Origin of the sequence: Asanoa sp. NPDC049573, from assembly GCF_040676615.1 — a bacterium.
Taxonomy (GTDB): domain Bacteria; phylum Actinomycetota; class Actinomycetes; order Mycobacteriales; family Micromonosporaceae; genus Asanoa.
In genome coordinates this window covers 1-51331 of the sequence record NZ_JBFAPI010000030.1, presented here as the reverse complement: position 1 = coordinate 51331, position 51331 = coordinate 1, and the positions used below count along the sequence as shown (strand labels likewise).

The 51331-nt window shown below is 73.4% G+C and carries 49 protein-coding genes and 2 pseudogenes; 28 read left to right on the top strand and 23 right to left on the bottom strand.

Annotated elements, in window-relative coordinates:
* Positions 1-91: 91 nt before the first annotated feature.
* Positions 92-922 carry a DUF1028 domain-containing protein gene (locus tag AB0J74_RS36490; RefSeq protein WP_363457063.1) on the bottom strand — a complete coding sequence of 277 codons (831 nt, stop codon included), beginning with the start codon at positions 920-922 and terminating at the stop codon, positions 92-94.
* A 50-nt stretch (positions 923-972) separates the two neighbouring features.
* Between AB0J74_RS36490 and AB0J74_RS36485 the strand changes: the two genes are divergently transcribed.
* The 4 genes from AB0J74_RS36485 to AB0J74_RS36470 all read left to right on the top strand — a co-directional run bounded on the left by AB0J74_RS36485 (position 973) and on the right by AB0J74_RS36470 (position 4017).
* Entirely contained in the window at positions 973-1479 is a 507-nt protein-coding gene (locus AB0J74_RS36485; protein WP_363457060.1) for a polyadenylate-specific 3'-exoribonuclease AS, read from the top strand.
* 173 nt (positions 1480-1652) lie between these two features.
* Entirely contained in the window at positions 1653-2681 is a 1029-nt protein-coding gene (locus tag AB0J74_RS36480; RefSeq protein WP_363457057.1) for a 6-phosphofructokinase, read from the top strand.
* Between the two features lie 31 nt (positions 2682-2712).
* The gene (gene proC / locus AB0J74_RS36475) at positions 2713-3525 is read left to right on the top strand and encodes a pyrroline-5-carboxylate reductase (protein WP_363457054.1); all 813 of its coding nucleotides are present in this window, start codon (positions 2713-2715) and stop codon (positions 3523-3525) included.
* A gap of 108 nt (positions 3526-3633) precedes the next feature.
* Entirely contained in the window at positions 3634-4017 is a 384-nt protein-coding gene (locus tag AB0J74_RS36470; protein ID WP_363457051.1) for a hypothetical protein, read from the top strand.
* An 84-nt stretch (positions 4018-4101) separates the two neighbouring features.
* On the opposite strand, the gene AB0J74_RS36465 is transcribed toward AB0J74_RS36470, so the two are convergent.
* From AB0J74_RS36465 to AB0J74_RS36450, 4 genes are all read right to left on the bottom strand, one after another.
* Positions 4102-4413 (bottom strand): hypothetical protein, encoded by a 312-nt coding sequence (locus AB0J74_RS36465; protein WP_363457048.1) that lies wholly within the window; start codon positions 4411-4413, stop codon positions 4102-4104.
* Between the two features lie 31 nt (positions 4414-4444).
* Entirely contained in the window at positions 4445-5179 is a 735-nt protein-coding gene (locus AB0J74_RS36460) for a class F sortase (RefSeq protein ID WP_363457045.1), read from the bottom strand.
* Positions 5180-5184: 5 nt separating this feature from the next.
* Positions 5185-6051, bottom strand: a complete 867-nt coding sequence (locus AB0J74_RS36455; RefSeq protein WP_363457042.1) for a DUF4397 domain-containing protein — start codon at positions 6049-6051, stop codon at positions 5185-5187.
* Between the two features lie 183 nt (positions 6052-6234).
* The gene (locus AB0J74_RS36450; protein WP_363457039.1) at positions 6235-6720 is read right to left on the bottom strand and encodes a glutathione peroxidase; all 486 of its coding nucleotides are present in this window, start codon (positions 6718-6720) and stop codon (positions 6235-6237) included.
* Positions 6721-6845: 125 nt separating this feature from the next.
* On the opposite strand from AB0J74_RS36450, the gene AB0J74_RS36445 reads away from it, so the two are divergent.
* The 3 genes from AB0J74_RS36445 (at position 6846) to AB0J74_RS36435 (ending at position 10232) form a co-directional block, all read left to right on the top strand.
* Positions 6846-8471: a glycosyl hydrolase family 18 protein gene (locus AB0J74_RS36445; protein ID WP_363457036.1), complete on the top strand. Its 1626-nt coding sequence runs from the start codon at positions 6846-6848 to the stop codon at positions 8469-8471.
* Positions 8472-8598: 127 nt separating this feature from the next.
* Positions 8599-9021: a YciI family protein gene (locus AB0J74_RS36440; protein ID WP_363457033.1), complete on the top strand. Its 423-nt coding sequence runs from the start codon at positions 8599-8601 to the stop codon at positions 9019-9021.
* The gene (locus AB0J74_RS36435; protein WP_363457030.1) at positions 9021-10232 is read left to right on the top strand and encodes a DUF6596 domain-containing protein; all 1212 of its coding nucleotides are present in this window, start codon (positions 9021-9023) and stop codon (positions 10230-10232) included. Before AB0J74_RS36440 ends, AB0J74_RS36435 begins: the two co-directional genes overlap by 1 nt.
* 79 nt (positions 10233-10311) lie before the next feature.
* On the opposite strand, the pseudogene AB0J74_RS36430 reads toward AB0J74_RS36435, so the two are convergent.
* A pseudogene (locus AB0J74_RS36430) lies at positions 10312-10518 on the bottom strand (prevent-host-death family protein); the annotation flags it as partial.
* A gap of 408 nt (positions 10519-10926) precedes the next feature.
* Here AB0J74_RS36430 and tuf point away from each other — a divergent pair.
* Positions 10927-12111, top strand: coding sequence for an elongation factor Tu (tuf, locus tag AB0J74_RS36425; RefSeq protein ID WP_363457027.1), 1185 nt, complete (start codon positions 10927-10929; stop codon positions 12109-12111).
* 23 nt (positions 12112-12134) lie between these two features.
* Here the strand turns inward: tuf and AB0J74_RS36420 are convergent, their stop codons facing one another.
* On the bottom strand, positions 12135-12782 hold the full coding sequence (locus AB0J74_RS36420; RefSeq protein WP_363457024.1) for a DUF4389 domain-containing protein: 648 nt from the start codon (positions 12780-12782) through the stop codon (positions 12135-12137).
* 123 nt (positions 12783-12905) lie between these two features.
* Between AB0J74_RS36420 and AB0J74_RS36415 the strand changes: the two genes are divergently transcribed.
* From AB0J74_RS36415 to AB0J74_RS36400, 4 genes are all read left to right on the top strand, one after another.
* Positions 12906-13397 carry a hypothetical protein gene (locus tag AB0J74_RS36415; RefSeq protein WP_363457022.1) on the top strand — a complete coding sequence of 164 codons (492 nt, stop codon included), beginning with the start codon at positions 12906-12908 and terminating at the stop codon, positions 13395-13397.
* Positions 13398-13421: 24 nt separating this feature from the next.
* Positions 13422-14828 (top strand): class II 3-deoxy-7-phosphoheptulonate synthase, encoded by a 1407-nt coding sequence (locus AB0J74_RS36410; RefSeq protein WP_363457020.1) that lies wholly within the window; start codon positions 13422-13424, stop codon positions 14826-14828.
* On the top strand, positions 14821-15849 hold the full coding sequence (locus AB0J74_RS36405) for a GntG family PLP-dependent aldolase (protein WP_363457019.1): 1029 nt from the start codon (positions 14821-14823) through the stop codon (positions 15847-15849). Before AB0J74_RS36410 ends, AB0J74_RS36405 begins: the two co-directional genes overlap by 8 nt.
* A gap of 84 nt (positions 15850-15933) precedes the next feature.
* Entirely contained in the window at positions 15934-17460 is a 1527-nt protein-coding gene (locus AB0J74_RS36400) for a GGDEF domain-containing protein (RefSeq protein WP_363457017.1), read from the top strand.
* Here the strand turns inward: AB0J74_RS36400 and AB0J74_RS36395 are convergent.
* Positions 17447-18487 carry a winged helix-turn-helix domain-containing protein gene (locus AB0J74_RS36395; protein ID WP_363457014.1) on the bottom strand — a complete coding sequence of 347 codons (1041 nt, stop codon included), beginning with the start codon at positions 18485-18487 and terminating at the stop codon, positions 17447-17449. The two genes, AB0J74_RS36400 and AB0J74_RS36395, sit on opposite strands and share 14 nt — an antisense overlap.
* 59 nt (positions 18488-18546) lie before the next feature.
* Here AB0J74_RS36395 and AB0J74_RS36390 point away from each other — a divergent pair, with 59 nt between their 5' ends.
* Positions 18547-19770, top strand: coding sequence for an MFS transporter (locus AB0J74_RS36390; protein WP_363457011.1), 1224 nt, complete (start codon positions 18547-18549; stop codon positions 19768-19770).
* A 135-nt stretch (positions 19771-19905) separates the two neighbouring features.
* On the opposite strand, the gene AB0J74_RS36385 is transcribed toward AB0J74_RS36390, so the two are convergent.
* From AB0J74_RS36385 to AB0J74_RS36375, 3 genes are all read right to left on the bottom strand, one after another.
* A complete protein-coding gene (locus tag AB0J74_RS36385; RefSeq protein ID WP_363457008.1) occupies positions 19906-20763 on the bottom strand; it encodes a deoxyribonuclease IV in 858 nt (285 codons plus the stop codon).
* Positions 20754-22736: a Stk1 family PASTA domain-containing Ser/Thr kinase gene (pknB, locus tag AB0J74_RS36380; RefSeq protein WP_363457004.1), complete on the bottom strand. Its 1983-nt coding sequence runs from the start codon at positions 22734-22736 to the stop codon at positions 20754-20756. The genes AB0J74_RS36385 and pknB overlap by 10 nt, the downstream gene beginning before the upstream one ends.
* A 73-nt stretch (positions 22737-22809) precedes the next feature.
* Entirely contained in the window at positions 22810-23502 is a 693-nt protein-coding gene (locus AB0J74_RS36375; protein WP_363457001.1) for a hypothetical protein, read from the bottom strand.
* A 51-nt stretch (positions 23503-23553) separates the two neighbouring features.
* Here AB0J74_RS36375 and AB0J74_RS36370 point away from each other — a divergent pair, with 51 nt between their 5' ends.
* The 3 genes from AB0J74_RS36370 to AB0J74_RS36360 are packed head-to-tail and all read left to right on the top strand — an operon-like array spanning position 23554 to position 24613.
* On the top strand, positions 23554-23919 hold the full coding sequence (locus AB0J74_RS36370; RefSeq protein WP_363456999.1) for an Rv2175c family DNA-binding protein: 366 nt from the start codon (positions 23554-23556) through the stop codon (positions 23917-23919).
* Between the two features lie 17 nt (positions 23920-23936).
* A complete protein-coding gene (locus AB0J74_RS36365) occupies positions 23937-24260 on the top strand; it encodes a lycopene cyclase domain-containing protein (protein WP_363456997.1) in 324 nt (107 codons plus the stop codon).
* Complete coding sequence (locus AB0J74_RS36360; protein ID WP_363456994.1) at positions 24257-24613, top strand: lycopene cyclase domain-containing protein; 357 nt, start codon at positions 24257-24259, stop codon at positions 24611-24613. The genes AB0J74_RS36365 and AB0J74_RS36360 overlap by 4 nt, the downstream gene beginning before the upstream one ends.
* Here the strand turns inward: AB0J74_RS36360 and mptB are convergent.
* The 3 genes from mptB to AB0J74_RS36345 all read right to left on the bottom strand — a co-directional run bounded on the left by mptB (position 24550) and on the right by AB0J74_RS36345 (position 29473).
* The gene (mptB, locus tag AB0J74_RS36355) at positions 24550-26592 is read right to left on the bottom strand and encodes a polyprenol phosphomannose-dependent alpha 1,6 mannosyltransferase MptB (protein ID WP_363456991.1); all 2043 of its coding nucleotides are present in this window, start codon (positions 26590-26592) and stop codon (positions 24550-24552) included. The two genes, AB0J74_RS36360 and mptB, sit on opposite strands and share 64 nt — an antisense overlap.
* Before the next feature lie 67 nt (positions 26593-26659).
* A complete protein-coding gene (locus AB0J74_RS36350) occupies positions 26660-27643 on the bottom strand; it encodes a polyprenyl synthetase family protein (protein ID WP_363457066.1) in 984 nt (327 codons plus the stop codon).
* A gap of 435 nt (positions 27644-28078) precedes the next feature.
* Entirely contained in the window at positions 28079-29473 is a 1395-nt protein-coding gene (locus AB0J74_RS36345) for a helix-turn-helix domain-containing protein (protein WP_363456988.1), read from the bottom strand.
* Positions 29474-29711: 238 nt separating this feature from the next.
* Here AB0J74_RS36345 and metF point away from each other — a divergent pair, with 238 nt between their 5' ends.
* The 3 genes from metF to AB0J74_RS36330 all read left to right on the top strand — a co-directional run bounded on the left by metF (position 29712) and on the right by AB0J74_RS36330 (position 32200).
* Positions 29712-30629, top strand: coding sequence for a methylenetetrahydrofolate reductase [NAD(P)H] (gene metF, locus AB0J74_RS36340; RefSeq protein ID WP_363456985.1), 918 nt, complete (start codon positions 29712-29714; stop codon positions 30627-30629).
* 30 nt (positions 30630-30659) lie between these two features.
* Positions 30660-31337: a CDP-alcohol phosphatidyltransferase family protein gene (locus AB0J74_RS36335; RefSeq protein ID WP_363456982.1), complete on the top strand. Its 678-nt coding sequence runs from the start codon at positions 30660-30662 to the stop codon at positions 31335-31337.
* A 107-nt stretch (positions 31338-31444) separates the two neighbouring features.
* The gene (locus tag AB0J74_RS36330; protein WP_363456979.1) at positions 31445-32200 is read left to right on the top strand and encodes a methyltransferase; all 756 of its coding nucleotides are present in this window, start codon (positions 31445-31447) and stop codon (positions 32198-32200) included.
* Between the two features lie 75 nt (positions 32201-32275).
* Here the strand turns inward: AB0J74_RS36330 and AB0J74_RS36325 are convergent, their stop codons facing one another.
* The 7 genes from AB0J74_RS36325 to AB0J74_RS36295 are packed head-to-tail and all read right to left on the bottom strand — an operon-like array spanning position 32276 to position 37982.
* Positions 32276-32866, bottom strand: coding sequence for a GrpB family protein (locus AB0J74_RS36325; RefSeq protein WP_363456975.1), 591 nt, complete (start codon positions 32864-32866; stop codon positions 32276-32278).
* 9 nt (positions 32867-32875) lie between these two features.
* Positions 32876-34333, bottom strand: a complete 1458-nt coding sequence (gene crtI / locus AB0J74_RS36320; protein WP_363456972.1) for a phytoene desaturase family protein — start codon at positions 34331-34333, stop codon at positions 32876-32878.
* Positions 34334-34348: 15 nt separating this feature from the next.
* Positions 34349-35470 carry a glycosyltransferase family A protein gene (locus AB0J74_RS36315; protein WP_363456969.1) on the bottom strand — a complete coding sequence of 374 codons (1122 nt, stop codon included), beginning with the start codon at positions 35468-35470 and terminating at the stop codon, positions 34349-34351.
* The gene (locus AB0J74_RS36310) at positions 35467-36204 is read right to left on the bottom strand and encodes a carotenoid biosynthesis protein (protein WP_363456966.1); all 738 of its coding nucleotides are present in this window, start codon (positions 36202-36204) and stop codon (positions 35467-35469) included. The genes AB0J74_RS36315 and AB0J74_RS36310 overlap by 4 nt, the downstream gene beginning before the upstream one ends.
* On the bottom strand, positions 36201-36755 hold the full coding sequence (locus tag AB0J74_RS36305; protein ID WP_363456964.1) for a GNAT family N-acetyltransferase: 555 nt from the start codon (positions 36753-36755) through the stop codon (positions 36201-36203). The genes AB0J74_RS36310 and AB0J74_RS36305 overlap by 4 nt, the downstream gene beginning before the upstream one ends.
* A gap of 16 nt (positions 36756-36771) precedes the next feature.
* Positions 36772-37446 carry a monooxygenase gene (locus tag AB0J74_RS36300; protein WP_363456961.1) on the bottom strand — a complete coding sequence of 225 codons (675 nt, stop codon included), beginning with the start codon at positions 37444-37446 and terminating at the stop codon, positions 36772-36774.
* A 44-nt stretch (positions 37447-37490) separates the two neighbouring features.
* On the bottom strand, positions 37491-37982 hold the full coding sequence (locus AB0J74_RS36295) for a YbaK/EbsC family protein (RefSeq protein ID WP_363456958.1): 492 nt from the start codon (positions 37980-37982) through the stop codon (positions 37491-37493).
* 487 nt (positions 37983-38469) lie between these two features.
* On the opposite strand from AB0J74_RS36295, the gene AB0J74_RS36290 reads away from it, so the two are divergent.
* From AB0J74_RS36290 to AB0J74_RS36275, 4 genes and pseudogenes are all read left to right on the top strand, one after another.
* Positions 38470-38919 carry an SAV_6107 family HEPN domain-containing protein gene (locus AB0J74_RS36290; RefSeq protein WP_363456956.1) on the top strand — a complete coding sequence of 150 codons (450 nt, stop codon included), beginning with the start codon at positions 38470-38472 and terminating at the stop codon, positions 38917-38919.
* A gap of 58 nt (positions 38920-38977) precedes the next feature.
* Positions 38978-39619 (top strand): annotated as a pseudogene (locus AB0J74_RS36285) (hypothetical protein); the annotation flags it as partial.
* A 626-nt stretch (positions 39620-40245) separates the two neighbouring features.
* Positions 40246-41817, top strand: coding sequence for a DNA polymerase Y family protein (locus AB0J74_RS36280; protein ID WP_363456953.1), 1572 nt, complete (start codon positions 40246-40248; stop codon positions 41815-41817).
* Positions 41810-45181, top strand: a complete 3372-nt coding sequence (locus tag AB0J74_RS36275; RefSeq protein ID WP_363456950.1) for an error-prone DNA polymerase — start codon at positions 41810-41812, stop codon at positions 45179-45181. The genes AB0J74_RS36280 and AB0J74_RS36275 overlap by 8 nt, the downstream gene beginning before the upstream one ends.
* Before the next feature lie 88 nt (positions 45182-45269).
* Here the strand turns inward: AB0J74_RS36275 and AB0J74_RS36270 are convergent, their stop codons facing one another.
* Positions 45270-45929 carry a helix-turn-helix domain-containing protein gene (locus AB0J74_RS36270; protein ID WP_363456946.1) on the bottom strand — a complete coding sequence of 220 codons (660 nt, stop codon included), beginning with the start codon at positions 45927-45929 and terminating at the stop codon, positions 45270-45272.
* Between the two features lie 5 nt (positions 45930-45934).
* On the bottom strand, positions 45935-46387 hold the full coding sequence (locus tag AB0J74_RS36265; RefSeq protein WP_363456943.1) for an ester cyclase: 453 nt from the start codon (positions 46385-46387) through the stop codon (positions 45935-45937).
* A 146-nt stretch (positions 46388-46533) separates the two neighbouring features.
* Between AB0J74_RS36265 and AB0J74_RS36260 the strand changes: the two genes are divergently transcribed.
* From AB0J74_RS36260 to AB0J74_RS36240, 5 genes are all read left to right on the top strand, one after another.
* Positions 46534-47277 carry a methyltransferase domain-containing protein gene (locus AB0J74_RS36260; RefSeq protein WP_363456941.1) on the top strand — a complete coding sequence of 248 codons (744 nt, stop codon included), beginning with the start codon at positions 46534-46536 and terminating at the stop codon, positions 47275-47277.
* A complete protein-coding gene (locus AB0J74_RS36255) occupies positions 47274-48425 on the top strand; it encodes a nucleotide pyrophosphatase/phosphodiesterase family protein (RefSeq protein WP_363456938.1) in 1152 nt (383 codons plus the stop codon). Before AB0J74_RS36260 ends, AB0J74_RS36255 begins: the two co-directional genes overlap by 4 nt.
* A gap of 36 nt (positions 48426-48461) precedes the next feature.
* A complete protein-coding gene (locus tag AB0J74_RS36250; protein WP_363456935.1) occupies positions 48462-49748 on the top strand; it encodes a DNA polymerase IV in 1287 nt (428 codons plus the stop codon).
* A gap of 78 nt (positions 49749-49826) precedes the next feature.
* Entirely contained in the window at positions 49827-50210 is a 384-nt protein-coding gene (locus tag AB0J74_RS36245; RefSeq protein ID WP_363456932.1) for a DUF3040 domain-containing protein, read from the top strand.
* Between the two features lie 103 nt (positions 50211-50313).
* Positions 50314-51036, top strand: a complete 723-nt coding sequence (locus tag AB0J74_RS36240; RefSeq protein WP_363456929.1) for a GNAT family N-acetyltransferase — start codon at positions 50314-50316, stop codon at positions 51034-51036.
* The last annotated feature ends 295 nt before the right edge of the window (positions 51037-51331 follow it).

Here is a 51331-nt window from a genome sequence, read left to right as displayed (position 1 = left end):
AGCTCCACTCCACAACCGGAGGCCTTCACCCGTCCAGCAACGTCACACTCCGACGTCACACAACCTCGACCAACCTGCCTGGGCAGTACACCTAGTCGGCCTTGCGCAGGTGCGCGAGCACCAGCGGGTCGATCTTGCCGGGCACGATGCGTTCCTCGAGGTTCTCGACGCCGGCCCAGCTGGCCAGCGCGTCGTCGAGGGTGGCACCCTCGTGGCCGGCGGCGACCAGCCGGCCGCGCACCTCGGCCGCGAGCGCGCCGTCGAGGGCGAGCAGGGTGGCCGGGTCCGGCTTCCCGAAGAGCAACTCGTGCATGTGCAGCAGCCGGGCCATCTCCGGCACCGGCTCGGCGTGGTCGTCGACCCGCAGGTCGACCACCACGTCGCTGGTGCCGCCGTAGCCCTCGCCGCGGGCGACCACCAGCAGCGCCGCGCTCTGCCGGCCGCGCTTGTCGCCGCCCGCCTCGTCGCCGGCCCGCAGCGCCGCGAGCAGCCGCCGGGCCAGCGGCGCGTCCGGGTCGGATGCCAGCCAGGCCTCCCGCATCCGGTCGACCACCTCCGGACCGACCAGGATGTTGCCCTGGATGGCGTACCCGTCGCCGGCGACGCCGCCGGCCCAGTCGTGGCAGTCCGCGCCGGTGTAGGTGGCCCCGGCGCCGGTCGCCCCGACGACGCCGACCTGCCGCTGGGTCCGGCCGTCGTCGGCGGCGGTCAGGCCGGCGACCACTCCGGCCGCGTCCACGCCGGTCCGCAGCAGCGCCAGCGCCTGCGGCCGGTAGGCCAGGTTGGCGTAGGACTGGGTGGCCACGGCGCCGATCTCCGCCTCGGCGGCCGGTACGGCCGCGCCGACCGCGAGGAACTTGCTGGCGACAGCGATGCCGTGGGAGTGCCCGTCGGCCGACCGCGCCACGATCGAAAACGTCATGACCGGGCACGGTAACGAATCTCCGGGTGGATGGGCCAGGATGGAGGTCGATGACCTACCGCTACTTCTACGACTGTGAGTTCATCGAGGACGGCCGCACGGTCGACCTCGTGTCGATCGGTGTTGTCGATGAGCACGGCCGCGAGTTCTACGCCGTGTCCACCGAGTTCGACGACTCGCGGGCCGTGCCCTGGGTACGCCGCAACGTGCTCGACAAGCTGCCGTCCCCGTCCGACAAGGCCTGGCGGTCGCGCGAGCGGATCCGCGACGACCTCTACGAGTTCCTGGTCGCGCCGTTGCGGGCCACCTCCGGCGAGACGCTGGAGCTCTGGGCCTGGTACGCCGCGTACGACCACGTGGTGCTGGCCCAGCTCTGGGGTGCGATGCCGGCCCTGCCGCGGGCGATACCGCGGTTCACCAAGGAGCTCCGGCAGCTCTGGGACGATCTCGGCAAACCGCCCCTACCGGCCGCCGGCTCCGACCAGCACGACGCCCTCGCCGACGCCCGGCACAACCTGGCCCGCTGGAACGCCATGCGGGCGCCCGCCGGACCCTGACCGTTCACCGGGTGGTGGGTGGGTCGCGCTGGTCGGCCCTCCACCCGGCGACTACAGTGCGCATTTGGCGGCCCGCCCCGGGCCGGCAATGACGCCGATGATCGATCCTGGGGCTCTCTGGCCATGTGTGCGCCCTTTGGGGCAAGGATCGCAATCAGGAGGATGAGCAGATCATGCGAATCGGCGTGCTTACCGGCGGCGGTGACTGTCCCGGTCTGAACGCGGTGATCCGGGCGGTCGTCCGCAAGGGCGTCTCCACCTACGGCCACGACTTCGTGGGCTTCCGTGATGGGTGGCGCGGTCCGCTGGAGGGCCTGACCATGCCGCTGGGCATTCCCGAGGTCCGCGGCATCCTGCCGCGTGGCGGCACCATCCTCGGCTCCTCCCGCACCAACCCGTTCAAGATCGAAAACGGCGTCGAGCAGATCAAGAACAACCTGCAGGCGATGGACGTCGACGCGCTGGTCGCGATCGGCGGCGAGGACACCCTCGGTGTCGCGACCAAGCTCGGCGAGCTGGGCGTGCACGTCGTCGGCGTGCCGAAGACGATCGACAACGACCTCAACGCCACCGACTACACCTTCGGCTTCGACACCGCGGTCAACATCGCGATGGAGGCCATCGACCGCCTGCACACCACTGCGGAGAGTCACCACCGCACGCTCGTCGTCGAGGTGATGGGCCGGCACGCCGGCTGGATCGCCCTGCACGCGGGCCTCGCCGGTGGCGCCAACGTGATCCTGCTGCCGGAGCGCAACTTCGACGTCGAGCAGGTCGCGGGCTACGTCGAGAAGCGCTTCCAGCACCAGTACGCGCCGATCGTCGTGGTCGCCGAGGGCGCGCAGCCGCTCGACGGCCAGATGGTGCTGCACAACCAGGAGCTCGACTCGTTCGGCCACGTCCGGCTGGGCGGCATCGGCCAGTGGCTGGCCGAGCAGCTCGAGGCGAAGACCGGCAAGGAGGCCCGCACGGTCGTCCTCGGTCACATCCAGCGCGGCGGCACGCCCACCGCGTTCGACCGGGTCCTCGCCACCCGCCTGGGCCTGCACGCGATCGACGCGGTGCACGACGGCGACTGGGGCAAGATGGTCGCCCTCCAGGGCACCGACGTGGTCCGGGTGCCGCTGGCCGAGGCGACCAAGGAGCTCAAGACCGTGCCGCTGGAGCGCTACACCGAGGCCGAGGTCTTCTTCGGCTCCTGAGCCATCCACGTCGACGAGGGGGCGGGCAGCCATGACGCACAAGACGGTCGCCGTGATCGGCGCGGGCAAGATCGGCGAGCTGATGCTCTCCGGCCTGTTGCGCGCCGGCTGGCCCGTCGACCGGCTGCTCGCCACCTCGCGCCGTGCGGAACGAGCGGACGAACTGCGCCAGCGCTACGGCGTACGCGTGGTCGACAACGTCACCGCGGTGGCCGAGGCCGACGTGCTGGCGATCTCGGTCAAGCCGCAGGACGCGGCCACCCTGCTGGCCGACATCGGCCCGAAGGTGCCGGCCGACAAGCTGGTCATCTCGCTCTGCGCGGGCCTGCCGACCAGCTTCTTCGCCAAGCGGCTGCAGGACGGCGTGCCGATCGTCCGGGTGATGACCAACACCCCGGCGCTGGTCGACGAGGCGATGACGGCGATCTCCGCCGGCCCGCACGCGACCGCCGCGCACCTGAGCCTGGCCGAGGAGATGTTCAAGCCGCTCGGCGTGACCCTGCGGGTGCCGGAGTCGCAGCAGGACGCGGTGACCGCGCTGTCCGGCTCCGGGCCGGCCTACTTCTACCTGCTCGTCGAGGCGATGGTCGACGCCGGCATCCTGCTCGGCCTGCCCCGGCAGGTGGCACACGACCTGATCGTGCAGACCGCGATCGGGTCGGCGGTGATGCTCCGCGACTCCGGGGAGCACCCGGTCAAGCTGCGCGAGGCGGTCACGTCTCCGGCCGGCACCACCATCTCGGCGATCCGCGAGCTGGAGAACCACGGCGTCCGTGCGGCGCTGCTCGCGGCCCTCGAGGCGGCCCGCGACCGGGCGCGTGAACTGGCTGAACAGAACGCCTGAACACTCTTCCGTGTAGATTCATTCACGCGGTCGAGCCTTTCGCGGCCCCGCGGCCGGGCCTTACCGTCATTACAGATGGTGAATCCCCGACTGCGAGGAGGTACGGTCATGCGACGTCTCGCCACCGTTGTCGCCGCGACCGCCGCGGCCCTGTGGGTCGCCGCGCCCGCCTCCGCTTTCGCGCACGCCAACGTCGCCAACCCCTACGCGCACGCGGCCCTCGACGTGCTCACCCTGGCCGTCGTGACCGCCCCGCTGTGGACGGCCTACCTCTGGACGGGTCGCCGGCCGGCGTTGCTGGCGCTGGTCGCGATCGTCCAACTGCCGGCCGCCGTGCTCGGGTTCGCACCGATCCCGGACCCGCGCTGGCACGCCGCCGGCCTGGTCCTCTCGCTCACCCTGACGTTGTTCTCGCTCGTCACCGTGCGGCGGCTCGCCACCGCCCACGCGGGCCCGACCGTCGCGGAACCCGCCGCCGCGCCGGTCGACTAGCCCGGGCCCGGACCCGGTGCCCTTGCCGGGGAACGCCGGCGCCACGTTCGGGGATTCGCGGTCTCCGAGCCGACACCCGTGGCGTCAGCGGGGATAGGGCACCGGGCCCAGGGTGGCCAACAGGTCGCGCACCGCGTCGACGGAGGGGCAGCCCCGGCGCGGTGCGCCCCACCCGTGCGCCCGCGCGTACGCGGTGAACCGGCAGTGCGGCTCGTCCACGTACCCCCAGGCCATGAAGATCTTGATGCCCGCGTAGCGGTAGACGCCGACGGACTCGGTCCGCGTCCCGACCGGGCGGCGGTGGAACGTCGCGTGCAGGCCGGGCATCGGCGTGCCGTCGAGGTCGACGTCGGTCGCCTCCCGGTGCACCTGGAAGCGCGACAGGTCGGGGAGCACGGCCTGATCAACGAGCGCGGCCGGGCGGGCGTCACTGCCAGGCCGTCGGGCCGTCGCCCTTCGTCGGGGGCAGCGCCGGCCGGCGCGCGTCGACCGCGTAGACCACCACGTTGTCGCGGTAGGACCGCTTGTGGCGGTCGAACTCGCCGCCGCAGGTGATCAGGCGCAGCTCGGCGCCCGGGGTGGCGCCGTAGACGCTCGACGTGGGGAAGTCGTTCTTCGGGTAGTGGCCGGTGGCGACGACCCGGAACGGCAGCCACTGGTCGCCCCGGCGGACCTCGACGGTGTCGCCGGGGCGCAGTTCGCGCAGCCGGTAGAAAACGGCCGGGCCCTTGTGCGAGTCGACGTGGCCGGCGATGACCGCGGGGCCGGGCTCGCCGGGCAGGGTGCCCTGCTCATACCAGCCGGCCTTGGCGAAGTCGGCCGGCGCCTCGAGTTCGCCGGTGCTGTCGAGGTCGAGACCGACCAGCTTGGACCGGATGTCGACGCGCGGGATGCGCACCTCTGACGGCGGCGGCAGGGCGGCCAGCGGGTCGACCACCTCGGACAGCTCGACCGGCCGGGCGCAGGTGGTTAGGCAGCCGACGTGCCAGCGCAGCGCGGTCGGCGGCGCCGCCGCGTCGCCCGCGGCCAGGCCGAGCGTCGTGCCGGCCGCCGCGCACAGCGCCAGCGCCGTCGCGGTGAGGCCGACCGTCGTGCGGCGCGCCGGCCGACCCCAGCGGTGCCGGATCACCGCCGAGGCCGGCCGCTCGTCTGTGCTGCTCAAGCTTCTTACCAGGTGCGCCGGGCCCTGCGGCGCAGGCCGACCGCGCCGACGCCGACCAGGGCGGCCAGCACGACCAGGCTCAGGCCGGCGATCAGGGCGATGCTGGTGCGGCTCGTGCCGCCGCCGCCCGTCTCGACGCCGCCGACCGGGGTGATCTCGCCGGCCTTGGCGTCGACCTTGAGGTCGGTGGTGAGCCCGTTCTTGCCGTCGAGCACGAACAGCGAGTAGGTGGTGCCGCCGGCGAGCTTGCAGCTGGCCTTGGTGGCCGAACCGCCCTGCGGCGTCAGGTCGATGGTCCAGTCGCCCGGCTTCACGCCGCGGTAGTCGCTGGTGGTGGCGAACTTGAGCCCGCTGCCGATGTCTTGGCCGCCGGTGGTGCGGATGTCGAGCACCGGCGCCTTGACCGACGCCTGGAGCACCCGGATCTTGGCCTCGTCGGACGGTGGCGCCGAGATGTCGTCGTCGATGACCGACAGGCCGAGGTCGGCGAACCGGCCGGTGCCGGCGACCGTGTGGGCGCTGCCCTCGGTCACCTTGACCTCTTCGGTCAGCACCGGCGGCGACTTGGGGTCGGCGCCCACCTTGCGCATCGACACCGCGTAGGTGCCGGGCTTCATCGACAGATAGTCGGAGACGACGCCGTAGGGCACGGCGTCGAGCTTGATGCCTTTGACCTTGCCGCCGAGGTCGTCGACGTAGACGTCGACCGGCGGGGTGTCGGGGGAGAGGTGGGCGAGGCGCACATAGCCGACGCCGGCCTCGGCGGAGGCCGGCGCGGCGATCGCGGCGGTCAGGCCGGCACCGATCAGGACGGCACCGGCGGCACCGGCCAGCCGGCGTAGCGCGTGGGGGGCAGGACGCGCAGAGGTCATCGAATCTCCTCCTGCGGACGAGGATCGCAGCACGCGAACAGAGTCCCGTCAGTCGGACCGGACCGCAAGGCCTGAAAGGTGGAAAATTCTGACAATGCACAGATCATGTCCGGTCGGGCAGCCGGACCGTCCCCCGTCGGCCCGACTGCCCGCCCGAACGGTGTCCCCCGAGCGGAACTCGCGTCAGGTCAGCTGGCGCTCGATGGCGGCGACCAGTTCCGGCGCGTCCGGGGTGGTCTGCGGGCCGAACCGCGCGGCGACCGTGCCGTCCGGCGCGATCAGGAACTTCTCGAAGTTCCACCGGATGTCGCCGGTGTAGCCATCGGCGTCGGGCGCGTCGACCAGCTTGGCGTAGAGCGGGTGCCGGCCGTCGCCGTTGACCTCGACCTTCTCGGTCAGCGGGAAGGTGACGCCGTAGTTGACCGAGCAGAACTCGGCGATCTCCTCGGCGCTGCCCGGTTCCTGGCCGTGGAACTGGTTGCACGGCACGCCGAGCACGACCAGGCCGCGGTCGCCGTAGGTGTCGTAGAGGTTCTGCAGGCCCGCGTACTGCGGGGTGAGCCCGCACTTCGAGGCCACGTTGACGACGAGCACGGTGCTGCCCGCGTATTGCTTGAGGTCCGCCGGCCCGCCGGCGAGGGAGTCGATGTCGGTGTCGAGCACTGTCATGCGCGCGACGTTACCTCTTCGCGGTTACCAAGAAATCGATACATGCACATCTTGACGAGGTGTTGAGGAGGTGAGTAGCGTCTCCTCAACTATTTGGAAACTTTCCTAACTAAAGGGAGCGTCCTATGAGAACCTCGGTGCGCCGGGCCCTCTGGGCCGGCGCCGCAGCGGTGGTGGTCGCGGCCGCAATCCCGGTCGCCGCCGCGTTCGGCGCCGGCACGGTCACCACGACATTCGCCGCGAGTTCCGACTGGGGTAGCGGCCACGAGGTGCGGGTGACCGTGGCCAACGGCTCCACCGCGACGCTGTCCACCTGGCGGATCGAGTTCGACCTGCCCGCCGGCACGACGATGAGCAGCTTCTGGGACGCCGACGTGGTGCGCACCAACAACCACTACGTCGCCACGCCGAAGAGCTGGATGGGTCCGCTCGCCGCGGGCGCGTCGGTGAGCTGGGGGTACGTCGGCACCGGGGCCTACAAGGCACCGCAGAACTGCACGATCAACGGCGCGTCCTGCTCGGGCGGCACGACGCCGACCAACCCGCCGACGGGGAACCCGACGAACCCGCCGACCGGCAACCCGACCAACCCGCCCACCGGCAACCCGACGAACCCGCCGACCAACCCGCCGACCGGCGGCAAGAAGTTGGTCGGCTACTTCGCCGACTGGGGCGTCTACGCCCGTAACTACCACGTCAAGAACATCGCCACGAGCGGCTCGGCGGCGAAGCTGACGCACATCCTCTACGCGTTCGCCAACACCACGGGCGGCCGGTGCTCGATCGGCGACTCCTACGCCGACTACGACAAGGCCTACACCGCCGCGGACAGCGTCGACGGCGTCGCCGACACCTGGGACCAGCCGCTGCGCGGCAACTTCAACCAACTGCGCAAGCTCAAGCGGATGTACCCGCACCTCAAGGTGATCTACTCGATCGGCGGCTGGACCTGGTCGGGCGGCTTCACCCAGGCGGCGCAGAACCCGGCCGCGTTCGCCGAGTCCTGCTACCAGCTGGTCGAGGACCCGCGCTGGGCCGACGTCTTCGACGGCATCGACATCGACTGGGAATACCCCAACGCCTGCGGTCTGTCCTGTGACGCCAGCGGGCCCAACGCCTTCAAGAACGTGATGGCCGCGCTGCGGTCCCGGTTCGGCTCGTCGGCCCTGGTCACCGCCGCGATCACGGCCGACGGCAGCGCCGGCGGCAAGATCGACGCGACCGACTACGCGGGCGCCGCCAACAGCGTCAACTGGTTCATGCCGATGACCTACGACTTCTTCGGCGCGTTCGCCCCGCAGGGCCCGACGGCCCCGCACTCGCCGCTGACCTCGTACACCGGGATTCCGACCCAGGGTTTCAACTCCGACGCGGCGATCCAGAAGCTCAAGAGCAAGGGCATCCCGGCGAGCAAGCTGCTGCTCGGCATCGGCTTCTACGGCCGGGGCTGGACCGGGGTGACCCAGGAGGCGCCCGGCGGCAGCGCGACCGGCGCGGCGCCGGGCACCTACGAAGCGGGCATCGAGGACTACAAGGTGCTCAAGAACACCTGCCCGGCAAACCGGACTATCGCCGGTACGGCGTACGCCAAGTGCGGCAGCAACTGGTGGAGCTACGACACCCCCGCCACCATCGGCGGCAAGATGTCGTACGCCAACGGCCAGGGTCTCGGCGGCGGCTTCTTCTGGGAGCTGTCCGGCGACACCGGCAACGGCGAGCTGATCTCGGCGATGAAGAACGGCCTGGGGTAACCCCGCGCCGACGCAACACCCCACGAAGGGAGCGGAGGGCCGGTCGACGGCCCTCCGCTTCTTTTTCTGTTGGAGGATGTCCGGAGCGGATCCCGGGCGTCGACGTTCCAGGTGAAGGGAGATGGTGATGATGAAATACATGATCATGTTGGCCGGCTCGCAGCGCGACTTCGACATGCTGACCGGCACCAGCACCGACGGCACCGCCTGGACCCCGGACGACCTCGCGGCGCTGCACGAGTTCATGACCAAGTGGAACGACGAGCTGGTCGAGTCCGGCGAGTTCGTCGACGGGCAGGGCCTGGCCGCGCCGGTGCACACCCGCCGGGTGTCGCTGCGCGATGGGGTGCCGGTGGTCACCGACGGGCCGTACGCGGAGACCCAGGAAGTGCTCGCCGGCTACACGATCGTCGAGTGTGCGAGCTTCGACCGGGCCACCGAGATCGCCGCGAAGCTGGCCGACACACCGCACCCGGCCGGCGCCCAACTCGCCAACGAGTGGTACGTCGACGTGCGCCCGATCGCCGGAGCGCCCGAATTCGGCGACTGATGCCGAGGTCGGCGGGAGAGGACCTGCTGCGCGAGTTGGCGCCGCAGGTCCTCGGCGCGCTGGTGCGCCGCTACGGCCACTTCGACACGGCCGAGGACGCGGTGCAGGAGGCGCTGCTGGCCGCGGCGCGGCAGTGGCCGGTCGACGGGGTGCCGGACAACCCGCGGGCCTGGCTGATCCGGGTCGCCGCCCGCCGCCTGACCGACCTGGTCCGCGCCGACCAGGCCCGTCGCCGCCGCGAGGACACGGTGGCCGCATGGCCGGTGCCCTCGCCCGGTGCCGCGACCGACGACTCGCTGGTGCTGCTGTTCATGTGTTGCCATCCCGCGCTGTCGGTGGCCTCGCAGATCGCGCTGACGCTGCGCGCGGTCGGCGGCCTGACCACGGCCGAGGTGGCGAGGGCTTTCCTGGTGCCGGAAGACACGATGACCCGCCGGATCACCCGGGCGAAGCGGACCATCAAGGACAGCGGCGTCCCGTTCGGCCTGCCCGCGCCACCGGCCCGGACCGCCCGCCTGGCCGCTGTCCTGCACGTGCTCTACCTGGTCTTCAACGAGGGTTACGTCGGCACGGCGGGCCCGTCGTTGCAGCGGGTCGAGTTGTCGACCGAGGCGATCCGGCTGGCCCGCCTCGTGCACCGCCTGCTCCCCGACGACACCGAGGCGACCGGTCTGCTGGCGCTGATGCTGCTCACCGACGCCCGCCGGGCGGCCCGCACCGCCCGCGACGGCACGCCCGTGCCGATGGCCGAGCAGGACCGTTCACTGTGGAACCGGGCGCAGATCGCCGAGGGCGTCGCCCTGATCTCGTCGGCGCTGCCTCGCGGTTCGGCGGGCCCCTACCAGATCCAGGCCGCGATCGCCGCGCTGCACGACGAGGCGGAGCGACCGGAGGACACCGACTGGCCCCAGATCACGCTGCTGTACGAGGTGTTGCTCGGCCTGGCCGACAATCCGCTGGTGGCCCTCAACCACGCGGTCGCGGTCGCGATGGTGCACGGCCCGGCGGCCGGCCTGGCCCTGCTCGACCCGCTAGGCAAGGACGACCGCCTGGCCGCCGACCACCGCTGGCATACGGCCCGCGCCCACCTCCTGGAGCTGGCCGGCGACCGCGAGGCGGCTCGCGAGGCCTACCTGACCGCGGCGACCAGGACGATGAGCCAACCCCAACAGCGCTACCTGCACACCCGAGCCGCCCGCCTCGCGAACTAGTTCCGGGCTACGGCGAGCCGATCGGAGGAACATCACCGTGTATGGGCTGGGCCGCTCGGGCGTGCCGCCGTCCGGCCGCTCAGCCAGTGGCGGCATCGGGCCGGCCTTCTCGACGGCGGTCGAGCTCGGCTCGGACCTCGTCTGCTGAGAACGTATCGCCGGATACGAAATCCTCCCGCGACTGCCGGAGGTCGGCGAGAGCCTCGTCGTCCGAGAGCAGATCCAGCGTCTCGCGCATGGACTCATATTCAGCAACCGAGATCAGCATCACGTCAGCTCGGCCGTTGGGGTGGCCTTAAAGGTGGTCAATGTCAGGCGGCCGCACCGTATGCCGGGAAACGGCCGCGGAATACGTTCGACGGCGCGGGCGTTCGTCCGTACCGTGATGGTCATGTTCTTCAGCAGCCCCGTGCGGCCCGCAGGTTTCCTCCTGCCGTGTGCCGCCGACGGCGCTGATCTCTGACCCTTCCTCGCAGCAGCAGAACCCGCGGGGAGGGGTTGGTCCCGGCCCGGTTCTGGCGCGGAGTTTCTTTCTGTCATTCAAGGCCCACGCGGCCCCGACGCGGGGTGGCGCCCGCCCGCGCACGACCAAATCGGCCCGAAGGGCCGTGGGTTCGCCATGCCGACTGATGGTCCAGGCGTCGGTAGCGAACCCTGCCCTCCTTTCATCCAGTTCAGGAGGACTGAGAACAGCATGGCGAAGACGCAGTTCCTGCGCACCAAGCCACACCTCAACATCGGCACGATGGGGCACGTCGACCACGGCAAGACGACCCTGACCGCCGCGATCACCAAGGTCCTCGCCGAGGCCGACCCGGCAACCAACCGGTTCGTCTCCTTCGACGGGATCGACCGGGCTCCGGAGGAGATCGTCCGGGGCATCACGATCAACATCGCGCACGTCGAGTACGAGACCGCGACCCGGCACTACGCGCACGTCGACATGCCCGGCCACGCCGACTACGTGAAGAACATGATCACCGGCGCGGCCCAGGTCGACGGCGCGATCCTGGTCGTGTCCGCCCTCGACGGCGCGATGCCGCAGACCCGGGAGCACGTGCTGCTCGCGCGAAGGGTCGGCGTGCCGCACCTCGTCGTGGCGCTCAACAAGGCCGACGCGGTCGACGACCCCGAGCTGCTCGACCTGGTCGAGCTCGAGATCGGCGAACTGCTGGCCGAGTACGGCTTCCCGGCCGACACGCCGATCGTGCGGGTTTCCGCGCTCAGGGCACTGGAGGGCGATCCGCGCTGGACGGCGTCCATCGTGGAGCTGCTCGACACGGTCGACCGGTACGTGCCGGTGCCGCCGCGGGCGGTCGACGAGCCGTTCCTGATGGCGATCGAGAGCGTACTGACCATCTCCGGCCGGGGCACCGTGGTCACCGGGGCGATCGAGCGCGGCACGCTGCGGGTCGGCGAGCAGGTCGAGGTCGTCGGCCTCGGCGAGACGCTCACGACCGTGGCGACCGGGCTGGAGACGTTCGGCAAGTCGCTTCCGTCGGCGCAGGCCGGCGACAACGCGGCGATCCTGCTCCGCGGCGTCAAGCGCGACCAGGTGCAGCGCGGCCAGGTCGTGGCGGCGCCCGGCTCGGTGACGCCGCACCGCCGGTTCGCGGCGCGGCTGCACGCGCTCAGCGCCGACGAGGGTGGGCGGCACACGCCGTTCGTCGCCAACTACCGGCCCCAGTTCTACTTCCGGACCACCGACGTGGCCGGTGCGATCGAGCTGGGGGACGGCATCGACATGGTCATGCCCGGTGACACGGTCGACCTGACCGTCGAGCTGGCCCGGCCGGTCGCGATGCACGTCGGCCTCGGCTTCGCCGTCCGCGAGGGCGGCCGGACCGTCGCCGCCGGCACGGTGACCGCCATCGGTTGAGGCCGACGCCGTTCCGCCTGGGCCTACGGGTCCAGGCGGAACGGCGGATACCGGTCGGTGACCAGCGTGAACGCGTACGCGACGACCCGGTTGTGCCAGCGCAGCACGCCCTCGACGAAGTCGAACAGCGGGCGCGGGTAGCGGCCGGTGAACAGGATCGCGAACCAGGTGATGACCACGACCACCACGCTGGCGATGTGCAGGAAGAACAGCACGATGTAGTGGGGGATCGCGAGCAGCCACTTGACGATCGGCAGGAAGCGGTTGAGCGTCCCGCCCGGGTACGCGTAGTCGAGCCGCACCGACTGGTGGTCGTCGGTCGACGGGTACCGGTCGTCCATCAGCACGAAGTACGCCGTCACCCGGTTGGCGAACCGCTGCAGTTCCAGGTTCCAGTCGAACCACCAGCGCGGGTACTTCTTCCGGAACAGGATCATCAGCAGCGGCCCGAAGAACAGCACCCCGCCGAATCCGGCCGCGACGTCGGTGGCGTGACCGCCGTTGTCGCCGCCCCACCGGCCCCAGTCCGCGCCGCCGCTGTAGACGGTGCCCAGCACGATCGCGATCGGTATCGTCGTGAAGAGACGGAAGAAGCTGGTGAGCCGGTTGAGTGGCCGGTCCGGATAGTCGACGGCGAACTTCACCGGGTACGCCGGACCGCTCGGTTGCATCGGCTCGTCCCCTCGTACGCGGAAAATTCCCTTATATCCATCTTGCGGGGTTTCTCCGGCTTCGGGGCGCGAATCCGGCAGGGGAACGCGGGCCGGCCCCAACATGTGCCAGACTCACGAACCGTGTTGTTCCGACGTCGCGCACTGGCCGTCGCGGCCCTGACCGTCGCCCTCGCGGCGCCCCTCGGCGGCTGCTCGATCGCCGACAAGATCGTCGGGGAAGACCCGAAGCCGATCGACGAGAGCCCGCAGAAGGCGCGCGAGAAGGTCGAGGCCTACCTGGCCGCGATGGTCAAGCGCGACGCGGCCGCCGGGCGCAAGCAACTCTGCCCCACGCTGGCCGGCACGTTCGACAAGACCGCCGCGGGCGAGGGCGGCGACTTCTACAAGAAGACCAAGGTGTCCGGTCCGGTGGTGACCGACGTGCGGGCCGACGCCAGCGGCCAGAAGGTGACCGCCGCGATGCTGGTCACCTTCTCCGGCAAGAAACCGGTGCCGCTGGGTGTCGGCTTCCTGGTGACCAACATCGATACCGGCTGGTGCATCGCCGGTGAGGACCCGGCCGTAGTGCTCCCGTCGATGCCGTCCACCGCAAGCCCCACGCCTTCCCAGTGACCGGACAGCCGTAGTCTTGCGGGCATGCGCCAAGAGTGGCATCAGCTGAGCTACCCGGGGGTCGCGACCCTCGGTCCACAGACCTCCCGACCGGCCGCCGACTCGGCCGAAGACCAGGCGCTCGGCCTCGACCGGTGGCGTGAGCTTCCCCGCGACCAGATGCCGCCCTGGCCCGACCCGAAGGTCGTCACCGAGGTCTGCCAGGTGCTCGACAACGTGCCGTCGGTGGTCGCGCCCTACGAGGTCGACCAGCTCCGCGAGCGGCTCGCGCTGGTCTGCGACGGCCAGGCGTTCCTGCTCCAGGGCGGCGACTGCGCCGAGACGTTCGACTCCAACACCGAGAGCCACCTGCTGGCCAACGCCCGCACGCTGCTCCAGATGGCGGTCGTGCTGACCTACGGCGCCTCGCTGCCGGTGGTCAAGGTGGCCCGGGTCGCCGGGCAATACACCAAGCCCCGCTCGTCGGCGACCGACGCGCTCGGCCTGCCGACCTACCGCGGCGACATGATCAACTCGCTGGAGACCACCCCCGAGGCACGGGTCGCCGACCCGCAGCGGATGATCCGGGCCTACGCCAACTCCGCGGCGGCGATGAACATGCTCCGGGCCTACCTCGCCGGCGGCCTGGCCGACCTGCACGCCGTACACGACTGGAACAAGGGTTTCGTCCGTGACTCGCCGGCCGGCGAGCGTTACGAGGCGATCGCCCGCGAGATCGACCGGGCGCTCGCGTTCATCCGGGCCTGCGGGATGACCGACGACGAGGCGCTGCGCACGGTCACCCTCTACTGCTCCCACGAGGCGCTCGCGCTGGAATACGACCGCGCGCTGACCCGGGTCTCCGACGGCAAGGCCTACGGCCTTTCCGGGCATTTCCTGTGGATCGGCGAGCGCACCCGCCGCCTCGACGGCGCCCACGTCGACTTCCTGTCGCGGGTGGTCAACCCGATCGGCGTCAAGCTCGGCCCGACCACGACGCCGGAGCAGGCGATCGAGTTGTGCGAGAAGCTCAACCCCGACAACGTGCCGGGCCGTCTGACGCTGGTCTCCCGGATGGGCAATCACCGGGTACGCGACGCGTTGGCCCCGATCGTCGAGAAGGTCACCGCGGCCGGCGCCAAGGTGGTCTGGCAGTGCGACCCGATGCACGGCAACACGCACGAGTCGTCCAACGGCTACAAGACCCGCCACTTCGACCGGATCGTCGACGAGGTGCTCGGCTACTTCGAGGTGCACCGCGGGCTCGGCACCCACCCGGGCGGCATGCACGTGGAGTTGACCGGCGAAGACGTGACCGAATGCCTGGGCGGCGCCCAGGGCATCGAAGACCTCGACCTGCCCGGCCGCTACGAGACGGCCTGTGACCCCCGGCTCAACACCCAGCAGTCGCTGGAGTTGGCCTTCCTCGTCGCGGAGATGCTGCGTGGCTGAGTTCGTGGACCTGCGGTCCGACACCGTTACCCAACCGACCGAGGGCATGCGTGCCGCGATGATGTCGGCGCCCCTCGGCGACGACGTCTACGGCGAAGACCCGACGGTCAACGCGCTGGAGGCCTCGGTCGCCGCGCTGTTCGGCCACGAGGCGGCGCTGTTCGCACCGTCCGGGTCGATGGCCAACCAGATCGCCATCCAGCTGTCCGTGCCGCCCGGCGAGGAGTTGCTCTGCGACGCCGACGCCCACGTGGTCACCTACGAGGTCGGCGCGGCGGCCGCGATCGGCGGCGTCTCGACCCGCACCTGGGCGCCGGCCGGCGCCGACGTCGACCCCGACGTGGTGGTCGACATGATCCGCCCGGCCGGCTATCACGCGGTGCCCACCCGGGCGGTCGCCGTCGAGCAGACCCACAACCGCGGCGGTGGTGGGGTGATCCCGTTGCCGGTCTTGGAAACGCTGCGCGCGGCGACCACGTCGGCCGGTGTCGCCCTGCACTGCGACGGGGCCCGGATCTGGCACGCGCACGTGGCCGACGCGGTGCCGCTCGCCTCTTACGGCGCGCTCTTCGACACCATCTCGGTCTGCCTCTCCAAGGGCCTGGGCGCCCCGGTCGGGTCGCTGGTCGTCTCCTCGGCGGCCAACATCGAGCGGGCCCGGGTGATCCGCAAGCGGATGGGCGGCGGCATGCGCCAGGCCGGCGTCCTGGCCGCGGCCGGCGCGTACGCGCTGGAGCACCACATCCCCCGGTTGGCCGACGACCACGCGAAGGCCGCCCGGCTGGCGGAGGCGCTGGCCCCGTTCGGTGTGGTGGCCGGTGCCGTCCGCACCAACCTCGTCCCGCTCGACCTGCGCAAGTCGTCGATCGATGCGCACGCGCTCTCCGCGGCCGCCCGCGAGCGCGGCATCCTCGTGTCGGTTCTCGGCCCGCGGGTGGCCCGGCTGGTCACCCACATGGATGTCGACGACGCCGCGATCGACCGTGCGGTCAGCGTGCTGCCAGAAATCTTTCGCCGCTGACAGGATCGCGTGCTTTGCTGAGTAGTTGAGCCCCGACCGGCCGACCGGCCGGATGGGGGACGTAACTGGTCAGCGGGGGTTGTGATGACCACCACGGGCCCCCGGCACTGGCCGGTCTGGGCCTTTCTCGCGGCCGGGGGCGCGCTGGTCGGCACCGCCGCGCTCCTGGCGGCCCCCGTCTACACGGCCGTGGTGGCAGCCGTCGCGTTCGTGGTCGCCGTCACCATGCTGGTGGTCCGCCGCCCGCCCCGGCTCGCGGCATGGTCGACGCTGACCTTGACGTCGGGTTCGGTCGCCGTCTCCCGGGTGTGGTCCGCCGTCGCCGGCCGGCCCGTGGTCGCCGACCGCGGCCTGGCCACCGGCGACATCCGGGCGATCGTGCTCTACCCGACGCTGGCGGTGGGGCTGCTGTTGCTGGGCGGCACCGGCGCGGTCGCGCACCTGGCCGACACCCTGGACGCCTCGGTGGTCATCCTCGGCGTCTTCGTCCTCCTGTGGCTGTTCCTGTTGCACGGAAACATGGCGCCGGCCGGCTCCCGCCTGGTGATCGCGTCGCTGCGCCCGATCGGCCTGGCGGTGGTGATCGGGATGCTGTTCCGGCTCCTGTTCATGGTCGGCCCGCGGGCGCCCACCATCCGCTTCGTGTCGGTCGGCGTCGGCACGGCGATGCTCGGCTCGCTGGCGCTGATCGGCCACTCCGTCGGCTATCCGGTCGACGGCCGGGTCAACGGCACGGGCGTGTTCTTCACCGGGTACGCCCTGCTGCTGGCGGCCGCCCTCCTGCACCCCTCGGCCGGGTCCCCGTTGCCGGTCCGGGATCGCGGCGCACCGTCGGGCCGGTTGAGCCGCGGCCGGGCCGCGATGTTCGTCGGACTCACCCTGCTGGGCCCGCTGGCCTGGCTGCTCGCCGCCACCATCGGTCGTTTCAACCCCGGTTCGCCCGCCGACTTCGGCCTGGTGGTCCTGGCCGGCGGCCTGATCTCGCTGTTGCTCCTGTGGCGCTTGTCGCTGGTCGCCCGGGTGGCCGATCGCCGGGCCGGCCAGCTCGGGGAGGCGGTCAGCGAGCTGCAGGGTTTGCAGGCCGAGTTCGCCTACCGGGCCGCGCACGATCCGCTCACCGGGCTGGCCAACCGGTCCGTTCTGGACGAACGGCTGGGTTCGTTGCCGCACGACCGGCCCTACGCCCTGCTGCTGATCGACCTCGACGGCTTCAAGGAGATCAATGACTCGCTCGGCCATCCCACCGGTGACGAGCTGCTGGTGTCCATCGGGGAGCGGCTGACCTCGCTGGCGCCGGCCGACAGCACGCTGGTCCGGCTCGGCGGGGACGAGTTCGCCATGCTGCTCCCGGACACGCGGGAGCAGGCGGCGATGGCCTTCGGCACCGCGGTGTGCACGGAGTTGCGTGCGCCGTATCCGTCGGCGTTCGGGCCGCTCACGGTGAGCGCCAGCGTCGGGGTGACGGCGCGCGAGCTGCCGGCGCGGGGGCCAGGAGAGGTGCTGCGGGAGGCTGATCTCGCCCTCTACGCGGCCAAGGCGGCCGGCAAGGACCGGGTGGCGGCCTACCGTGTCGGCCTCTCCCCGCGCGGCCGGCAGGTCAGGCCGGGTTGACGCCGGGCACCGGGGGCCGCGTGTCGGTCGCGGGATCCGGTTGGCGGCCCTGGGTCGGGTCGAGCAGGGCCAGCAGGTCGGTGCCGCGGTCGGTCAGGCGGTAGACGACCGCGCGGCCGACCCGGGCGCCCGTCACGATGCCGGCCTCGCGCAGGACGGCCAGGTGGGTGCTGACGGTGCCGAGGGAGACGTCGAGGGCGTACCCGAGCTGGGTGCTGGTCGCCGCCTGCCGCAGTTCGCGGACCACCCGGGCGCGGCCGGGTCCGAGCAGGGTGGCGAGCGGGTCGGCGGCCGCCGCGGTGACCGGCGCGGCCGGGCCGCGGACCGGGTAGACCAGCGCGTAGAGCGGCGGCCGTTCGCAGGTCCACGAACCGATCGGGCCGGTCTTGGGCACGAAGACCAGACCCTCGTCGGCGATCCAGCGGTCGGGATAGTCCTGGTCGCTGAAGCGGATCGCGTCGTCGCCGACCCACTCCGAGCGGGGGGTCATCGTGCGGACGGCCTCCTTCCAGCCGTAGGCGGCCAGCAGCCCGGCCCGGTGCATGATGTCGCGTTCCAGCAGGGCCCGGCGGCGCGGCCAGTCCGGGGCGACGTAGCGCCGCCAGCCCTCGGCGAGCACCGCGGCGATCCGCGCGGACAGGTCCGCCGTGGTCAGCCAGGCGGTGTCCTGCGGCAGCCAGCTCGCGGCGACGGCATCGGCGATGGTGGTGCGGGTCTCGGTGTCGGAGAACGCGGCGACCTGGGCGAGTTCGTCGGCCAGCCGGGTCGAGGTGCCGCCTGCCGGCGGGACGGCGACCAGGTCGGGCAGCCACTTCGTCGCGGCGACGAGCGACATCAGCCCGGTGGCGACGGGGTCGTCGGCCAGCCAGGAGCGGTAGTCGGCGTGGTGGCGGTCGTACCACGTGCGCAGCCAGGGTTCGGGTGCCGCGCGTTGCAGCGTGATCAGCGAGCTGAGCGTCTCGGCGAGCGGTGAGATCGCGAAGCGGCAGCGCGACAGGGCGGTGGGGGTGAGCCGGAGCAGGGTCATCGTTGCGCCTTTCGCCGCAAGGTTAGCGGGCGGCACCGCCGAGCCGGCAGGCTCCCCGGGTGCTCCTCGTCCCGCCGTTCCGCTCGTTCTACCTCGGCCGACTGGTGTCGCTCGCGGGCAGCGCGATGACCCCGGTCGCACTGGCGTTCGCGGTCCTCGACGCCAGTGGCCGACCCGGCGACCTCGGCGTCGTGCTGGCCTGCCAGTTGGTGCCGCACCTCGCGCTGCTGCTGGTCGGTGGCGCGGTCGCCGACCGGTGGCCGCGCCGGCTGGTGCTGGTCGCGGCCAACCTGGGCGCCGGGCTGACCCAGGGCGCGATCGCGCTGGTGCTGATCGGCGGGGCCTACCGGCTCTGGCTCGTGGCGGGGCTGGCGCTGGCCAACGGCGCGATCGAGGCGTTCACCTCGCCGGCGCTGCGCGGGATCGTGCCCGAACTGGTCGCGCGCGACAACCTCCAACGCGTCAACTCACTGCTCTCGGCGACCGGCAGCGCGGTGAAGATCGTTGGGCCGACCGTGGCCGGGCTGGTGGTCGTCGCGGTCGGCGGTGGGTGGGCGATCGCGGTCGACGCGGTCAGTTTCGTCGCCGCGGCGGCCTTCCTGGCCCGGTTGCCGCGGATCAGCCCGGCACCGGCCGCGCGGGCCGGCCTGCTGCGCGACATCCGCGACGGCGGGCGGGTGTTCTTCGCGATCCCGTGGGTGTGGCCGGTGGCACTGGCGTACGCCGTGATCAATCTGGTCAACGTCGGACCGTGGCAGATCCTCGGGCCGGCGCTGACCCGGGCCCGCTCCGGCGAGGCGACCTGGGGCGTCGTGCTGAGCGTGCGCGCCGTCGGCCTGCTGCTGATGAGCGTGCTCATGTACCGGCTGTCGGTGCGCCACCCGCTGCGCTTCGGCCGGCTGGCCGGTGCGCTCGGCGCCTGCTCGCTGATCGCGCTCGGCCTCGGTTTCGACCCGGTCTGGCTGGCGGCGTCCGCGTTCCTCGGCGGCGTGGGCTTCGCGGCGTCCGGGATCACCTGGGAGAGCGCGGTGCAACGGCACGTGGACGCGACCCACCTCGGGCGGGTTTCCTCGATCGACGACCTGCTGTCGTTCTCGGCCATCCCGCTCGGCCAGTTGCTGGTCGGGCCGGCGGCCGCGGCCTTTGGTGGTGCACGGGTGGCGCTGGCCTGCGGTATCACCTTCGCGGTGGCCGCGTTGGCACCGCTGGGGGTCCGGGCGGTGCGCTCGCTACCGGGAGCGCCGCGACCGATCGCGGAGCCGGAGGCGGCACCGGCCTCGTGATCCGCGGCTGCCGTTCGCGGGCGCCAGCTTCGTGGTTTGCCGCGGCCGATCGCGGAGCCGGAGGCGGCACCGGCCTCGTGATCCGCGGCCGCGCCACCTGACCGGTCCGCGCCGGGATGGGCGTCGCGGCGCGGGTCAGGCGAGCAGGGCGCGCAGGGTGGCGATGTCGGCGGCGTGGCCTTCGTGGGCCTTGCCCGAGGGTGTTTCCACGATCACCGGCAGGCCGGCGGTGGACGGATGCCGGAGCAGTTCCGCGAAGGCGGCCGTGCCGATCGTGCCCTGGCCGATCGTCTCGTGGCGGTCGCGCAGGGAGCCGCAGGTGTCCTTGGAGTCGTTGGCGTGCACGAGCTTGAGCCGGCCCGCGCCGACCGTCGCGGTGAGCAGGTCCAACGTCGCGGTCATGCCGCCCGGCGTGGCCAGGTCGTGGCCGGCCGCCCAGGCGTGGCAGGTGTCGAAGCAGACGCCGAGCCGCGGGTGCCAGTCGACCGCGTCGAAGTAGGCCGCCAGGTGCTCGACCTTCGAGGCCAGCGAGCGGCCGCCGCCGGCACTCGGTTCGACCAGCAGCAGCGGGGCGTCGTCGCGGTCGAGCAGGGGCAGCAGCGCCTCGCGGACCTGCTTGAGCGCGGCGTCGTAGTGTGCGGGGTCGACCGCGCTGCCGGCGTGGAAGACGACCGCGCGGGCGCCGATCGACGTGCCGCGGGTCAGCGAGTGCGCCAGCGTCGCCGTCGAGCGTTCGACCGTCCCGGCGGTCGGGGAGCCGAGGTTGACCAGCAGCGAGGAGTGCACGTACACCGGGATGTCCCGCTCCGCGCAGCCCTCGCGGAAGAGCGCGTCCTGCGCCGGGTCACCGGGCGGCAGCGCCCAGCCGCGCGAGTTCGATACGTAGACCTGGGTCGCACCGGAGCCGGCCGCGTCGATGTAGGGCAGCGCGGTCTTCGCGATGCCCCCGGCGGTCGGTGTGTGCGAACCCAGCGGGCGGTCGGTCAGTTGCAAAAGAGGACGACCTGGCTCTGCGGCGCGACCGGCGTGTTCTCGTTGGGGTTCTGCGCGAACACCGTGCCGTTGGGGTTGAGCTGCGGGTTGGCCTGCAGGCCCATGCCCTGGAGCGCGAGCACCGCCTGCTGGCAGGGCTGGCCGATCAGCCGCGGCACGACCACCTGCGGCGGGCCCTCGCTGACTTCGAGCTCGACCTTCGCGCCCTTCTCGACACCGGCGCCGTCGTTGGGGGTCTGCTTGGTGACCGTGTCGCGCGGCTGGTCGGAGGCCTTGTAGGCGATCAGCGGCTCGAGCCCGAGCGCGACGAGTTCGTTGCGGGCGTCGTTGACGTTCTTGCCCACCACCCGCGGCACGGTCAGCGGCGCCTTGCCCTTGCTGACGAAGACGGTGGCCTTGTCGCCGGGCTTGGTCTCGGTGCCGACCGGCGGGTCGACCGCGATCACGACACCCTTGGGCAGGTTGTCGTCGTAGCGGTCGGGGCCCTTGGTCACCTGCAGCTTGTTCTCTTCGAGCTGAGCCCTGGCCAGGTCGAGGGTCATGCCGGTCACGTCGGGCACGGTGTAGCGCTCGGCACCCAGCGAGAGCACCAGCGTGATGGTCCCGCCCTTGAGGATCCGCCCGGCCGCCGGCGGGTCCTGGGCGAGCACGACGTCTTTGTCGACCTTCTCGTCGAACCGCCCCGGGCCGAACGTGATGCTGAAACCGCCGCGGGTCGCCTGCTCCTGGGCCGCGGCCTTGGTCATCGCGGTGAGCTGCGGCGCGACCGTGTAGCGGCCCATCCCGAACCACCAGCCGCCGATCGCGGCGACCAGGCCGATCACGACGATCGCCGCGGCCACTGCCATCCGGCCGTTGGGGTGCGCCATCACCATGCGGTAGCGCTCGGCGATCGCGGAACCCCGCCCGCCGTGGCCGTCGTCGTAGTCGTCGTAAGGGTCGGGCTCGGCCCGGCGCCGGCCGGCCTGCGCCGGCGGCTCGGCCTGCCCGGGCAGGCGCGCCCAGGACGGCCGCGCCGGCTCCGCGATGACGCGGGGGATGACTTCGGTACGCGGTGAGACCTGCCGCAGCACGGCCGTGTTGGCGTTGGCCGCGCCGAGGTCGTCGCGGGCGTTCTGGACCTCGGAGAGGAACGCGCCCGCGTCGGTCGGGCGGGCCTGCGGGTCGCGCCGGGTGGCCCGGGCGACCAACTCGTCGACCACCGGCGGGATGCCGGGCACCAGCGACGACGGCGCCGGGACGTCGCGGTCGACGTGTTGCCAGGCGACCTCGACCGGCTGCGCGCCGTCGTAGGGGACCCGGCCGGTGAGCATCTCGAACAGCACGATGCCGGCCGAGTAGACGTCGCTACGCGGGTCGGCGCGGCCGTCGGTGACCAGTTCCGGCGCGACGTAGGCGACGGTGGCCATCAACTGGCCGCCGTCGGCGTCGGTGGCGCTGGCCTCGACCGCGCGGGCCAGGCCGAAGTCGGCCACCTTGACCACGCTGTCGACCAGGTCGCCGGGGCCGCCGCTGGGCGCCTCGGCGACCAGCACGTTCTCGGGTTTGACGTCGCGGTGCACCAGGCCGGCGCGGTGGGCGCCGAAGATCGCGGCGAGCATCTGCTCGAGGATCGCGAGGGCCTCGCCCGGGTTGAGCCGCCGCCGCTGTGCCAGCACCTCGCGCAGCGTGTGGCCGCGCACGTATTCCATGACCAGGTAGGGCAGCCCGTTGTGGTGACCCTGGTCGTAGACCGCGACCACGTTGGGGTGGGTCAGCCGGGCGATCGTCTTGGCCTCGTCGGTGAACCGCTCGAGGAACTGCGGGTCGCGGGCCTGCGCCGGATGAATGATCTTGAGTGCGACGGTGCGCTCGAGGCGTTCGTCGGTCGCCGTGTACACGGTCGCCATGCCGCCACGGGCCACCCGGCCACGGATGCGGTAACGCCCGTCGACCAGGGTGCCCAAGAGCGAGTCAGCGACCTGGATGTCCATCGGCAGGCAGTCTATGTGCCCATCCCGCGAGTGCGACACAGCCGTGCCGGCAACTTCGTCGGTAAGCCCGCCTTCACGGGGTTTCGTCCTGGTCAGGGCGGTGGTGCCGGTGCCGGCGCCGGCCCTCGTCGTGCTGGTCGTCACCGTCCGGGGTGGCCGTGGCGGTCGGGCCGGGGTCCGGTGTGGCCGTCGGCGACCCGCCCGGGTCGGTCGTCGGGGTCGCCGTCGGTGCCGGCGTGGGCGGGGTGCCGGGCGGATCCGGGGAGTCCTCGGGCACGGGTGCGCCCGGTTGCTGCCTCGGTCCCGGCGCGCCGCCGAGGGCGCCCGGGACACCGCCGCGCGTATCCGATGGATCCGATCCGCCCGTTCCGGCCCGGCGGCCGGCCGCGGTGAGTGGCCCACCCTGGCGGGCGATCCGGACGGTTGTCTTCTTGCCGGCCTCCGCCTCCGCCGCCGACCGCTGGCCGGTGCCGGCGGCGCCGGCGATCACCGGTTTGGGTGATTCCGCGGCGCTGGCGTCGGTCTCCAGCAGCGCGCCGAGGCCGCTGACGACGGCGAAGTAAGTGGCGGCCGCGCCGGCCAGGCTGGCCATCGCGAAGGCGCCGGTCGCGACGAGCCGGCGCGGCGGGCGGGCGTGCTCGGTGAAGATCAACTGGGTGGTTTCCTCGCCGTCGGCGCGGCGGCGTGGCCGGACGCGGGCGAGGTCGTACTGGACCGAACGCCACGCGCCCACGAGTTCCTTGCGCAGAGCCCGCCAGGTCGTCACGGTGCAGATCCCTTCGATACCCCATACCGGGTGGTTCAGTGGTGTCACGCCATGCCGGCGTGGCAATGTGAGCGGGTGACCGAAACCGTTCCCGCTCAGTGGCTGCCGTTGCCCGACGTGGCGGAGCGCCTCGACGTGTCGATCAGCAAGGTGCACCAGATGGTCCGCGACGGCTCGCTGCTCGCGGTCCGGCGCGAAGGCGTCCTGCGGGTGCCGGCCGAGCTCGTGGCCAACCGCACCGTGCTCAAGCACCTGCCGGGCGTCATCACGTTGCTGCACGACGCTGGGTACAACGACGAAGAGTGCCTGCGGTGGCTCTACGAGCCTGACGAGACGCTGCCCGGCCTGCCCGCGGTGGCCCTCGGCGGCGACCAGGCCACCGAGGTGAAGCGCCGGGCCCAGGCGCTGGGCTTCTAGGTGCCGGGCTTCTAGCCTTGCGCTTCCTCTACCTGGCGGTCCTGCTGGGCTGCCTGGCCGGTGCGCTGTGGCTCGAGCCGGCGCTGCGGGTCAACGTCCTGCGCCGCTGGCGCCGCCTGCTGCTCACCGTGCTGCCGGTGATGGCGGTCTTCGCCGCCTGGGACATCGCGGCGATCGCGGCCGGCCACTGGTCGTTCGACCCGCGGCAGACGACGGGCATCCTGCTGCCGGGCCGCCTTCCGCTCGACGAGTTGCTCTTCTTCCTCGTCGTGCCGCTGTGCGCGATCCTCGGCTTCGAGGCGGTCCGCGCCGTCACCCGGCTGCCAGCGGGAGACGAGTGACCTACACGGCGGCCGCGTTGCTGGGCGTGCTCGGTGCGCTCGCGTTCGACCTGTTCGTGGTGCGCACCAGACTGGTGCTGCGACCACTCTTCTGGGCGACGTACCCGATCATCCTGTTCTTCCAGTTGCTGTCCAACGGAGTGCTGACTGGGCGCGACATCGTCCGCTACGACCCGGCCGCGATCGTCGGGGTGCGTCTGGTGTACGCGCCCGTCGAGGACCTGTTCTTCGGGTTCGCGCTGGTGTTGCTGACGCTCTCGTCGTGGGTGTTCTGGGGGCGGGCCGGTGTTCAGCGGTCGCCTCGGGCCGGGGAGGGTTCCTCGCGGTTGCTGCGGTGGCTCCGGAAGCGGTAGGCGACGGCGACGACGATCGCCACGTCGAGGATGGCGCCGGGAAGTTTGGTCAGGACCGGCAGGCCCAGGCCGTTGGGCAGGACCAGCGCTGTGATCGCGATGGCGGTCGCGGCCAGGGCGGTCCGGGTCCTGCCGGGCGGGGTCGCGCAGGCGAGCACGGCCAGCGGGGCGATCGCGTACCAGGGGTAGAAGACCGGAAGCAGGACCGCGGCCGCGGCCAGCGTCCACCCGGCGGCGGCCACAATCTGACGGCGGTCGGTGGTCGGCGCTTCTGGCTCGTCATTGGTCGCTGCGGTCGCTGCATTGGCTGGGGCGGCCTCGGTGGCCGCGGTCGCCGCGGTCGCCGCGGTCGCTGCGGCCGCTGGGGTCGCTGGGGTGGCTTGCGTGGCCTGCGTGGCCTGCGTGGCCTGCGTGGCTGGGGTGGCTTCGATGGCCGGGGTCGCCGCGGTCGCCGCGGTCGCTGCGGTCGCTGGGGTGGCTTGCGTGGCTGGGGTGGCGTCGGTGGCTGTGGTCGCTGGGGTGGCTTGCGTGGCTTGCGTGGCTTGCGTGGCTAGCGTGGCTGGGGTGGCCTCGGTGGCTGTGGTTGCTGGGGTGGCTTCGCGCGCGGTGAGGTGGTGGCGGGGGCTGGCGCCGGTCATCGGTGCTGGAGCCGACCGCGGATCCGCCGCGTCGTGACCGACGGATCCCACGGGGAGCGGTCCGATGCCTGTTCCGTCCGAGCCGCTTGTGATGCGGAGTGTCGCCTGAAGGGCGCGCCAGCAGAGGCCCAGGCCGATCGCGACCAGCGCGACGACGCCGCAGACGCGGGCGACCAGGACCGCCGTGTCGACTCCGTCGGGCCAGCCGGCCGCCCGCAGGACGTAGCCGGCGGCCATGCCGATGCCGGTCGGTAGCGACGTCCACTGCACCAGGCTGCCGGTATCCGAGAGGGCGCCGAACCAGCCGAGATCAAGGCCCGTGGCCAGGCTGGCGGCCGCGAAGACGAGCGTGCCGGTCGCGGTGACGACCAGCGCGGCCAGCGCGATCGTGGTCGTTGCCCGGCGGCTTGTAAGCCGTCCCGCGACGAGCAGGATCACGAACGGCAGCGCGATGATCGCGGTGACCTTGACCGCGACGGCGAGCCCGATGAACGCCCCGGCCGCGACCGCCGCCGGCCACGGCGAGCTTTCCGGAGGCCCCGATGGCACCCCGCGACGGTTCGGGGACTGCTCCCCGGTTGTTCGCTGGCGAGCGTTCGCGCTGGTGGCGACCGCCAGCGCGGCCACCGTCAGGCCGGCCGTGAGGGCGTCGTTGTGCGCACCCGAGACCAGGTGGACCGCGACGAGCGGCGACAGGAGAGCGAGCCAGCGCGCGGCGGCCGGCGCGATCCCGGCGGCGGTGGCCAACCGCCCGGCGTAGACCGCGATCAGCACCCCGCCGACCAGGGCGACGATCCGCAGCACGGTGACCGCCGCGATCAGTTGGTGCCCGGCCGGCCCGCCGACCGCCCGGCCGACCGCGGCGGCGGCGCCGGACAGAGCGACCCCGACCGGCCCGTACGGCGCCGGCGTGTGCTGCCACAGGTCCGGCACCGAACCGGCCCAAGAACAACCGCCGTCCATGGCACCGACCGCGTAAGGGTCGGCTCCGGCGTTCCAGATCTGGCCCTGGCAGGCGTAGGAGTAGACGTCGCGGCTGGCCAGCGGCGGCGCGAGCAGCAGCGGCAGCGCCCAGAGCGCGCCTGTCACGATCAACCAGCGGCCGCTGACGCCGTCGAGCCGCTTGCCGAGCCGCCACCAGGCGCCGGACAGGATCGTGAGCCCGACCACCCAGCCGGCCAGCCCCAGCCAGAACGCGGCCGCCGGAGTGCCGGCACCACGAAGGCCCGCGCCGGGGTCCCGCCCCGGCAACGAACCCGCTCCGTACGCCCCGGCGGCGACAACGGCGACCCCGACAAGCCCGGTGACGCGCAGACCCCACGGGCTGTCCAGGCCACGCACGTCGTCGATGATCCCACGTCGCCCGCCACGCACCCCACCGCCGCAGGCCGGGGCCGGAACGCGGGGGTCAGTCGGTGCGGGTGGTGGCCGCGTGCGCGAGGTCGATCAGCGCACCGCGCGCCTCCGGATCGATCGGCGCCGACTCGATCGCCGACAATGCCGAGGTCAGCAGCGCGGCGATCCGCCGCTCCGTGCGGTCGGCGGCGCCGCTGGTGACGATGACCTCGCGGAGGTGGGCGATGCCGTCCGCGTCGAGGTCGCGGGAGCCGAGCAGCCGGCGCAGGTCATTCCGGCCGGCCTCGCCGGCCGTCTCGAACGCGGCCGCGACCAGGAAGGTGCGCTTGCCCTCGCGCAGGTCGTCGCCGGCCGGTTTGCCGGTCTGCGCCGGGTCGCCGAAGACACCCAGCAGGTCGTCGCGGAGCTGGAAGGCCTCGCCGAGCGGCAGACCGTAGCGGGAGTAGGCCGCCCCGACCTCGGCCGGCGCCGCCGCCAGCGCGGCACCGAGCAGCAGCGGCCGCTCGACCGTGTATTTCGCCGACTTCAGGCGCGCGACCTTGCCGGCGCGCTCGACGGAGGTGTCGCCGGTCGCCTGGGTCAGCACGTCGAGGTACTGGCCGATGGTCACCTCCGTGCGCATCTCGTCGAAGACCGGGCGGGCGCGGGAGATCGCCGCCGGGTCGAGCCCACCCGCGTGCAGCAGCTCGTCGGACCAGACCAGGCAGAGGTCGCCGAGCAGGACCGCGGCCGAGTCGCCGAACGTGTCGGCGTCGCCGGACCAGCCGTGTGCGCGGTGCCGGCCCGCGAAGCGCCGGTGCACCGCCGGTTCGCCGCGCCGGGTGTCGGAGCGGTCGATCAGATCGTCGTGGATCAGGGCGCTGGCCTGGACCAGCTCGAGCGCCGCGAGCGCGGTGACCACCTGGTCGGAGTCGCGGCCCCCGGCACCGCGGAAGCCCCAGTAGCCGAACGCCGGTCGCAACCGCTTGCCGCCGCGCAGCACGAAGCCCTCGATGGCGTCGGCGACCGGCTCCAGCGCGCTGTCGACCTGCGCCATCCACGCCCGCCGGTCGGCCAGGAACCAGGCCAGCGACTTGTCGACGCGCTGGCGCAGACCGACCCGATCGGTCGCGGGCAGGCCGGCCCCGACGATCGGTGGGTCGGCGTGGGAGCGGCCGGCGTCGGAGCCGTCGGGGTCGGAGCGGCGGGAGGCGGAGCGGGCCGGGCCGGAGCGGGCAGGGTCGGAGCGGGCAGGGTCGGAGCGGGCAGGGTCGGAAGGGTCCGGGCCGGCGGCGTCGGAGGGGCTGGTCGGCTCGGTCACGCCACGACGCTAGGGTCAATCCGCCCGAACGACAACCACAGCGGTAACGGACGGGTCCACCGACCGCCACGGACGGTCGCGACCCCGTCACCAGGCGGGGCGCGACCCGCGCCGGATGACCACCGATCACCCGACGGCGCTGCGGCAGCGGCGTGATCCATGGGACGCGTCTCAGTCATCGCCGGCCACCCGATCGGCGGCGCGCCACTCGTCGCGGGCCGGCCCGGGCAGGTAGGGCCGCGCCGCCACCAGCAGATCGGCGTAGTCGCGGGCCCCGGGCAGCCGGGCGTGCGGCGCGAGCCGGTCGCCGAACGCGGTCAGCAGGTCGAGCGCCCGGGTCGATCCGGACCGGATCGTGTCGAGCAACGCGCCGCTGGCCGCCAGCAGCGCCCCGTCGGCCTCGCCGGCGTCGAGCCGGGCGTGGGCCAACCAGGCCTTGTCGAGCGCCGCCGTGCGCGGCTGGCCGGACCGCGCCGCCGCCCTGGCGAGCAGCGGCAGCGCCCGGGCCGAGCGCCCCAGGGCAGCCAGGCAGCGGCCGGCCATGGCGTCGAACTCGCCCTCGTCGAGCCAGTAGAGCCAGGGCGGGTCGTGCTCGGTGGCCCGGCGTTCGGCGGCGCGCTGCGCGGCGGTGAGCGCGGCCTCGGCGGCACCGCGCAGCCCGGCCGACGCCGCCGCGAACGCGATCCGGTGCAGGAGCAACGCCCGCCCGGAGGCCGACAGCGCCCGCCGGGAACCCGCGTAGGCCGTGCGGGCCAACAGCAGCGCCGGCGCCGCGTCACCCGAGCCGGCCAACAGGTGGCTGGCCGAGCCGAGCACGTGCCCGGCGAGCGGCCGGTCGCCCGCGACGGCCGCCTCGCCCAGCGCCGTGCGGTAGGCGGACAGCGCACCGGCGGCGTCACCCGCGTCGCCCAGGGTCCAGCCGCGCAACTGGGCGACCTCGGCCCGCAGCCGCGCCGCCTTGCGGGTCGGCACCGCACCGGACGGCGAGCAGGTCGCATGTGCCGCGGCCGCCGCCAGCGCACGCGTCGTCGCCGCCAGGTCGGTGCCGCCGAGCACGTCGTCGAGCCGGCGCGCGGCGGCCAGCCGGGCGGCCACCTCGGCCAGGCTCGATCGGGTGGGCCGCGCCGCGCCCGCCGGCGGGGCCGGTGCCGGACCGATCAGCACCGTCTCGTCGGAGGCGCTGGTCAGCCAGGTGTGCGCGAGGCCGAGCAGGTCGAGCCCGACCCGGTCGCGGGTCTCCGGCCGACCGGGCCCGGCCCGGCCAGGCGGGGCGACCAGCCGGTGGCGGAGCCGGCTGCGCTCGGCCGCGGCGGCCAGGCCGTCGGCGGGCGCGTCGAGCACCACGGCGAGCCAACCCAGCCAGAAGTCGGCCGGCAGCCGCTCCTCACGCTCCCAGCGACTGACCTCGTGCCGGGTCACCGTGGGGCTGCCCGACGCGGCGCAGAGCTGCTCGGCCAGGCGCAACTGGCTCCAACCGCGACGCAACCGGAGCTGCGCCAGATAGGCACCGAACGATGGGCGTGGACCCGCCGCGTCGAACGGGTGTGGTGGCAACGCGGACATCATGGAACCTCCCCGAGCAGCGGTGCACGCCTCCAGGCCCCCGGACGCCGCGGCACGGCATCCCCCGCGCCGACCAGTGGACCGTGGGGCGGCCCGCGACGCGTAGAACATATGTACCCCACGGGTCCGACGTTTTCCCGTACCCATCCCGCCGTCAACGCCGTCACCAGCGCGAACCCGCGTTATCCACAGGCGCTCGGTGCGTCGACCCGCCGACACCCCCAGCCGGTACGCTCGACCCGTGGCGCTAGGACTCCCTTCGATCCTTCCGGGATCGCAACCGTCGATCGGCGACCTCGTCCGCGACGAGGCACCGACCTTCTCGTTCGAGTTCTTCCCGCCCAAAACCCCCGAAGGCGAGGTGCAGCTGTGGCGGGCGATCCGCGAGCTCGAGCCGCTCCAGCCGTCCTTCGTCTCGATCACCTACGGCGCCGGCGGCACCACCCGTGACACCACGGTCGCGGTGACCGAGCGGGTCGCGACCGAGACCACCCTGCTCCCGATGGCCCACCTGACAGCCGTCAACCACTCGGTCGCCGAGTTGCGCAACGTGATCGGCCGGCTGGCCGGCGCCGGCATCCGCAACATCCTCGCCGTCCGCGGCGACCCGCCCGGCAACCCCAACGGCGAGTGGGTCCGCCACCCCGAGGGCGTCGACTACGCCGAAGACCTCGTCCGGATCATCCGCGAGTCGGGCGACTTCTGCGTCGGCGTCGCCGCCTTCCCCTACAAGCACCCGCGGTCGGCCGACATCGAGAGCGACACCGCGCACTTCATCCGCAAATGCCGCTCCGGCGCCGACTTCGCGATCACCCAGATGTTCTTCGACGGCGACGACTACCTGCGGCTCCGCGACCGGGTGGCCGCCGCCGGCTGCGACACACCGATCCTGCCCGGCGTGATGCCGGTGACCCGGATGAGCACGATCGCCCGCTCCGAGCAGCTCTCCGGTGCGCCGTTCCCGCCGGCGCTGGCCGCGCAGTTCGCCCGGGTGGCCGACGACGACGAGGCGGTCCGCAAGCTCGGCATCGAGCAGGCCAGCCAGATGTGCCGCCGGCTGATCGACGAGGGCGTGCCCGGCATCCACTTCATCACCCTCAACCGGTCGACGGCGACCCGCGAGGTTTGGCAAAACCTGCGGGTCGACGCCCGCGTGTGACCTCGACCGCCGCCGGACGGTTGAGCTGACGTGGGCACACGGTTGGGTTGGAACGAATACGCGTCCCGATGGGCGACGCTGCACGGCGGCTTCGACCCGCGCCAGGCGGGCGCGGTCGTCCGCGGTTGGGTCCGACTGTCCTATGAGATCGGTTCGCGCCTGGGCCGTCTCGGCATCGCCCCGACCCCGGTCACGGTGGCCGGCCTGCTGCTCTGCGCGCTGGTCCCGGTCGCCGCCACCCGCGCCCCGTCGGGCCTGTTCGCGGCCGCGATCCTGGTCCTGGCGGCGGCGGTGGCCGACAGCGTCGACGGCGCGGTCGCGGTCGCGACCGACCGCACCACCCGCCTGGGCTACGTCTACGACTCGGTCGCCGACCGCCTGGGCGAGATCTGCTGGCTGGTCGCCTTCTGGGTGGCCGGCGCACCGGCATCCCTGGTCTTCACCGCCGGTGCCCTGTCCTGGCTGCACGAATACATCCGCGCCCGGGCCACCGCGGCCGGCATGACCGAGATCGGCACGGTCACCGTCGGCGAACGCCCGAGCCGTGTCAGCGTCACGGTCGTGGCCTTCCTCGTCGCCGCCGCGGCCGGCGCCCTCGACAAAGACCTGACCCCCGGCACGCTGACCGTCTTCCTGGCCATCTGGGTCCTCCTGGCGGCCGTCGGCCTGACCCAACTCTTCCGCGCGGTCCGCCGCCTGCTGCGCTGACCGCGGATTGCGAGAACCGAACTCGCGGCCCCGCGCAGGGTCCACGTCAGACCCCGGCGCGCGAGCAGGGCGGACGGCGGCTCGTGCGATTCGTAAACTGCGGGGCCATGAGCGGCATCGGGTGGTACGGCGTGCTGGTCGCGCTGGAGTTCGGGCTGGCCGTGGTGACCGCCGTCGCCCTGTTGTGGATAAAGGCGCCCTACGGCCGCTACCAGCGCGGCGGTTGGGGCCCGACGGTGTCCGGCCGGGTCGGGTGGATCGTGATGGAGTCGCCCGCGGTCGTGGTCTTCACCGCCGTGTTCGTCGCCGGCGACCACCGCACGGACCTGGTCGCCCTCGTGCTGCTGGCGCTGTGGCTGTGCCACTACGTATACCGGGCCTTCGTCTACCCGGTGTTGATGCGGCCGGGCAGTCGGATGCCGTTGCTGGTCGTCGCCCTCGCGGTGGCGTTCAACGTGCTCAACGCGACCGTCAACGCCTGGTGGGTGGCCGACCTCGGCGGTTACGCCGACAGTTGGCTCACCGATCCACGCTTCCTCGCCGGTGCGGTGCTCTTCTTCGCCGGGCTGGTCGTGCACGTGCGCTCGGACCGCACCCTGCGCCGGCTGCGCCCGCAGGGTGAGAGCGGCTACCGCGTTCCGTACGGAGGCGCGTTCCGTTGGGTCAGCAGCCCGAACTACGCCGGCGAGATCGTGCAGTGGTTCGGGTGGGCGTTGGCGACCTGGTCGGTGGCGGGGCTGGCGTTCGCGGTCTACACCACCGCCAACCTGGCGCCGAGGGCGGTCGACCACCACGCCTGGTACCGCGAGCGCTTCCCCGACTACCCGCCCGACCGCCGGGCGCTCGTACCACATCTGCTGTGACGGGGTCCGCGACCAGCCGGGCCGGAGCGGCCAGGCCACCGACCTTGTGCGAACCTTGCGCGCCTGAACCGCCGGTCAGCGCAGGCCGGCGCGGTGGAGGATGTCGGTGATGACGGTGGATTTCTGGGCGGCGTACTCGGCCATGTAGGTCAGGTTCGAGGCGGCGATGCGGCGTTTCTCCGCCGCGTAGCGGGCACGGTCGTCAGCGTGCGCGCGGAGCCAGTCCCGGAAGATCACATGGCGGAGGTGTTCGTCGCAGTCGGGTGCGAAGACGTGCACGTTCGTCAGCGGGTCGAAGCCGTGTAGCAACCGGTGGTCATACCAGTCCGGCTCGCGCACGCGCAGCACGTAGCCGGCCGACTCGAGCGCCGGCAGGTAGGCGGGCTCGTCGCGCGGGTCGGCGACGATCACGTCGATGTCGAGACGGGGCTTCGCGGCCAGGCCCGGCACGGCCGTCGACCCGACGTGCTCGATGGCCAGCGCCGCCGGGCCCAGGGCCGCACGGATGGCGGCCGCGTGCTTCTCGTACAGCGTCGGCCAGGACGGGTCGTAAGCGACGATCTCGATCGGGCCGGGCAGCCGGGGCAGTTCGCCACCCACCTGGCGCTCCCGCAGCCACTGCGCGGTAACCGGTGGCGACGGCTCGGGCAACGGCGGCATACGCATCCGACGACCCTAGCGAGCCGGCCCCACCGAGGACGCCACGATCCGCGCGGACAGGGCGACCATCGGCAGCCCGCCGCCCGGATGGGTCGACCCGCCGACCAGGAACAGCCCCCGCGCCGGGCCGCGGTTGGCCGGCCGCAACAGGCCGCCGGCGGTCCCGTAGATCGCCCCGCCCGGCGCGCCCACGCCGCGTTCCAGCGACGCCGGGGTCAGCACCTCCCGGAACAGCACGCGGTCGCGCACGTCGAGGCCCCGCGCGGCCAGCACGGACAGCACCCGATCGGCGTAGGCGTCGGCCAGGCCGGGCCGATCCCAGTCCACCGCACCCCGACCAACCCCGTGCCGCGGCGCGTTGACCAGCACGAACCACGCCTCATGACCCGCCGGCCGCACCAGCGGGTCGTCGGCCGCCGTGACGAACACGGTCGGGTCCGCGGCCGGTCGCGCCGGGGCACCGAAGACCGCGTCGAACTCGGCGTCGTAGTCGGGCGGGAAGAACACGGTGTGGTGAGCCAGCCCCGGGGTCCGGCCGCGCAGGCCCAGCAGCACCACGAAGCCCGCCAGGCTACGGTCGGCCAGCCGCCCCAACCGGCGCGGCGCCGGGAGCAGGTCGCGGTAGAGCGTCAATGCATCCACATTGGACACGACCACGTCGGCGGGCACGAACGACGAACCCACCCGCACGCCGTCGACCCGCCCGCCCGGAGCCGAGATCGCGGTCACCTCCGCACCGGTCCGCACCGAGACACCCAGGGCGACACACCGCGACAGCAGCGCGTCGGCCAGCGTCGCCAGCCCGCCGGGCAGGTACCAACCCCCGAACGACAGTTCCGCGTACGGCACCGCCACCAGCGCCGCCGGCGCCCGTCGGGGGTCGGCGCCGGTGTAGGTCGCGTAGCGGTCCAGCAGCATCCGCAGCCGCAGGTCGCGCAGGTACCGCCGGCCGAGGCCGCGCAACGACGTGCCGGGCGCCACCGCCGCCAGGTCGCCCAGCCGCCACGCCAGCCCGGCCAGTGCCGCCGGCGAGTCGAGCGGCTTGCGCAGGATGTCGCGCCACGACGCCGTCCAGACGCGGCCGGCCCGCCGCCACAGGCGCTCCCAGTCGGCCGCCGCACCGGCACCGAGGGCAGCGGAGATCCGCGACAGGAACACCGCGGGATCGGCCGACGAATCCAGCACCGCACCGTCGGGGAACACGTGCCGCACCACGGGATCGAGCGGCACCAGCGCGGGCGCGTCGCCGCCGAGGTCGGCGAACAGTTCGTCGAAGACCTGCGGCAAGGTCAGCAGGCTCGGCCCGGTGTCGAACCGGTAGGTGCCCTCCGGCCGCTCCACCACGAGCCGGCCGAGCTTGCCACCGACCACAGTGGACCGCTCGTACACCGTGACCCGGTGTCCGCCCGCCGCCAGCCGCGCCGCACACGCCAGCCCGCCCACGCCGGCGCCGACCACCACGACCTCAGCCACGCCGCACCCCTCCCGTCACCACGGCACCACCGGCCGGTCGCGCCAGCGCAGCACGCCGGACCGGCGCAGCCGGTAGGAGCGGGCGACCAACCAGCCGAACAGCAGCACCGACACCGGCTGGGCCAGCGGGTCCGGCCACCGCCGACCGCCCGTGGCCGCCGCGCTGACCAGCCGGCCGAGCACGCCGAGCAGATAGCCGACCAGGCCAGCCAGCAGCACGCCGGACGACCCGGCGACCAGGCCGGCGAGGAACAGCGGCACGGGTACGACGTACACCAGGATCAGCGTCCCGACCACCGCCGCCGCACCGATCCGCGAACCGAACGACGCCCACAGCGACTTCGCGTACCCGTCGACCAGCGAGTCCCACGACTCGTACATCCGGCACGACGCGATCCTCGATCCGTCGGCCAGCGCGATCCGACCGCCGGCCCGCTTCACCGCCCGCGCCAGCGCGACGTCTTCCAGCACCGAACCGCGCACCGCCGCGTGCCCGCCGGCCGCGCGATAGGCGGACCGGTCCGCCACCAGGAACTGGCCGCCGGCCGCGGCCAGCGACGGCCGGGCCGAGCGCTCCATCGCCCGCAGCGGCAGGAACGTCAGCCACGACCACTGCAGCAGCGGCTGGACCAGCCGCTCACCCCACGAACCGGCGACGATCCGGGGGTACGCGCTGAGCAACCCGACCTGTGCCGACCGGAGCAGCGCGGCGGCACCGGCGACCGCGTCCGGGGCCAGCACAACGTCGGCGTCGACGAACACCAGCACCTCGGCGTCGGTCGCTTCGGCGAGTTGCCGGCAGGCGTGCGGCTTGCCGAGCCAGCCGGGCGGAAGGGGAGCGCCGGTCAGCAGCCGTACCCGCGGGTCGTCGCCGGCCAGCGACCGCACCAGGTCGGCCGTGCCGTCCGTGGACCCGTCGTCGAGGACCAGGATGGACAGTCCGGGTACGCCGCGCTGGGCGAGCAGCGAGCGCAGGCACGGCCCGACCCGGTCGACCTCGTCGCGCACCGGGAGCAGCACGGCGACCCGCTCGGGGAACGACGCCGCGACGGGACGGCGGAGCAGCCGGGCGTTGGCGAGCGCGTGGAGCGTCAGGACGCCGGCCAGCACCGCTGGGAGCCAGGCCAGCGCGCTCATGCCCGTACCCGATAAGCCAAGGGAATCGCCACCAGGCCCATGGCCAGCGCGCCCCAGCCCGCCGACGCCGGCAGCCCCAGGAACGCGGCGTGGGCCAGGATGCTGGAGAAGTAGGTCCAGAGGTAGAGGGCGTACATCGGCGCGTCGTCAGCGGGGGAGGTCGGGCCGTCGAGCGCGTGGAAGAGGGCCATCATCAGCACCGCCACGACGAGCCAGCCGGCGTAGTTGCCCAGCGGCACGTCGGGCACACCGGGCAGGCCGGGCGACGGGTGTGCCCAGGTCCAGTAGCCCTGTGCGACCATCTGCGGGTCGAGGAAGAGGTCCCACGCGGCGAGGCCGACGCCGGCGACGAGGATCCGCGGTATCGGATATCGGACCAACCGGACCGCGGCGAGCCAGGCCGGCCACGCCATCCAGGTCCAGGCGAGCGGGATCACGACGGGCACGCCGGCGATCTTCGGGCCGAGGGCGTCCGAGTACGCGTAGTCACCGAACGGCACGCCGGTCGCGACGCCGATGGCTTCCACGAGCAGGCCGCCGCCGGTGGTGACCAGCACCAACGCGGTGGCGACCCGGGGGCCGCGGGTGATGGCCGCGTGTGAGACCGACAGCAGGTAACCGAGCGCGACCGTGATGACGGTGACGGCCGCCCGGGTGTCGCCGCCGGTCAGCGGGTAGCAGATCTGGGTGAGGATCAGCAGGCCCAGACCGAGCCAGGGCAGTCCGCGGGTCATTCCCCGGACGGCGCGACCAGCGGCAGGTCGCGGCCGAGCACCGCGAAGGCCCGCTCGTCGCCCGGGAAGCGGAACTGGCGCAGCACGTCGACGAAGCCGAAGCTGCGGTAGAGGCGCCAGGCGCGCGATCTGCGCTCGTCGGCCTCGGGCGTGGACAGCAGGGTGGTCGCGCCGGGCGCCATCCCGAGCAGGGCGCGCAACTGGCGGGCCCCGACCCCGTGGCCCTGCGCGGCCGGGCGCACGTGCAACTCGACGACCTCGAAGCAGTCGGTCAGCCAGCGCTTGCGGTGCTCCTCGCTGAGCGCGGCGCGGACCTGGTCGTGCCACCACTGGCCGGCACCGGAGACGTAGCCGTAGCCGAAGCCGGCGAGCGCGCCCTCGGTGGTCAGCGTGGCGACGGCCCGGAAACCCGACCGGCGCACGTGCGTGGCGATGATGCCGCGCCTGGCCTCCATGAGCTCCGGCCGGTAGCCCATCGCCTCGCCGTAGACGGCCACCACGTCGTCGAGCCGACGTGCCAGGTCGTCCGGCTTCCACGGCACCAGCCTCATGCCGGATCGCTCCTTGTCATCTCTCTGCCCAGCCGAGCACCTCGCGGTCACCCATGATGCCGCACACCGCGAACCGGGCGAAAAGCTCCTCGGAATACCAGCCGACCTGGGTCGTTCGGGCGATGGCGGCGCGATGCTCGGGCCGACGGTACGCGAAGGCCACCAGATCTGCCGCGTTTCGCCACACGGTGACCGTGCCCTGCCAGCCGATCGGCGCCTCGCCGACGCCGAACCGGGCGAGCAGGCCGGGCGCCTCGTGCAGCGCGGCGGCCACCGGGGGGACGGCCCGCCAGAACGTCGCGGCCCTGGCCGCTTTGAGCCGGGCCCGGGTCAGAGCCAGGACCATTCCGGTGGTACGGGCGGTGCCCGCGAACGGCTCGCGGCCGCTCCAGGTGCCGCGGCTGGCGATCGGGGCGAGGTCGATCCGGGCGTGGCCGATGCTCCGCCTGGTCCAGCCGTCGATGGCCGGTGGCGGCGCGGCTGCCGCGTCGTGCACCAGCAGCGCGGCCCAGCGGGTGGCGTCGACGTCGCCCGGGCCGAAGCCGGTGCCGGTGCCCGTGCCGAGGAGCTTGGCGAACCGGACGCCGGGGTGCCGCCGCAGCCGGGCCCGGTCGGTCGCCATCCGGGCGAGCACCTCCGGGAGGGCCCGCCGGGGCATCCGCCAGACGTGCAGGGTGACGACCGTGTCCATCGGGTCCCAGTCTCCACCCGCTGGTCGGGTCTCCACCCGCCGGCTCAGGCGACGTCGGTGACGGTGCCGCCGGTGAGGCGTTCGAGCTCGGCCGGGGTGATCGGGAAGACCGCGTGGGGGATGCCGCCCGCGGCCCAGACCTCGTCGAAGGCGAACAGCGCGGTGTCGACCAGGGTGCGCATGGCCGGCAGGCCGGGGTGCACCGGAGCGACGCCACCGATCACCTGGCCGGTGTGTGCCCGGACGAAGTCGGGGGAGGCCCGCTTGACCTTCTCGATGCCGTGCTCCTTGGCGACCCGGGCGGTGTCGACCCGGTGCGCGCCGCTGGTCAGCACCAGCAGCGGCGCGCCGTCGGCGTCGAAGACGAGCGAGTTGGCGATCTGGCCGACCTCGACGCCCAGTTGGGCGGCGGCCGCGGCGGCGGTGGGCGCGGCCTCGTCGAGGATGCGGACCTGGCTGGGCCGGCCGGCGGCGGTGCGGGCGCCGGCGGCGTCGAGCGCGTCCTGGACGGCGCGGACGTTGGCGTGCGGTTGCATCTGGACACGTTCTCATGCCGGGCGCGGTGGGCGCGCCCCGGTTTCGGCGTGGGGTGCTGACACGCTGTTCCCGCTGGTCGGGGCCGTTTTCGGGGGTCTGGAAAACATCAGCGGATGTCAGCTCGCGTCGCGTTGCTTTTTTGTCGGACCCAAGGTGTACTCTTCTTGTAGTTAGAACGCGTGTTCGATTGGCTCGCACACTCGTTCTGGCGATCCGGGAGACCCACGATTCGCGGCGTGGCTCCCGGGAGGTGCGGCTTCGCGGGCCGCACATCAGGCAGGACCGTCGTCCGCCGCCCTCGACCCCCGGGCGGCGGACGACGGACCAGCCGGCCCTGCCGGCCGGGTGTGGTGTGGGGAAGCGTCACGCCCGGCCGGCAACTAGCACCACCGCTGCGTCTTCCTCCGCGGCGGGCAACGTCCCGCGGGCCCTTCCGGGCCCGTGCGCAGGCTTTGCAACGCGGACAACGCGGAGGAGACAGGTTCCATGACGACCAGCCCGGCCCAGGCGCCGACCGTGCCGGCACACGTGCTGCCGCATCGCACGCCGGCCCAGCTGCTCGCGATCGCCCGGCACGGCCTCGCGGAGGCGGCACAGACCCGCCCCGACGGCCTGCGTTACGCCGCCGCCCACCTGGCCGCCCTGCGCGCCGCCGCGGCGATGCTCGGCGCTCGGGCCCGTCCGTCGCCGACCCGGCGCAACCGCATCACCAGCGTCTGGGAGCTGCTGGTGATGGTCGCGCCCGAGTTCGACGAGTGGGCCGCCTATTTCGCCGCGGGAGCGACCAAGCGCGCCGCCGCCGAGGCCGGCATCCCCCGGGTGGTGACCGCCCGCGAGGCCGACGACCTGCTCCGCGCCGCCGAGCAGTTCGTGGCCGTGGTCGAGGTCGCGCTCGGCATCGCACACCAGCCGTCGCTCGACGGCCTGGCCGCCTGACCACCGTTTCACCGCACAACCAGCACAACCAGCACGAAGGCACGACGGGGGTGAGCGCATGGCCGGTCAGATGACGCTGGGATCAGCGGCGCTGTCAGGTCTGGTCCGCCCGGCCAGCGCCGCCCCCGACGACGGGCACCGCACCCTGCCGGTGCCGGCCGAACTGCGTGGGCTGTTGCCCGGCCGGGGCCTGCGCCGGGGCAGCACCGTGGCGGTGGGCACCGGGCCGCGGTCGCCGAGTGGCGGCACCTCGCTGGTCTACGCCCTGATCGCCGAGGCGTCCCGGGCCGGGTCCTGGTGCGCGGTGGTGGGCGTCCCCGCGTTCGGCGCGGTCGCGGCCGCCGACGGCGGCGTCGCCCTCGACCGGCTGGCGCTGGTGCCCAACCCGGGCCCCGAATGGGCGACGGTGGTCGCCGCCCTGATCGACGGCGTCGACGTCGTGGTGCTCGCGGTCCCGGGCCCGGGCGCCGTCTCCGGCCCGGTCACGGCCCGCCTCGCGGCCCGGGCCCGGCAACGCGGCAGCGTCCTGGTCCCTTACGGCCACTGGGACGGCGCCGACCTCACCCTGCGGGTCACCCGCGGCCGCTGGGAGGGCCTGTCCGACGGCCGCGGCCGCCTCCGCCGGCGCGAGGTCACCGTCGTCGCCCAGGGCCGCGGCGCGGCCACCCAACCCCGCGAGATCACCGTCTGGATGCCGGGCTTCCGCCCGCTGACCGGCACCGTCGCGATCGCACCCCTCGAACCCATCGCCCTGCCCGCCCTCCATCCGGTCCCCGACCCCACCCCGCCGGCGGCCGCCGCATCCGAGGCCGCGGCACCCGCCCGGGCGACAGGCGCCGAGCCCGGCCCGGCCGGCGCGGGCCGGGCGGCAGGCGTCCAGCCCGGCCTGGCCGGCGCGGGCCGGGCGACAGGCGCCCAGCCCGGCCTGGCCGGCGAGGGCCGGGCGACAGGCGCCCAGCCCGGCCCGGCCGGCGAGGGCCGGGCGGCAGGCGTCCAGCCCGGCCCGGCCGGCGCGGGCCGGCCGAAGCCGGCCCGCTCCGCGGGCGACGACCCGCGATCCGGCCGCACCGACGACGGGCTGGTCGCGGGTGCGGCACACCCGGAGCCGGCCGACCCGTGGGCGGTCGTCACCGACGGCCTGGCCGACGGCCCGGAGCCGCAACGCCCACGCCTCACCCTGGTCGCGGGAGGCGTCAGATGACCGGGCGGGCCGGCGCCGCTGGCCGCGCGACCGGCGATCCCGGTCGGGGGAGCGGCGGCAGGAACGGCGATCCGGGACGTGCGGGCGGTGACCCGGGGCGCGGGCGGGGTGCCGGTGCCGGGCGCGTGGGTGACGACGGCGCGGTCGCGCGTACCGCCGTGCTCTGGTGTCCGGATTGGCCGGTCATCGCGGCCGAGATCGTCGACGGGGTGCCGGCCACCGGGGCGGTAGCGGTGTTGCATGCCAACCGCGTCGTGGCGGCGTCCGAGTCGGCGCGGGCCGACGGTGTCCGGCGGGGGCTGCGTAAACGGGAGGCGCAGAGCCGGTGCCCGGGCCTGGTCGTCGTCGACCACGATCCGGGCCGGGACGCGCGGGCGTTCGAGCCTGTCGTGGCCGCCGTCGAGGAGATGGTCGCGGGCGTCGAGGTGGTGCGGCCCGGTGTGTGCGGGTTCGCCGCGCGGGGGCCGGCCCGCTACTTCGGGGGTGAGGAGGCCGCGGCCGAGCGGATCGTCGAGCACGTCGCCCAGAGCAGCGCGGTGGAGAGCCAGGTCGGGGTCGCCGACGGCGGGTTCGCCGCCGCGCTCGCTGCCCGGGAAGGGCTGATCGTGCCGAGCGGCGAGACCGTCGCGTTCCTGGCGGGCCGGCCCGTCGAGGCGCTCGCCCGGCCCGCGCTCACCGAACTGCTCCGCCGGCTCGGCATCACCACCCTCGGCGCCTTCGCCGGGCTGGCGCGGGGTGACGTGCTGGCGCGGTTCGGGTTCGACGCCGCGCTGGCGCACCGGCTGGCCGCGGGCGGCGACGAGCGGCCGCTCGCGGTGCGGCGACCGCCGCCTGACCTCGAGGTGAGCGAAGACTACGGCGACGATCCGCTGGAACGGGTCGACACGGCCGCGTTCGCCGCGCGGATGCTCGCCGAGCGGCTGCACGAGCGGCTGGCCGGCTACGGGCTGGCCTGCACCCGGCTCGCCATCGGGGCGGTCACCGCGCACGGCCAGGAACTGCACCGGGTCTGGCGGCACGACGGGCTGCTGACCACCGCCGCGATCGCCGACCGGGTGCGCTGGCAGCTCGACGGCTGGCTGTCCGGCACCTCCCGCCCGGGCGCCCGCACGGCACCGGCCAAGCCGACCGCCGGGATCATCCGGCTGCGCCTGGTGCCCGAGGGTGTGCTGCCGCATGCCGGCCTCCAACCGGGGCTGTGGGGCGAAACCGGGGAGGAGAAGGAGCGGGCGCACCGGGCGTTCAACCGGATCCAGGGCATCCTCGGCCCCGAGTCGGTGGTCACCGCCGTGCTCGGTGGCGGTCGCTCGCCGGCCGACCAGGTGCGCCTGGTGCCCTGGGGCGACGAGCTGACCCCGGCCCGGCCGGCCGCACCCTGGCCCGGGCGGCTGCCGGCGCCGGCACCCGCGCTGGTGCTGCCCGCGCCGCTGCCGGCCACCGTCCGCGACGCGAGTGGCGAGCCCGTCGGCGTCTCCGCCCGGCTGCTGGTCACCGCCGCGCCGGCCCGCCTCGCGATCGGCACCGGGCCGGCCGCCGAGATCGTCGGCTGGGCCGGGCCCTGGCCGGTCGACGAGCGCTGGTGGGCGCCGGCCGAGGCCCGCCGCCGGGCCCGGTTCCAGGTGGCCCTGGCCGATGGCAGCGCCTTCCTCCTCTCTCTGGCCGCGGGTCAGTGGTCGGTGGAGGCCATCTATGACTAGGACCAGGGGCTTCAACAACCCGGGTGTCCCGTGGTCGCAGCTGGAGGGAACCCTCTCCGGCCGGCGCCACCTGCACGTGGTCGACCCGCTGGCGGGCGACGGCGACGGTGGCGACTCGCCGGCCTGGAGCCGCAAGCGTCCCGCCTACGAGGTGCCCGCGGAGCTGCCGTCCGAGCAGGACACGGTCCCCTACGCCGAACTGCACTGCCACTCCAACTTCAGCTTCCTCGACGGGGCCAGCCACCCCGAGGAGCTGGCCGAGGAGGCGCGGCGGCTCGGGCTGACCGCGCTGGCCATGACCGACCACGACGGTTTCTACGGCGTGGTGCGCTTCTCCGAGGCGGCCCGGGCGCTCGGGCTGAAGACCATCTTCGGTGCCGAGCTGTCGCTCTCCGAGGGCGTGCGCGGCAAGGACACCGTGATCCGCTCCGGCGAGCCCGACCCGCACGGGCGGCACCTGCTGGCGCTGGCGCACGGCACCGAGGGCTACGCCCGGCTGTCGTCGGTCATCGGGCAGGCCCAGCTCGACGGCGGCGAGAAGGGCCGGCCGGCCTACGGCCCGCTGGAAGACGTCGCCGAGCAGCTCCGTGACCACGTCCTCGTGCTCACCGGGTGTCGCAAGGGGACGGTGCCGGCCGCGCTGCTCACCGAGGGGGTCGACGCGGCGGCGCGCGAGCTCGACCGGCTGGCGACGCTGTTCGGCGCCGACAACGTGGCGGTCGAGCTGACCGACCACGGCGACCCGACCGACGGCGACCGCAACGACGCGCTGGCCGCGCTCGCCGCCCAGCGCGGGCTGCCGACCGTCGCGACCAACAACGTGCACTACGCAACGCCGGCCCGGCGGCGGCTGGCGACCGCGGTCGCGGCGGTCCGGGCCCGGCGCAGCCTCGACGAGATCGACCCGTGGCTGCCCGCCGCGGCCACCGCACACCTGCGCACCGGTGCCGAGATGGCGCAGCGGTTCGCCGCCTACCCGGGCTCGGTGGCCCGGGCCGCGGAATACGGGCAGGACCTGGCCTTCGACATCCAGCTCGTGGCGCCGAAGCTGCCCGACTACCCGGTCGACCCGGGCGAGTCCGAGATGGACCACCTGCGCAAGCTGACCATGGAAGGTGCGCTGATCCGCTACGGACCGCGGGAGGCCCACCCCGACGCCTACCGCCAGCTCGACTACGAGCTGGCGATGATCGGGCAGCTCGGCTTCCCGGGCTACTTCCTGGTCGTCTACGACATCGTCAAGTTCTGCCGCGACAACAGGATCTACTGCCAGGGCCGGGGGAGTGCCGCCAACTCCGCCGTCTGCTACGCGCTGTGGATCACCAACGTCGACGCCGTCCAGCACGGGCTGCTCTTCGAGCGCTTCCTCGCCCCGGAGCGTGACGGGCCGCCCGACATCGACGTCGACATCGAGTCCGACCAGCGCGAGAAGGTCATCCAGCACGTCTACCAAAAATACGGCCGGCGGCACACGGCCCAGGTCGCCAACGTGATCTCCTACCGGCCGCGGTCGGCCGTACGCGACATCGCCAAGGCATTCGGCTTCTCGCCCGGCCAGCAGGACGCGTGGAGCAAGCAGATCGACCGGTGGGGTTCGGTGGCCAAGGTCGACGTCGACGACATCCCGGAGCACGTCGTCGACTTCGCCAACGAGTTGCAGACCTTCCCGCGCCACCTGGGCATCCACTCCGGCGGCATGGTGATCTGCGACCGGCCGATCATCGAGGTCTGCCCGGTCGAGTGGGGCCGGATGCCCGGCCGCACGGTGCTCCAGTGGGACAAGGACGACTGCGCCGCCATCGACCTGGTCAAGTTCGACCTGCTCGGGCTCGGCATGCTGTCGGCGCTGCGCTACGCGTACGAGATGATCGAAGATGATCTTGATATCAGCACGATGCCGCTCGACGACCCCGAGATCTACGACATGCTCTGCCGGGCCGACTCGGTCGGGGTGTTCCAGGTGGAGAGCCGGGCCCAGATGGCGACGCTGCCGCGGCTGAAGCCCCGGGTGTTCTACGACCTGGTGGTCGAGGTGGCGCTGATCCGGCCGGGGCCGATCCAGGGTGGCTCGGTGCACCCCTACATCCGCCGCAAGAACGGTCAGGAGACCTGGCAGCACGACCACCCGCTGATGGCGAAGGCGCTCGACAAGACGCTCGGCGTGCCGCTGTTCCAGGAGCAGTTGATGCAACTCGCCATCGACGTCGCCGGCTTCGACGCGTCCGGCGCCGACCAGTTGCGCCGGGCGATGGGTTCCAAGCGGTCGGCCGAGCGGATGGCCGAGATCCGCGGCCGGCTCTACGCCGGCATGGCCGAGCGGGGCATCACCGGCACCCTGGCCGACGACATCTTCCTCAAGCTGTCGGCGTTCGCGAGCTACGGCTTCCCGGAAAGCCACGCGATGAGCTTCGCCTACCTGGTGTACGCCAGTTCCTGGCTCAAGCGCTACCACCCCGCAGCGTTCCTCGCCGCCCTGCTCAACGCCCAGCCGATGGGCTTCTACTCGCCGCAGACCCTGGTCGACGACGCCCGCCGGCACGGCGTCGAGGTGCGCCGCCCCGACATCAACGCCAGCAACGCGGCGGCGGTCCTGGAGTCCACGAGGGAAACCCGCTGGGGCAGCGCCGCCGGCGAGCCGCCACACCAGTGGGGCCTGGGCGGTCCGGCGGTCCGGGTCGGCCTGTCCGGCGTCCGCACGATCGGCACCGACCTGGCCGAGAAGATCGAGCAGGAACGGGCGGCGGCCGGCCCCTACCGCGACATGTCCGACCTGGCCCGCCGGGTGGGCCTGTCCACCGCCAACATGGAGGCCCTGGCGACCGCCGACGCGTTCGCCTGCTTCGGCCTGAGCCGCCGCGAGGCGCTGTGGGCGGCCGGCGCCGCCGCGCAGGAACGCCCGGGCCGCCTCCCCGGCACGACCGCCGCGACCCAGGCGCCGCCGCTGCCCGGCATGGACCAGGTCGACCGCCTGGTCGCCGACGTCTGGGCCACCGGCCTGTCGCCCGACAGCCACCCCGCCCAGTTCATCCGCCCGCAACTGGAGATGATCGGCGCGATCCCGATCTCCCGCCTGGGCCGCTGCGAAAACGGCCAGCGCGTCCGGGTCGGCGGCATCGTCACCCACCGTCAACGCCCGGCCACGGCCGGCGGGGTCACCTTCATCAACCTCGAAGACGAGACCGGCATGCTCAACGTCACCTGCTCGCCGGGCCTGTGGCAGCGCTACCGCCGGGTCGCCCGCACCAGCGCGGCCCTGGTCGTGCGCGGCCGCCTGGAAATGGCCGAGGGCGTGATCAACCTCCGCGCCGACCGCCTCGACGGCATCACCCCACCCGTGACCTCGGCCTCCCGCGACTTCCGCTGAGCGGCCGAACGCCGCCTCCGGTCACGCGGCACCCGGAAGGCCGCGAAGCGGGCTTCGATATCGCGGGCCGGCAGGGGTCCCGGGACGATCAGACCGGGCCGCCGCGAGGTCCCGGCTCGAGCAGGCCGTCGGCCATCGTCCCGCCGAGCCAGCGTTCGTAGCGGTCGAGGGTCCAGCGGCGCCGGCGGACCAGGCGGTGCACGACGTCCGGCGCGGTCAGGGTCCAGAGCACGTCGGAGGCGTCCTCGACCGACAGCCCGGCGCGGAGCCCGAACCGCTCGGCGACGTACCGGGCGATGCCCGCCGTGCCGATCGCCCGCTCGTTCTCGATCGCGTCGATGAACGCGCGGACCTCCCGGTCGCCCGCCGCACCCTCGGTCAGCAGGATCGGCACCAGCGGCCCGACCCGTTCGTAGATCTCGCGGCACATCCGGGCATACAGCGCCAGGCATTCGCGGGCGTCGTCGGTGGCGCGCATGGCCCGGGCCGTCGGCCGCTCGATCATCGGGATGGGCTCGGTGTCGCCGGCGATGGTCGCGTCGTACACCGCCTTGAGCACCGCCGCCTTGCCACCGACCGTGTTGTAGACGGTCTGCACGCTCACCTGCGCGCGGGCCGCGATCGCCTCGACCGTCGTGCCGGTGTAGCCGCGGCGGGTGAACAGCGCGCGGGCCGCGTCGAGCACCCGCTGCCGGGTGGCGCGGGACTGCTCGGCGCGGACCGGGCTCTGATACCGCCGGGTGGTCACGCCCGTCAGTCTCCCAGCGGTGCGCCGGCCGGCAGGCCGAACCCGACCGGCCGCGGCGGCGGCAGCGCGCCGACCTGCCAGAGCATGCCGATCTCGTCGCGGACCCCCCAGTGCTCGACCAGCACCCCGCCCGACTCGCGGTAGAGGTGCATGGTGCGCATCGCGTAGGGCTTGCCGGTCGGCGCGAAGCCCAGCATGTCGACCGCGTTGACGCCGTGCGCGGTGGCCCTGATCGCGACCTTGTCGCCGGCGGCCACGACGTCGTCCACCTCGTAGGTGATCCGCAGCGCCCGCGTCACGTACCCGAGGATCTGGATGTATCCGGCCCGGCCCTGCGGTGCCCATGGTGGCGCGCCGTGGTCGACGAAATCCTCGGCCACGAGCGGGCCGACGGCCTCGACGTCGCCGGCGTTCATCGCGTCGAGCACCTTGCGGGCGAGCGTTTCCGCGAGCGTCATGATGGTCTTCCTTTCGATGGAAGCGCGTTCAAATCGATGGAACAACCATCCAGCGAATGTACGGCGGACCGCAACGAAACTGGAGTGATCCGCGCCCGGCTTCCACCGAACCGGCCCGGCCGGCACGCGACCGTTAGGCTCGGCCCGTGGAGCGAACAACGGTCCGTCGCGGCCCCCGCACCGCGGTCGTCTGGCAGGTGCTGCGCAGCGAGCTCGACCGCGCGCCCGATGGTGGGCTCACCGTCCTCGACGTGGGCGGCGGCACCGGTGGCTTCGCCGTTCCGCTGGCCGAGGCCGGCCACCGGGTCACCGTGGTCGACGCCAGCCCCGACGCGCTCGCCGCCCTCAACCGCCGCGCCGTCGAGGCCGGGGTCGCGCCCCGGGTCCGCGCGGTGCAGGGCGACGGCGACGCGCTGGCCGGTCTGGTCGCGCCGGGCACCGTCGACCTGGTGCTCTGTCACGCCGTGCTCGAGGTGGTCGACGACCCGGCCGGCGTCGTCGCCGCGATCACCGCCGCTCTGCGCCCCGGTGGCGCCGCCTCGGTGCTGGTCGCGTCGCGGGCCGCCGCCGTGCTGGCCCGGGCCACCGGCGGCCACCTCGCGGCCGCGGCCGCGCTGCTCGCCGACCCCGACGGGCGCACCGGGCCGCGCGACCTGCTGCGCCGCCGCTACGACGCCGACGGCGCCGCCGACCTGTTGCGCTCCGCGGGGCTGGCGGTCGAGGGCATCCACGGCGTACGGGTGGTCGCCGACCTCGTCCCCGCCGCCGCGGCCGACGCCGACCCGCGCACGCTGCTCGACCTCGAACTGGCCGCCGCGGCCCGCCCGCCCTATCGCGACATCGCCGCCCAGCTGCACCTGCTCGCCCGCCGCCCCGCCGATCCGGCATGAGCGAGTTCGACCAGGTTCTGCCGAGGTACGGCGCCGACAGTCTGATGGACGTACTGCCGAGCGCGCTCGCGACGCTCGGCGTTCCCGGCTTCACCGACATCCTCGGCCTCGAGCTCGACGGCGTCCGGCGGATCGCGGTGCTGCTGATCGACGGGCTGGGCTGGCACCAGATCCCGACCGCGGCGCCGTTCGCGTCCAACCTGGCCGACCTCGCCGGGCGGGCGCCGCGGATGATCACGACGGGTTTCCCGTCGACGACGCCGACCAGCCTGGTCTCGTTCGGCACCGGCATCGCGCCCGGCACCCACGGCGTGCTCGGCTTCCGGGTCGCCATCCCCGGCACCGACAGGGTGCTGACACACACCCACTGGCGCGACGACCCGGACCCGGCGATCTGGCAGCCGGTGCCGACCCTCTTCGAGCGCGCCGCCACCGCCGGGCTGGCGGTCAGCGTCGCCAACCGCCCCGAGTTCACCTACAGCGGGCTGACCATGGCCGCCAACCGGGGGGCGCTCTACCGGCCGGCTTCGGACGTCGACGAACTGGCCGCGGCCGTGCTGGCCGGCCTCGGCTCCGCCGGCATGCCGCCGGCGCTGTCCTACGGGTACTTTCCGGACCTCGATCGCTACGGCCATGTCTTCGGCGTCGACTCGGAGCCCTGGCGCGCGGCCGCCGTCGAGGTCGACGCGCTGCTCGACCGGGTGCTCGACGGCCTGCCGGCCGACGGCGCGCTGCTGGTCACCGCCGACCACGGGCAGCTCGACGTGCCGGCCGAGCACCGCTTCGACTTCGACGCGGACCCGCGACTGCAGGCCGGCGTACGCGTGATCGCCGGCGAGCCCCGCGTCCGCTACCTGCACACGCTCCCGGGCGCGACCGACGACGTGCTGGCCACCTGGACCGAGATCCTCGGCGACGCCGCCTGGGTGGCCCGTCGCGACGAGGTCATCGCACAGAGCTGGTTCGGTGTGGTGCCGGAGCGCAACCTGGAGCGCATCGGCGACGTCGTCGTGATCTGCCACGGCACCCACGCGGTCGTGGCGCCGACCTCGGAACACGCGATCAAGGCGATGCTGATCGCCTACCACGGCGCCTACTCGGCGGTGGAGATGGAGATCCCGCTGCTCGTCTCCCGGGCGCGGTCGTAACGCGTTTTCGTCGTACCCCCGGATTAGCCTCTGGTTGTGGGACGCAGTCAGGCGGTGCCGCGCGGGGGTGACCCGCGCTTCGGAGCGGGGGCCGACGACACCGGCTGCGCGATCCTGCATGTCGACATGGACGCGTTCTACGCGTCGGTCGAGGTGCGCAAGCGGCCCGACCTGGCCGGGCGGCCGGTCGTGGTGGGCGGCATCGGGCCGCGCGGGGTGGTCAGCTCGGCCAGCTACGAGGCCCGGGCCTATGGCGTGCGCAGCGCGATGCCGACCGCCCGGGCCCGGTCGCTGTGCCCCGGGGCGGTGTTCCTGCCGGTCGACTTCGCCGCCTACGGCGAGGCGTCCCGGGCGGTGATGGCGATCTTCAACGACGTGACGCCACTGGTCGAGCCGCTCTCGGTCGACGAGGCCTTTCTCGACGTGGCCGGGGCCGCCCGGCTGCTCGGGTCGCCGGCGACGATCGCGGCGCTGATCCGCCGGCGGGTGGCCGAGGAAGAGGGGCTCAGCTGCTCGGTGGGTGTCGCGTCGACCAAGTTCGTCGCCAAGTTGGGTTCGGCGCGGGCCAAGCCCGACGGGGTGATCGTGGTGCCGCGCGACCAGGTGCTCGATTTCCTGCACCCGCTGCCGGTCGACGCGCTCTGGGGCGTCGGCGAGAAGGCGGCCGAGACGTTGCGCCGGTTGGGGCTGGCGACGGTGGGCGCGGTGGCCGAGGCACCGGTCGGGATGCTGCGGTCGGCGCTCGGCGAGGCGGCCGCCGCGCACCTCCACGAGTTGGCCTGGGGCCGCGATCCGCGGCAGGTTTCGGTCGAACACGTGGAAAAATCGATCGGCGCCGAGGTTACTTTCGACACCGACGTGGCCGATGTCGAAGTGATCAAGCGGGCCTTGCTCGACCTGTCGACCAAGGTGGGCGCCCGGCTGCGCCGGGCCGACCAGGCCGGCCGCACGGTGTCCATCAAGGTCCGGCTGGCCGACTTCCGCACCGTCAACCGCTCCCGCACCCTGGGCACCGCGACCGATGTCGCGCGCGAGATCTTCGCCACCGCTTGGGCGCTCTACCAGGCACTTCGTCCCGGTGACCGGATCCGCCTGGTGGGCGTCCGGGTCGAGGGTCTGGCGGTGGCGTCGGGGTCGGCGCGGCAGTTGGAGTTGGGTGCGCCGGAGCGCGGTTGGCGCGAGGCGGAAGCGGCCGCTGATGCGGCCGCTGCCCGATTCGGGCGCTCTGTCATCCAACCGGCCAGCCTCCTCGCGGGCGAACGGATGGAAATTCGACCCCGGCCGTCGGTCGTCCCGCTTTCCGACCCGCGAAGCCCCTCGTAGACTTGCGGGTAAGCAGTCGGTTGACTGTCACGGTCTGTCGGCCCGCCCGGGCCGACCGCACGACCGGGGAGGAGTGCCGTGCCGCTCTCGGAGCACGAGCAGCGGCTGTTCGAGCAGATCGAGCGGTCGCTTGCCGAGGATCCCAAGTTCGCCTCGGCCGTGCGCGCCAGCGACCCGCGTTTCCACGCGCGGCGTCGTCTGTTCTTGGCCGCCGCCGTGATCATCGCTGGCCTGGCCCTGGTTGTCTTCGGCACGGTGAACAAGACACCGCTGCTCGGCGTGGCGGGTTTCGTCATCATGCTGGGTGCAGCGGCGTTCGCCATGCAGTCGCATCGCAAGGGCCAACAGCCCGACCTGCACGTCGTCGGTGGCACCGCCAGCCGCCGCACCCGCGCGCGCAGATCGGGCCTGCTCGACCGTCTCGAAGAGCGCTGGCGGCAGCGCCCGGAGGGACACCGCTGACAATCCGCTGCGGCGGCACCCGGGCCGCCACATCGGGCCATCTCTCTGGTGGCGTCGGACCACGCGTCCGACGCCTTTTTGCGTCCATACCCGGCCGCGTGCGATGCGCTTCCGAGCCGCGCTGACCAGCGACGCACCGGCTGTCGCGGCCCTGCACGCCGACAGTTGGCGCCGCTACTACCGGGGCGCCTACGCCGACGCCTACCTCGACGGCGACATTGACGCCGACCGCTTGGCGATCTGGTCCGCCCGCCTGACGGCGGCCGATTCCCGCCGCGTGACCATCGTGGCGGAGACCGATGCCCTGGTGCCGCCGCGGCCCCGCTCGGCGCCGGTGACCAGCACGGCCGGGATCGATGGGATGACACGCGCCGGCGAGGATGCGCCCGGAGAGCCCGCGACCCCGGACGATGCGGCGTGGCGGACCGGCGCGGCGACTCAGTCCGATACCCGACAGCTGGCCACCGCGGCATCGACACTAGTCGGATTCGTCCATCTTGTCGTTGATGACGATCCGCGCTGGGGCTCCTTGATCGACAACCTGCACGTGCTCACCGGACGGCAGCGCGGCGGCGTCGGTTCGGCCCTGATCAGGCGGGCCGCCGAGGCGGCGGCCGAGCGCGGCGCCCTCCCGGGCCTCTACCTCTGGGTCCAGGAGCAGAACACCGCCGCCCAGGCCTTCTACGCCGCCCACGGCGGCCAGGTCGTGGAGACCGCCCAGATCGAGCCACCCGGCGGCGTCCCGGGCCGTCTCCACGGCCGGCCACGCAAGCTCCGCGTCGCCTGGCCCGACGCCCGCACCGTCGCCCGACCGCCCAGACCCTGACCCGACGCCCGCGCTGCGCGACGTGGTGGCGGTGTCGCCTGGGCGACGCCCGTGCTGCGCGACGTGGTGGCGGTGTCGCCTGGGCGAAGGCCGTGCCACGCGAGCGGTGTCGCCCACGCGACGGCCGCGCCGCGCGACGGCCGGGCCGCGCGACGGCCGGGCCGCGCGACGGCCGGGCCGCGCGACGGCCGGGCCGCGCGACGGCCGGGCCGCGCGACGGCCGGGCCGCGCGAAGGCCGGGCCGCGCGAAGGCCGGGCCGCGTGATCCGAAGAGCACAAGTCAGTACTCCAGACA

Coding starts and splice junctions, on each gene's coding strand:
- AB0J74_RS36255 (WP_363456938.1), top strand. CDS start 47,274: ATGAGCGAGTTCGACCAGGTTCTGCCGAGGTACGGCGCCGACAGTCTG.
- AB0J74_RS36485 (WP_363457060.1), top strand. CDS start 973: ATGACCTACCGCTACTTCTACGACTGTGAGTTCATCGAGGACGGCCGC.
- AB0J74_RS36395 (WP_363457014.1), bottom strand. CDS start 18,487: ATGACCCTGCTCCGGCTCACCCCCACCGCCCTGTCGCGCTGCCGCTTC.
- AB0J74_RS36450 (WP_363457039.1), bottom strand. CDS start 6,720: ATGACAGTGCTCGACACCGACATCGACTCCCTCGCCGGCGGGCCGGCG.
- pknB (WP_363457004.1), bottom strand. CDS start 22,736: ATGGACATCCAGGTCGCTGACTCGCTCTTGGGCACCCTGGTCGACGGG.
- AB0J74_RS36440 (WP_363457033.1), top strand. CDS start 8,599: ATGATGAAATACATGATCATGTTGGCCGGCTCGCAGCGCGACTTCGAC.
- AB0J74_RS36400 (WP_363457017.1), top strand. CDS start 15,934: ATGACCACCACGGGCCCCCGGCACTGGCCGGTCTGGGCCTTTCTCGCG.
- AB0J74_RS36455 (WP_363457042.1), bottom strand. CDS start 6,051: ATGACCTCTGCGCGTCCTGCCCCCCACGCGCTACGCCGGCTGGCCGGT.
- AB0J74_RS36480 (WP_363457057.1), top strand. CDS start 1,653: ATGCGAATCGGCGTGCTTACCGGCGGCGGTGACTGTCCCGGTCTGAAC.
- AB0J74_RS36310 (WP_363456966.1), bottom strand. CDS start 36,204: ATGACCCGCGGACTGCCCTGGCTCGGTCTGGGCCTGCTGATCCTCACC.
- AB0J74_RS36350 (WP_363457066.1), bottom strand. CDS start 27,643: ATGGCGCAGGTCGACAGCGCGCTGGAGCCGGTCGCCGACGCCATCGAG.
- AB0J74_RS36410 (WP_363457020.1), top strand. CDS start 13,422: ATGCGCCAAGAGTGGCATCAGCTGAGCTACCCGGGGGTCGCGACCCTC.
- AB0J74_RS36265 (WP_363456943.1), bottom strand. CDS start 46,387: ATGACGCTCGCGGAAACGCTCGCCCGCAAGGTGCTCGACGCGATGAAC.
- AB0J74_RS36435 (WP_363457030.1), top strand. CDS start 9,021: ATGCCGAGGTCGGCGGGAGAGGACCTGCTGCGCGAGTTGGCGCCGCAG.
- AB0J74_RS36240 (WP_363456929.1), top strand. CDS start 50,314: ATGCGCTTCCGAGCCGCGCTGACCAGCGACGCACCGGCTGTCGCGGCC.
- AB0J74_RS36325 (WP_363456975.1), bottom strand. CDS start 32,866: ATGCGTATGCCGCCGTTGCCCGAGCCGTCGCCACCGGTTACCGCGCAG.
- AB0J74_RS36295 (WP_363456958.1), bottom strand. CDS start 37,982: ATGCAACCGCACGCCAACGTCCGCGCCGTCCAGGACGCGCTCGACGCC.
- AB0J74_RS36470 (WP_363457051.1), top strand. CDS start 3,634: ATGCGACGTCTCGCCACCGTTGTCGCCGCGACCGCCGCGGCCCTGTGG.
- AB0J74_RS36290 (WP_363456956.1), top strand. CDS start 38,470: ATGACGACCAGCCCGGCCCAGGCGCCGACCGTGCCGGCACACGTGCTG.
- AB0J74_RS36330 (WP_363456979.1), top strand. CDS start 31,445: ATGAGCGGCATCGGGTGGTACGGCGTGCTGGTCGCGCTGGAGTTCGGG.
- AB0J74_RS36345 (WP_363456988.1), bottom strand. CDS start 29,473: ATGATGTCCGCGTTGCCACCACACCCGTTCGACGCGGCGGGTCCACGC.
- AB0J74_RS36420 (WP_363457024.1), bottom strand. CDS start 12,782: ATGCAACCGAGCGGTCCGGCGTACCCGGTGAAGTTCGCCGTCGACTAT.
- AB0J74_RS36305 (WP_363456964.1), bottom strand. CDS start 36,755: ATGAGGCTGGTGCCGTGGAAGCCGGACGACCTGGCACGTCGGCTCGAC.
- proC (WP_363457054.1), top strand. CDS start 2,713: ATGACGCACAAGACGGTCGCCGTGATCGGCGCGGGCAAGATCGGCGAG.
- AB0J74_RS36315 (WP_363456969.1), bottom strand. CDS start 35,470: ATGAGCGCGCTGGCCTGGCTCCCAGCGGTGCTGGCCGGCGTCCTGACG.
- AB0J74_RS36445 (WP_363457036.1), top strand. CDS start 6,846: ATGAGAACCTCGGTGCGCCGGGCCCTCTGGGCCGGCGCCGCAGCGGTG.
- AB0J74_RS36300 (WP_363456961.1), bottom strand. CDS start 37,446: ATGGACACGGTCGTCACCCTGCACGTCTGGCGGATGCCCCGGCGGGCC.
- tuf (WP_363457027.1), top strand. CDS start 10,927: ATGGCGAAGACGCAGTTCCTGCGCACCAAGCCACACCTCAACATCGGC.
- AB0J74_RS36490 (WP_363457063.1), bottom strand. CDS start 922: ATGACGTTTTCGATCGTGGCGCGGTCGGCCGACGGGCACTCCCACGGC.
- AB0J74_RS36370 (WP_363456999.1), top strand. CDS start 23,554: ATGCCGGCGTGGCAATGTGAGCGGGTGACCGAAACCGTTCCCGCTCAG.
- AB0J74_RS36275 (WP_363456950.1), top strand. CDS start 41,810: ATGACTAGGACCAGGGGCTTCAACAACCCGGGTGTCCCGTGGTCGCAG.